At 62.8% G+C, this 57,433-nt stretch carries 51 protein-coding genes and 2 tRNA genes (2 of these 53 running past the window's edge); 32 read left to right on the forward strand and 21 right to left on the reverse strand.

The window, feature by feature from the left end:
* Both QD172_RS11335 and QD172_RS11340 read left to right on the forward strand, forming a co-directional pair.
* On the forward strand, positions 1-125 hold the 3' portion of the coding sequence (locus tag QD172_RS11335) for a type II toxin-antitoxin system RatA family toxin (RefSeq protein WP_077379522.1). It extends 313 nt beyond the left edge of the window; only the last 125 of its 438 coding nucleotides appear in the window; its start codon lies off the left edge, out of view; the stop codon is at positions 123-125.
* 72 nt (positions 126-197) lie between these two features.
* Positions 198-506, forward strand: coding sequence for an RnfH family protein (locus QD172_RS11340; RefSeq protein WP_191236458.1), 309 nt, complete (start codon positions 198-200; stop codon positions 504-506).
* 159 nt (positions 507-665) lie between these two features.
* Here QD172_RS11340 and QD172_RS11345 read toward each other — a convergent pair whose 3' ends face one another.
* Positions 666-1,094, reverse strand: a complete 429-nt coding sequence (locus QD172_RS11345) for an outer membrane protein assembly factor BamE (protein WP_077379518.1) — start codon at positions 1,092-1,094, stop codon at positions 666-668.
* Positions 1,095-1,172: 78 nt separating this feature from the next.
* Between QD172_RS11345 and fur the strand changes: the two genes are divergently transcribed.
* Complete coding sequence (gene fur / locus QD172_RS11350; protein ID WP_077379516.1) at positions 1,173-1,595, forward strand: ferric iron uptake transcriptional regulator; 423 nt, start codon at positions 1,173-1,175, stop codon at positions 1,593-1,595.
* A 155-nt stretch (positions 1,596-1,750) separates the two neighbouring features.
* Here fur and recN read toward each other — a convergent pair whose 3' ends face one another.
* Positions 1,751-3,421 carry a DNA repair protein RecN gene (gene recN, locus QD172_RS11355; RefSeq protein ID WP_077379980.1) on the reverse strand — a complete coding sequence of 557 codons (1,671 nt, stop codon included), beginning with the start codon at positions 3,419-3,421 and terminating at the stop codon, positions 1,751-1,753.
* A gap of 364 nt (positions 3,422-3,785) precedes the next feature.
* On the opposite strand from recN, the gene grpE reads away from it, so the two are divergent.
* From grpE to dnaJ, 3 genes are all read left to right on the forward strand, one after another.
* Positions 3,786-4,415 carry a nucleotide exchange factor GrpE gene (grpE, locus tag QD172_RS11360; protein ID WP_077379514.1) on the forward strand — a complete coding sequence of 210 codons (630 nt, stop codon included), beginning with the start codon at positions 3,786-3,788 and terminating at the stop codon, positions 4,413-4,415.
* 216 nt (positions 4,416-4,631) lie between these two features.
* Complete coding sequence (gene dnaK / locus QD172_RS11365; protein ID WP_077379512.1) at positions 4,632-6,554, forward strand: molecular chaperone DnaK; 1,923 nt, start codon at positions 4,632-4,634, stop codon at positions 6,552-6,554.
* Positions 6,555-6,722: 168 nt separating this feature from the next.
* The gene (dnaJ, locus tag QD172_RS11370) at positions 6,723-7,871 is read left to right on the forward strand and encodes a molecular chaperone DnaJ (protein ID WP_077379510.1); all 1,149 of its coding nucleotides are present in this window, start codon (positions 6,723-6,725) and stop codon (positions 7,869-7,871) included.
* Positions 7,872-8,004: 133 nt separating this feature from the next.
* Here dnaJ and QD172_RS11375 read toward each other — a convergent pair whose 3' ends face one another.
* Positions 8,005-9,030, reverse strand: coding sequence for an esterase-like activity of phytase family protein (locus tag QD172_RS11375; RefSeq protein ID WP_077379508.1), 1,026 nt, complete (start codon positions 9,028-9,030; stop codon positions 8,005-8,007).
* Between the two features lie 210 nt (positions 9,031-9,240).
* On the opposite strand from QD172_RS11375, the gene dapB reads away from it, so the two are divergent.
* From dapB to QD172_RS11400, 5 genes are all read left to right on the forward strand, one after another.
* Complete coding sequence (gene dapB / locus QD172_RS11380) at positions 9,241-10,047, forward strand: 4-hydroxy-tetrahydrodipicolinate reductase (protein WP_084209490.1); 807 nt, start codon at positions 9,241-9,243, stop codon at positions 10,045-10,047.
* Positions 10,048-10,624: 577 nt separating this feature from the next.
* A complete protein-coding gene (carA, locus tag QD172_RS11385; protein WP_174775661.1) occupies positions 10,625-11,770 on the forward strand; it encodes a glutamine-hydrolyzing carbamoyl-phosphate synthase small subunit in 1,146 nt (381 codons plus the stop codon).
* Between the two features lie 67 nt (positions 11,771-11,837).
* A complete protein-coding gene (gene carB / locus QD172_RS11390) occupies positions 11,838-15,068 on the forward strand; it encodes a carbamoyl-phosphate synthase large subunit (protein WP_084209488.1) in 3,231 nt (1,076 codons plus the stop codon).
* The gene (gene greA / locus QD172_RS11395) at positions 15,065-15,541 is read left to right on the forward strand and encodes a transcription elongation factor GreA (protein WP_077379500.1); all 477 of its coding nucleotides are present in this window, start codon (positions 15,065-15,067) and stop codon (positions 15,539-15,541) included. Before carB ends, greA begins: the two co-directional genes overlap by 4 nt.
* A 126-nt stretch (positions 15,542-15,667) precedes the next feature.
* A complete protein-coding gene (locus tag QD172_RS11400) occupies positions 15,668-16,120 on the forward strand; it encodes a hypothetical protein (protein ID WP_141391805.1) in 453 nt (150 codons plus the stop codon).
* A gap of 106 nt (positions 16,121-16,226) precedes the next feature.
* On the opposite strand, the gene yhbY is transcribed toward QD172_RS11400, so the two are convergent.
* Positions 16,227-16,541 (reverse strand): ribosome assembly RNA-binding protein YhbY, encoded by a 315-nt coding sequence (gene yhbY / locus QD172_RS11405; protein ID WP_077379496.1) that lies wholly within the window; start codon positions 16,539-16,541, stop codon positions 16,227-16,229.
* A gap of 175 nt (positions 16,542-16,716) precedes the next feature.
* Between yhbY and rlmE the strand changes: the two genes are divergently transcribed.
* The 15 genes from rlmE to pnp all read left to right on the forward strand — a co-directional run bounded on the left by rlmE (position 16,717) and on the right by pnp (position 32,955).
* The gene (rlmE, locus tag QD172_RS11410; protein WP_279855794.1) at positions 16,717-17,445 is read left to right on the forward strand and encodes a 23S rRNA (uridine(2552)-2'-O)-methyltransferase RlmE; all 729 of its coding nucleotides are present in this window, start codon (positions 16,717-16,719) and stop codon (positions 17,443-17,445) included.
* Between the two features lie 449 nt (positions 17,446-17,894).
* On the forward strand, positions 17,895-19,898 hold the full coding sequence (gene ftsH / locus QD172_RS11415) for an ATP-dependent zinc metalloprotease FtsH (protein WP_065392485.1): 2,004 nt from the start codon (positions 17,895-17,897) through the stop codon (positions 19,896-19,898).
* A 441-nt stretch (positions 19,899-20,339) separates the two neighbouring features.
* Positions 20,340-21,182, forward strand: coding sequence for a dihydropteroate synthase (gene folP, locus QD172_RS11420; RefSeq protein ID WP_240499765.1), 843 nt, complete (start codon positions 20,340-20,342; stop codon positions 21,180-21,182).
* Complete coding sequence (gene glmM, locus QD172_RS11425; protein WP_077379492.1) at positions 21,179-22,531, forward strand: phosphoglucosamine mutase; 1,353 nt, start codon at positions 21,179-21,181, stop codon at positions 22,529-22,531. Before folP ends, glmM begins: the two co-directional genes overlap by 4 nt.
* 173 nt (positions 22,532-22,704) lie before the next feature.
* Positions 22,705-23,451 carry a triose-phosphate isomerase gene (gene tpiA / locus QD172_RS11430; RefSeq protein WP_279855795.1) on the forward strand — a complete coding sequence of 249 codons (747 nt, stop codon included), beginning with the start codon at positions 22,705-22,707 and terminating at the stop codon, positions 23,449-23,451.
* Positions 23,452-23,456: 5 nt separating this feature from the next.
* Positions 23,457-23,843, forward strand: coding sequence for a preprotein translocase subunit SecG (gene secG, locus QD172_RS11435; protein WP_077379488.1), 387 nt, complete (start codon positions 23,457-23,459; stop codon positions 23,841-23,843).
* Between the two features lie 63 nt (positions 23,844-23,906).
* Positions 23,907-23,993 (forward strand) — tRNA-Leu (locus tag QD172_RS11440).
* 103 nt (positions 23,994-24,096) lie between these two features.
* Positions 24,097-24,173, forward strand: a tRNA-Met gene (locus QD172_RS11445).
* A gap of 123 nt (positions 24,174-24,296) precedes the next feature.
* Positions 24,297-24,755: a ribosome maturation factor RimP gene (rimP, locus tag QD172_RS11450; protein ID WP_077379486.1), complete on the forward strand. Its 459-nt coding sequence runs from the start codon at positions 24,297-24,299 to the stop codon at positions 24,753-24,755.
* A 76-nt stretch (positions 24,756-24,831) separates the two neighbouring features.
* Positions 24,832-26,325, forward strand: coding sequence for a transcription termination factor NusA (nusA, locus tag QD172_RS11455; RefSeq protein ID WP_077379484.1), 1,494 nt, complete (start codon positions 24,832-24,834; stop codon positions 26,323-26,325).
* 28 nt (positions 26,326-26,353) lie between these two features.
* Positions 26,354-28,804: a translation initiation factor IF-2 gene (gene infB, locus QD172_RS11460; RefSeq protein WP_077379481.1), complete on the forward strand. Its 2,451-nt coding sequence runs from the start codon at positions 26,354-26,356 to the stop codon at positions 28,802-28,804.
* 27 nt (positions 28,805-28,831) lie between these two features.
* Complete coding sequence (gene rbfA / locus QD172_RS11465; RefSeq protein WP_065392581.1) at positions 28,832-29,257, forward strand: 30S ribosome-binding factor RbfA; 426 nt, start codon at positions 28,832-28,834, stop codon at positions 29,255-29,257.
* On the forward strand, positions 29,257-30,186 hold the full coding sequence (truB, locus tag QD172_RS11470; RefSeq protein ID WP_077379479.1) for a tRNA pseudouridine(55) synthase TruB: 930 nt from the start codon (positions 29,257-29,259) through the stop codon (positions 30,184-30,186). Before rbfA ends, truB begins: the two co-directional genes overlap by 1 nt.
* A gap of 98 nt (positions 30,187-30,284) precedes the next feature.
* Positions 30,285-30,554: a 30S ribosomal protein S15 gene (gene rpsO, locus QD172_RS11475; protein WP_065392421.1), complete on the forward strand. Its 270-nt coding sequence runs from the start codon at positions 30,285-30,287 to the stop codon at positions 30,552-30,554.
* 247 nt (positions 30,555-30,801) lie between these two features.
* The gene (gene pnp / locus QD172_RS11480; RefSeq protein ID WP_279855796.1) at positions 30,802-32,955 is read left to right on the forward strand and encodes a polyribonucleotide nucleotidyltransferase; all 2,154 of its coding nucleotides are present in this window, start codon (positions 30,802-30,804) and stop codon (positions 32,953-32,955) included.
* A gap of 112 nt (positions 32,956-33,067) precedes the next feature.
* Here pnp and QD172_RS11485 read toward each other — a convergent pair whose 3' ends face one another.
* From QD172_RS11485 to dksA, 9 genes are all read right to left on the reverse strand, one after another.
* Complete coding sequence (locus tag QD172_RS11485; protein ID WP_084209482.1) at positions 33,068-34,249, reverse strand: acetyl-CoA C-acetyltransferase; 1,182 nt, start codon at positions 34,247-34,249, stop codon at positions 33,068-33,070.
* 279 nt (positions 34,250-34,528) lie between these two features.
* Positions 34,529-34,909 (reverse strand): aspartate 1-decarboxylase, encoded by a 381-nt coding sequence (gene panD, locus QD172_RS11490; protein ID WP_077379473.1) that lies wholly within the window; start codon positions 34,907-34,909, stop codon positions 34,529-34,531.
* 99 nt (positions 34,910-35,008) lie between these two features.
* The gene (gene panC / locus QD172_RS11495) at positions 35,009-35,863 is read right to left on the reverse strand and encodes a pantoate--beta-alanine ligase (RefSeq protein ID WP_176503562.1); all 855 of its coding nucleotides are present in this window, start codon (positions 35,861-35,863) and stop codon (positions 35,009-35,011) included.
* On the reverse strand, positions 35,863-36,654 hold the full coding sequence (gene panB / locus QD172_RS11500; protein ID WP_077379469.1) for a 3-methyl-2-oxobutanoate hydroxymethyltransferase: 792 nt from the start codon (positions 36,652-36,654) through the stop codon (positions 35,863-35,865). Before panB ends, panC begins: the two co-directional genes overlap by 1 nt.
* A 181-nt stretch (positions 36,655-36,835) precedes the next feature.
* A complete protein-coding gene (gene folK, locus QD172_RS11505) occupies positions 36,836-37,333 on the reverse strand; it encodes a 2-amino-4-hydroxy-6-hydroxymethyldihydropteridine diphosphokinase (protein WP_136939433.1) in 498 nt (165 codons plus the stop codon).
* Between the two features lie 29 nt (positions 37,334-37,362).
* The gene (pcnB, locus tag QD172_RS11510; protein ID WP_077379465.1) at positions 37,363-38,763 is read right to left on the reverse strand and encodes a polynucleotide adenylyltransferase PcnB; all 1,401 of its coding nucleotides are present in this window, start codon (positions 38,761-38,763) and stop codon (positions 37,363-37,365) included.
* 1,106 nt (positions 38,764-39,869) lie between these two features.
* Complete coding sequence (locus QD172_RS11515) at positions 39,870-41,369, reverse strand: sigma-54 dependent transcriptional regulator (RefSeq protein WP_279855797.1); 1,500 nt, start codon at positions 41,367-41,369, stop codon at positions 39,870-39,872.
* A gap of 128 nt (positions 41,370-41,497) precedes the next feature.
* Positions 41,498-42,412, reverse strand: coding sequence for a tRNA glutamyl-Q(34) synthetase GluQRS (gene gluQRS, locus QD172_RS11520; RefSeq protein ID WP_279855798.1), 915 nt, complete (start codon positions 42,410-42,412; stop codon positions 41,498-41,500).
* 136 nt (positions 42,413-42,548) lie between these two features.
* Positions 42,549-42,986 carry an RNA polymerase-binding protein DksA gene (dksA, locus tag QD172_RS11525; RefSeq protein WP_077379460.1) on the reverse strand — a complete coding sequence of 146 codons (438 nt, stop codon included), beginning with the start codon at positions 42,984-42,986 and terminating at the stop codon, positions 42,549-42,551.
* 275 nt (positions 42,987-43,261) lie between these two features.
* Here dksA and QD172_RS11530 point away from each other — a divergent pair, with 275 nt between their 5' ends.
* The gene (locus QD172_RS11530) at positions 43,262-44,446 is read left to right on the forward strand and encodes an aminotransferase class I/II-fold pyridoxal phosphate-dependent enzyme (RefSeq protein WP_279855799.1); all 1,185 of its coding nucleotides are present in this window, start codon (positions 43,262-43,264) and stop codon (positions 44,444-44,446) included.
* Complete coding sequence (locus tag QD172_RS11535; RefSeq protein ID WP_279855800.1) at positions 44,446-45,312, forward strand: DNA/RNA nuclease SfsA; 867 nt, start codon at positions 44,446-44,448, stop codon at positions 45,310-45,312. Before QD172_RS11530 ends, QD172_RS11535 begins: the two co-directional genes overlap by 1 nt.
* Before the next feature lie 33 nt (positions 45,313-45,345).
* On the opposite strand, the gene QD172_RS11540 is transcribed toward QD172_RS11535, so the two are convergent.
* The gene (locus tag QD172_RS11540; RefSeq protein WP_077379454.1) at positions 45,346-45,720 is read right to left on the reverse strand and encodes a Rieske 2Fe-2S domain-containing protein; all 375 of its coding nucleotides are present in this window, start codon (positions 45,718-45,720) and stop codon (positions 45,346-45,348) included.
* A gap of 200 nt (positions 45,721-45,920) precedes the next feature.
* Here QD172_RS11540 and QD172_RS11545 point away from each other — a divergent pair, with 200 nt between their 5' ends.
* Positions 45,921-46,982, forward strand: coding sequence for a ChaN family lipoprotein (locus tag QD172_RS11545; RefSeq protein ID WP_279855801.1), 1,062 nt, complete (start codon positions 45,921-45,923; stop codon positions 46,980-46,982).
* 126 nt (positions 46,983-47,108) lie between these two features.
* Here QD172_RS11545 and QD172_RS11550 read toward each other — a convergent pair whose 3' ends face one another.
* The 6 genes from QD172_RS11550 to QD172_RS11575 form a co-directional block, all read right to left on the reverse strand.
* On the reverse strand, positions 47,109-47,603 hold the full coding sequence (locus tag QD172_RS11550; RefSeq protein ID WP_077379450.1) for a hotdog domain-containing protein: 495 nt from the start codon (positions 47,601-47,603) through the stop codon (positions 47,109-47,111).
* Between the two features lie 235 nt (positions 47,604-47,838).
* Complete coding sequence (metW, locus tag QD172_RS11555; protein WP_077379447.1) at positions 47,839-48,453, reverse strand: methionine biosynthesis protein MetW; 615 nt, start codon at positions 48,451-48,453, stop codon at positions 47,839-47,841.
* A complete protein-coding gene (locus QD172_RS11560) occupies positions 48,446-49,639 on the reverse strand; it encodes a homoserine O-acetyltransferase (RefSeq protein ID WP_077379977.1) in 1,194 nt (397 codons plus the stop codon). Before QD172_RS11560 ends, metW begins: the two co-directional genes overlap by 8 nt.
* 270 nt (positions 49,640-49,909) lie before the next feature.
* Positions 49,910-50,488 carry a YggT family protein gene (locus QD172_RS11565; RefSeq protein ID WP_077379444.1) on the reverse strand — a complete coding sequence of 193 codons (579 nt, stop codon included), beginning with the start codon at positions 50,486-50,488 and terminating at the stop codon, positions 49,910-49,912.
* A gap of 169 nt (positions 50,489-50,657) precedes the next feature.
* Positions 50,658-51,500 (reverse strand): pyrroline-5-carboxylate reductase, encoded by an 843-nt coding sequence (gene proC, locus QD172_RS11570; protein WP_084209472.1) that lies wholly within the window; start codon positions 51,498-51,500, stop codon positions 50,658-50,660.
* Positions 51,501-51,694: 194 nt separating this feature from the next.
* Complete coding sequence (locus QD172_RS11575) at positions 51,695-52,447, reverse strand: YggS family pyridoxal phosphate-dependent enzyme (RefSeq protein WP_136939425.1); 753 nt, start codon at positions 52,445-52,447, stop codon at positions 51,695-51,697.
* A 195-nt stretch (positions 52,448-52,642) separates the two neighbouring features.
* Between QD172_RS11575 and QD172_RS11580 the strand changes: the two genes are divergently transcribed.
* Both QD172_RS11580 and QD172_RS11585 read left to right on the forward strand, forming a co-directional pair.
* Positions 52,643-53,674, forward strand: a complete 1,032-nt coding sequence (locus QD172_RS11580; protein WP_077379438.1) for a type IV pilus twitching motility protein PilT — start codon at positions 52,643-52,645, stop codon at positions 53,672-53,674.
* Between the two features lie 204 nt (positions 53,675-53,878).
* The gene (locus tag QD172_RS11585; RefSeq protein ID WP_077379436.1) at positions 53,879-55,033 is read left to right on the forward strand and encodes a PilT/PilU family type 4a pilus ATPase; all 1,155 of its coding nucleotides are present in this window, start codon (positions 53,879-53,881) and stop codon (positions 55,031-55,033) included.
* 106 nt (positions 55,034-55,139) lie between these two features.
* Here the strand turns inward: QD172_RS11585 and QD172_RS11590 are convergent, their stop codons facing one another.
* A complete protein-coding gene (locus tag QD172_RS11590) occupies positions 55,140-56,297 on the reverse strand; it encodes an anhydro-N-acetylmuramic acid kinase (protein ID WP_279855802.1) in 1,158 nt (385 codons plus the stop codon).
* A gap of 183 nt (positions 56,298-56,480) precedes the next feature.
* Here QD172_RS11590 and tyrS point away from each other — a divergent pair, with 183 nt between their 5' ends.
* Positions 56,481-57,433 carry the 5' portion of a tyrosine--tRNA ligase gene (gene tyrS / locus QD172_RS11595; RefSeq protein ID WP_279855803.1) on the forward strand. The gene runs 256 nt beyond the window's last position, so the window shows 953 of its 1,209 coding nt (coding positions 1-953); it begins with the start codon at positions 56,481-56,483; the stop codon falls past the right edge of the window.

Raw genomic sequence — 57,433 nt, forward strand, 5'->3', positions numbered from 1 at the left:
AGCTGGATTTCGAATTCAGCAATCGCCTGCTGGGCATGGCCTTCGGCAAGTTGTTCAGTCAGGTCGCCGGTCAGATGGTCGAGGCGTTCACGCGGCGTGCTGACCAGCTGTACGGCGCGAATTGATGTCCGCCGCAGGCAAGGCCGTAGAGAAGGCCTGATGACGTGGTCTGAAAGGTGAGTCCGACAGGAGCAAGCATGAGCGACAGAATCACGGTCGAGGTGGCCTATGCGCTGCCGGAGAAGCAGAAGATCATCTCACTGGCCGTCGCGCCGGGAACCACGGCGCGCGAGGCCGTGCGCATGGCACATCTCGAGCAACATTTCCCGACACTGGGCGCCGAGGTCTTTCTCGAGGCGGATCTCGGGATCTTCGGCAAGGCGTTGCGCAAGCCCGATGAGCACGTGCTGGATGCCGGTGACCGGGTCGAGGTCTATCGTGCCTTGATCAACGACCCCAAGCTTGCTCGCAAGCGCCGGGCCGACAAGGCACGCGCCGAGAAGTAGCGGTGTCCTCACCGGGCATCGGCGACCGTACGCAAGACGGGGCACCCTGGGGTGCCCCGTCTGTCATCACGACTCGGTCCCTCTTGCTATCCGAGCGCTGGCGGGCATGCCGTTTCCCGCCAGCCGGACCTGTCGATGACGGGCCCGCTGGCGGTCGACTTACAGCTCGTCCGGCAGGTCAGCGGCGCCTGCACCACTGTCGTTGCGGTTCGGCTGTGCGGCACGCGGGTCGATGTCGAGGTCCGGCACGATGACGGTCTCCTTGTCGATGTCGCCGCTCTTGTCGATGGTGGAAAGCACATCGCCGTCGAAATTCAGCGTGACGCGCTTGTTGATGATCTCGCCGTCCGCTTTCTTGAGGCGATATACGTAGTCCCAGCTATTCTCACTGAAGGGAGCGGTTAGCAGCGGTGAACCCATCACATAGATGACCTGTTCGCGGCTCATGCCCGGCTTCAATTGCTCGACCATTTCCGGCTTGATCAGGTTGCCCTGTGGAAGGTCGCGCTTGTAGACGCTGAAGTAGCTACACCCGGTGAGCAGCGACAGGGCGCTGCAAAAGGCGACTGTTTTGATCAAGTTTTGCATTTGCCCTGAAGATTCCCTATCGTTTTGCCTTGGCCGATCATACCTGATACATCAAGCGACTGCGAAGAGTACCCCAGCATGGCCGATCAGAACCATGAACTGCGCAAGGCGGGACTCAAGGTAACCCTACCGCGAGTCAAGATCCTGCAGATCCTCGAGAAATCGATGGATCGACACCTGAGTGCCGAGGACGTGTACAAGGCGTTGCTTGAGGCTGGCGAAGATGTCGGTCTGGCGACGGTTTATCGTGTGCTCACCCAGTTTGAAACTGCTGGACTGGTGATGCGTCACAATTTCGATGGCGGCCATGCTGTCTTCGAATTGTCCCAGGAAGAACACCATGACCACATGGTATGTCTGGACAGCGGCGAGATCATAGAGTTCTGTGATCCCGAGATCGAGCGCCGCCAGCGCGAGATCGTCGAGGAGCATGGCTATGAGCTGGTCGAGCATGCGCTGGTGCTCTACGTGCGTCCCAAGGACACCAAGAGCGACAGCTGATGCTCAGGCCTCGCCTGTGTCAGGGATGACAAGGTTCGCTGCAGGACAGAAACACCAACGGCCGCCCCACAGGGGCGGCCGTTGGTGTTTCTGGCGTTCGAACTGCCAGGAGGTTCATTGGACGAATGGACGTCGGGAAGGCGGCCTGTCGGGGCTCAGTGACGGCTGTCCGCCGCGCTGAGCATCTCGCGAGCGTGTGCCAGGGTCTGCTCGGACAGGTGAATGCCGCCCAGCATGCGTGCCAGTTCCCGCACGCGGCCACTCTCGTCCAGCAGTGCCATGTGGGTGCGTGTGGTGTTCTTCTCTGCCTGCTTCTCGATATGCAGATGTTGATGCGCCTGGGCCGCGACCTGAGGCAGGTGGGTGACGGTCAGCACCTGACCCTTGTCGCCCAGTCGGCGCAGCAGCTGACCGACGATCTCGGCGGTCGCACCGGAGATGCCGACATCCACTTCATCGAAGACCAGGCTGGGAATGGTCGAGCGACTGGCGGCCACTACCTGAATGGCCAGCGAGACGCGGGACAGTTCACCGCCCGAAGCAACCTTGGCCAGCGCCCGCGGCGGCTGCCCCGGGTTGGCACTGATGCGGAAGTGGATGCGCTCCATGCCTTCGGGTTGCGGGCGCTCGCGTGGCTCGACGGCAACCTCGAACGTCGCCTTGCCCATGCCGAGGAAGGCCAGTTGATCCTGGATGTCGCTGGCCAGCTGGGGGGCGGCAGCGGCTCGTGACGTACCGACCTCAGTAGCCAGGATCTTCCAGGCATCCCGGCGGGCCGCCACTTCCTGACGCAGGGCCTCGATGGCCTCCTCGTCACCCCCGAGCCCTTCCAGCTCCTCGCTCAGTCGCTGGTGCAGGCCATGCAGCTCCTCGGGCAAGACATGATGCTTGCGGGCGATCTGGTGGATGCGCCCAAGGCGCTCATCGACGAAGGCCAGACGCTCCGGGTCGAGTTCGGTGACTTCGACGAAGCGGTTCAGCTCGCGTGCCGCTTCTTCTATCTGGATGCGTGCCTCTTCCAACATGCCCAGTGCGCTGGCCAGCGAACCCTGCTCGCTGCCCGGCAGGTGTGTCAGTCGCGCCACGGCCTGATTGAGGCGCGCGAGGGCACCTTCATCATCATGATCGCAGCACTCGGCGGCGGCCTGCGCCTCGCTGAGAATCTGTTCGGCATTGGCCAGGGTTTCCTGCTCCTGCTCCAGTGCCTCCAGCTCGCCCTCGCTGAGTGCCAGCTCATCAAGCTCCTCGACCTGATAGCGCAACAGCTGGCGACGAGCGCGTACCTCGTCGCCATCATTGCTCATGCGCTTGAGGCGGCGATGTGCCTCCTGCCAGTGGCGGAAGTCCTCGCGCAGCTGCGTGACCTGCGTCTCGATCCCGGCGTACTCGTCGAGCTGACGCAGGTGCGTCTCTTCCTTCAGCAGCGAGTGGTGGGCGTGCTGGGAATGGATGTCGATCAGGTGCTCACCCAGTTCCCGCAGGTCCGCGATGGTGCAGGGGGTGCCGTTGATCCAGGCCTTCGAGCGTCCGCTGGCGGTGATCACCCGGCGCAGCAGGCAGTCGTCGCTGCCCAGCTCGCGTTCGTCCAGCCACTCGCGCGCGTCGCTGAGGCTTGTGATATCGAAGCGTGCGATGAGATCCGCGCGATCCGCGCCGTGTCGCACGCTGCCAGCATCGGCACGTTCGCCCAGGCACAGGCCGAGTGCACCGAGCAGGATGGACTTGCCGGCACCCGTCTCGCCGGTGATGGCGGTCATGCCGCGGCGAAAATCGAGTTCCAGTGTCTCGACGATGGCGAAATCTTGAATGGCGAGCTGTAGCAGCATGACTACCTCCGAAGGGAAGCTGGGGCGTACGCCGTGCCGATCATTGCCCGTTTCGGGGGTGACTACGGAGTCGCCATACAGGATGTACATACAGTGTATATGGCTTTTTATACAGCACGCTCCGTCGGCCTTCAATCCATGCCGGACTCAGCTGGCAGAAAAGCCGCATCGAAGGCTTGAGAAGCCGAGTGCCGGCCCCATATAAAGGCCCTGACACTCATCGTCGGCAGCAATGGCGCGGCCTTGCTGCCCTACAGGCAACTCATGGCCTGTCTTCAGGGGCTTGCCATCGTCGTCTCGAGGCAGGCTCCGCAGGCCACGAACAGGGCAATGGCGCACAGACGTCGGCCCGCAGGAGAACAGCATGGCTCAGGATCCGCAGACCCCGATGGATGAAGAACTTCAGCGTGCCGCTCGCGACGCCGAGCCGCAGCCGGAAACTCCGGAAGGCGAAGTGATTGAAGACATACTGGATGCCACCGATGTCGCCGCCGAAAGCGAAGGTGAGCTGATCGACAATCCGGAAGCCGAGATGCTGGCCGCTCAGGTCGAGGAACTCGAGCAGGCGGTGAAGGAGGCGAAGGACCAGGCGCTGCGTTCAGCTGCCGAGGCGCAGAACGCGCGCCGTCGCGCCGAGCAGGATGCCGAGAAGGCTCGCAAGTTCGCGCTGGAGAAGTTCGTCAAGGAAATGCTGCCGGTGGTGGACTCGCTCGAGAAGGCGCTTGAGTCCATGAGCGACGACGAGGCAGCCAAGGCACATGTCGAAGGTATCGAGATGACCTTGAAAATGCAGCTGGATGCCCTGAACAAGTCAGGCGTCGAGCAGCTGGACCCGCACGGCGAGCCCTTCGACCCGGAATACCATCAGGCGGTCGCCATGGTGCCATCTCCGGATGCCGAGCCGAACAGCGTCATCGACGTGATGCAGAAGGGCTACACCCTCAATGGTCGCCTGGTGCGTCCGGCGATGGTCGCGGTCAGCAAGGCCAACTGAGGCCCTGCGGGGTCGAGTGGCCATGAGGGCATGTGTCGTGATGGCACATGCCCGCCCTGCGGGGCTTCAAGGAGGATCAGGGCGGCAAAAAATGCCAGCACACCCTTGAAAGCCTGACGCGCGACCCCACTTATTGAAGCAAGTTCAGGTGCCGACACAAGGTACCGACAACCAGACTCATCTTTCAGGCTAGCAACAGATTCGAGGTATACGATTATGGGACGCATCATCGGTATTGACTTGGGTACTACCAACTCCTGTGTGGCAGTGCTCGACGGCGACAAGACCAAGGTCATCGAAAACGCTGAAGGTGGCCGCACCACGCCGTCCATCATCGCCTACACCGACGACAACGAGATCCTTGTCGGTCAGTCGGCCAAGCGTCAGGCAGTGACCAACCCGGAGAACACCCTGTTCGCGGTCAAGCGTCTGATCGGTCGCAAGTTCAAGGATGATGTCGTCCAGAAAGACATCAAGATGGTGCCGTACAAGATCGTCGAAGCCGACAATGGCGATGCCTGGGTCCAAGTGAAGGACAAGAAGATGGCACCGCCGCAGATCAGTGCGGAAATCCTCAAGAAGATGAAGAAGACCGCGGAAGACTACCTCGGTGAAGAAGTCACCGAAGCGGTCATCACCGTGCCGGCCTACTTCAACGACTCCCAGCGTCAGGCGACCAAGGACGCCGGCCGCATCGCGGGTCTCGAGGTCAAGCGCATCATCAACGAGCCGACTGCCGCGGCACTCGCCTACGGCATGGACAAGTCTCGTGGTGACAAGACCATCGCGGTCTACGACCTGGGTGGCGGTACCTTCGATATCTCCATCATCGAAGTCGCGGACGTCGACGGTGAGACCCAGTTCGAAGTGCTCGCCACCAACGGCGACACCTTCCTGGGCGGTGAAGATTTCGACATGCATCTGATCAACTACCTCGTTGACCAGTTCAAGTCCGACAGCGGCATCGACCTGTCCGGCGACAATCTCGCCATGCAGCGTCTGAAGGAAGCTGCCGAGAAGGCCAAGATCGAGCTGTCCAGCGCTCAGCAGACCGACGTGAACCTGCCGTACATCACCGCAGACAACACCGGTCCGAAGCACCTGAACGTCAAGGTGACCCGTTCCAAGCTCGAGTCGCTGGTCGATGAGCTGGTCGCTCGCTCCCTGAAGCCGTGCCAGACCGCTCTGGCCGATGCCGGCCTGTCCGCTTCCGAGATCGACGATGTCATCCTGGTCGGTGGTCAGACTCGCATGCCGCTGGTGCAGTCCAAGGTCGCTGAATTCTTCGGCAAGGAAGCGCGCAAGGACGTCAACCCGGATGAAGCGGTCGCCGTCGGCGCCGGTATCCAGGGCGGCGTGCTGGGTGGCGACGTCAAGGACGTGCTGCTGCTGGACGTGACGCCGCTGACGCTGGGCATCGAGACCATGGGTGGCGTGCTGACTCCGCTGATCGAGAAGAACACCACCATCCCGACCAAGAAGTCTCAGGTGTTCTCCACTGCTGACGACAACCAGGGCGCGGTGACCATCCACGTCCTGCAGGGTGAGCGCAAGCAGGCGGCACAGAACAAGTCCCTGGGGCGTTTCGACCTGGCTGACATCCCGCCGGCCCCGCGTGGTGTGCCGCAGATCGAAGTCGCCTTCGATCTGGATGCCAACGGTATCCTGAACGTGTCCGCCAAGGACAAGGCCACCGGCAAGGAACAGTCCATCGTCATCAAGTCTTCCGGCGGCCTGTCCGACGAAGAGATCGAACAGATGGTGCGTGACGCGGAAGCCAACGCCGACGAAGACAAGAAGTTCGAGGAAATGGTCCAGCTGCGCAATCAGGCCGATGGCATGATCCACGCGACCAGAAAGACCCTGACCGAAGCCGGTGACAAGGCCGAAGCCAGCGAGAAGGAAGCCATCGAGACGGCGATCTCCGAGCTGGAAGAAGCCCTGAAAGGCGACGACAAGGACGCGATCCAGGCCAAGCTGGATGCGCTGACCGAAGCTTCCGGCAACCTGGCGCAGAAGATGTACGCCGAGCAGGGTGCCCAGGGTGAGCAGGCTGGCGACGGTCAGGCTGACAAGAAGCAAGACGACGACGTGGTTGACGCCGAGTACGAGGAAGTCAACGACGACAAGAAGTCCTGAGGGATCTCTTGAACGACGTCTGATGACAGCGCGGGAGCCTTGCGAAGGTGTCCCGCGTTGTCGTTTGCACCGGTAGCGTATCGCGTGGGCGCACGCTGTCGGTGACAGCCGATATCCCAGAACAGACAGGCAGCCTTGGGCTGCCAGCAATCCAGGCGGACCTGATCCATGTCCAAGCGTGATTATTACGAAGTGCTTGGTGTCGAGCGTGGCGCCGACACCAAGGACATCAAGAAGGCGTACCGACGCCTGGCTCAGAAGCATCACCCTGACCGCAATCCGGATGACGAGGCCTCGGCGGAGAAGTTCCGCGAAGTGTCGGAAGCCTACGAAGTGCTGTCCGATGCGGACAAGCGCGCGGCCTATGACCAGTTCGGTCATGCCGGTGTCGACGGCCAGGGCGGCGGTGGCTTCGGCGGCGGTGGCTTTGGTGGTGGTGCCGGTGGCTTCGGCGACGTGTTCGGCGATGTCTTCGGTGACATCTTCGGTGGCGGCGGTGGTCGTCGCAATCCGAACGCTCCTCAGCGTGGTAGCGACCTGCGCTACAACCTTGATCTCGACCTGGAATCGGCGGTCGCCGGTACCACGGTCGACATCCGCGTGCCGCGTCTGGCTGCCTGTGGTCACTGTGATGGTGACGGCGCCGAGCCGGGTTCCACCAAGGAAACCTGCCCGACCTGCAACGGCATGGGCAAGGTGCGCATGCAGCAGGGCTTCTTCGCGGTCGAGCAGGCATGTCCGACCTGCCACGGGCGTGGCGAGAAGATCAGCGTACCGTGCCGCAAGTGTCACGGCGAAGGCCGCGTGCAGGAATCCAAGACCCTCTCGGTCAAGATTCCGCCGGGCGTCGACACCGGTGACCGTATCCGCCTGAACGGCGAAGGCGAGGGCGGTGTCAACGGCGGGCCGTCAGGTGATCTGTATGTCCAGGTCAATCTGCGCGAGCACGAGATCTTCAAGCGTGATGGGCGTCACCTGCAGTGTGAAGTGCCGATCAGCTTCGTGGATGCAGCGCTCGGTGGTGAACTCAACGTCCCGACGCTGGATGGTCGTGTCGTGCTCAAGATTCCGGCCGAGACCCAGACGGGCAAGTTGTTCCGACTGCGCGGCAAGGGCGTCAAGCCGGTGCGTGGTGGCCCTGCCGGCGATCTGCTGTGCAAGGTGGTCATCGAGACACCTGTCAGCCTGAACGAAGAGCAGAAGGAGCTGCTGCGCCAGTTCCAGCAGAGTCTTGGCGATACCGGCAAGAGCCACTCGCCGAAGGAGAACAGCTTCTTCGATGGCGTGAAGAAGTTTTTCGAGGACATGAAGCCCTAGGCTGCGTCTTCGTTCTCCTCCGCGCTGGCGGATGCGCAACGCGAAAGCCCCACCCCGATGACTCGGGTGTGGGGCTTTTTCATTGTCAGGGCTCGCCTGACATGTCATCAGCGATGCGCTGTCAGGCGATGTTTCACTCTTGAGAGGCTGGCGTGAAGGCCTCGGGCTCGATCACCGCGAAACAGCTCAGCAGCGTGGTCTGGAAGCTGCTGAAGTTGTCATCCGAAACCATCAGGAAGCGATTGCCCTCCAAGTGGGTGAGCCCTTCGAAGTTGTCCAGTGACCACCCCTCGCCACTCGACAGGCGGGCAAGGGTGCGGACCTCGACGGTCGTCCCCGGCTCTCCCAGATGCGCGCGCCGCAGGCTGATGACCAGCGGATAGGGCGGCGAGAAGGCGCGCTCCAGCATCAGGATGTCCCCGTCCGGCAGCATCTCCATGGCGGTCAGGCTCGAGCCCGTGTCGCTGGCCAGGGGATAGCGCCATTCCTGCTTGCCATCCAGCGTGAACAGGCGCGTGGTGCCTTCGTCCATGCCCTCCGGGGTGGCTTCCAGACCGGCGAGCAGGCCGTACTCGGGGTGCAGGGTCAGCGCCTCCATGCCATTGTTGGGGGCGGCACCGCGTACGCCCACGGGGGTGGCGGGTTCGCTGATCGCCAGTCCGCTGGGCAGGAAGTGCTCGACTCGGGGTTGCTGCTCGAAGCTGATGACCAGACGGGTATCGCCGCGCCGGCCGTTGTGGTCCTTCAGCAGCTGCATGCCTTCGGCATCGCTCAGGGCGCCTTGCAGGGAGATGTCGGTCTCGTCGCGCAGCGTATAGGTCTTGAGTGCCTTGGCACCGACCAGCTCCCCATGGCGGAAGGCCAGGCGCAGACGGTGCAGCCAGCCCCGGTCCGACACGGCGTACAGCAGGGATTCATCCTTGTCCCAGCCGATATCGGACAGGCCGCCGACGGGGGTGCCATCCAACCACTTGCCTGGCAGCTTGAGGGTGCCGCACCACTGGATCTCCGGCAGCTGGCTCATCTGCTCCGGCGAGGCCAGCGAGTAGGGGCGCGGGTGAACGCCACAGGCACTCAGCAGGCCGGCAACTGCCGTGGCAAGGGTCGCGAGGCGCAGCAGGCGCCAATGACGAATGGCATAACGATGAAGTAGCGACATGCTGACTCCGGGAACTGAGCGGTGAAGAGGGAGTGACGTGGACGGGCAGGAACTCAGTCTCCCGCTACTCTAGCGCGTAACGGGGGCAAATACATGACGTCAGCCAACGCTGCAGGCGGCTGATATACTCGCGGAGACAGCACAGGTGGCACACCCTCATCATCGCCGTGGGGTGGCTGCCCTCAAGACCCACAACAGGCAGGAGTCAGCATGACCCGTATCGCAATCATGGGCGTCGCCGGACGCATGGGACGCACGTTGGTCGAGGCCGTCGGTGCCGTGGAAGGCCTGACGCTGACAGCGGGCATCGTCGAGGCCGGCAGCTCCCTGGCAGGTGCCGACATCGGCGAGCTGGCGGGGCAGGGGCGTCTGGGTGTGGTCGCCAGTGACAGTCTGGCCGCCGTGGTGGATGACGTCGATGTCGTGATCGATTTCACCGCGCCGCAGGTGACGCTGGCCAATCTGGCGCTGTGCTCGGAACATGGCAAGCGCATGGTCATCGGCACGACCGGTTTCAGCCCGGAGCAGCTCGAGCAACTGGATGGCTATCGCGACAGCGTGCCCTTCGTGTTTGCCGCCAACATGAGCTCCGGCGTCAATCTGACGCTGAAGCTGCTGGAAACGGCAGCCCAGGCACTGGGGGATGCAGGGTATGACATCGAGATCATCGAGGCGCACCACCGCCACAAGGTCGATGCCCCCTCCGGCACGGCACTGGCGATGGGCGAGGCGGTGGCACATGCCATCGGTCGTGATCTCGAGACCCACGGTGTCTTTGCACGCGAAGGTCAGTGTGGTCCGCGTACCGACAAGGAAATCGGCTTCGCCACCGTGCGTGCCGGTGACATCGTCGGCGAGCATACCGTGATGTTCGCCACCGAAGGCGAGCGCATCGAGATCACCCACAAGGCCTCAAGCCGCATGACCTTCGCCAAGGGCGCGGCGCGTGCCGCCGAGTGGCTGTCAGCGCGTGGCGTCGGACGCTACGACATGCAGGACGTGCTGGGTCTCAAGTGATGTCCCGTCGGGGGCTCGGGTCGCGATCGCGTCCCGGGCACTCGATTTGCCGCGTTCGAGTGGCTTCCGGGCGCATCGTGGAAGCTGTCACTGCCGACAGGATATTGTCGGTCGGCGGTGATGGGTGTCGCACCTTGCGGCGGGAAATGTTCCTGGCAGGTGATTCAGGGGACAGGCTCGCGATCACTCCCGATGCTCCAATAAGCTGACTGCTGTGACGAAACGACCGTATGGTGGGCACTGCCGCCCGCTCGCGGTGCAGTCATGGGGTGGTCAGCACCGCAGGATTCGGGTAATCTCTACCCAATTTGGCCGCACTCTTGGGGCCGCTGTGACAAGCAATATTCCGAAGAATGATAACAAGCGGGATGAAGCCTGATTTTTCGGTTTCGTCCCGCTTTTTTGCAGCCTGAATTTGCCGCTTCCGGCGAGCGCTCCTCACATGGGGAAGGCGCGTGGGAAGAGTGGCAGCGGGACCCAGACTCGGCGTCAGCCGAGTACGACAATCAAGCAGCATGTCCGGTGTTCGACCGCGGATTCCGGGCAGGAAAGTGGACACTTAGGGGAGGACGTTGCGTTGATCAAACCCGCGATACTGGCCTTGGAAGACGGCAGTGTATTTCACGGCAGCGCCATCGGCGCTGATGGGCAGACCAGTGGCGAGGTGGTGTTCAACACTGCCATGACCGGCTACCAGGAAATCCTGACCGATCCCTCCTACACCCGACAGATCGTCACTCTGACGTATCCGCACATCGGCAATACCGGCATCAACGACGAGGACAACGAGTCCGATCATGTCGCGGCCGCCGGCCTGGTCATCCGCGACCTCCCGCTGCTGGCCAGCAACTTCCGCTCCACTCGCTCTCTCGATCAGTACCTGCGTGACGAGAATGTCGTCGGCATCGCGGATATCGATACGCGTCGTTTGACGCGCATCCTGCGCGAGAAGGGCTCGCTGAACGGCGCCATTCTCGCCGGTGAGGATGCTCAGGGAGATGACGCCGTCGAGCGTGCGCTGGAAGCCGCTCGTGCCTTCCCGGGCCTCAAGGGCATGGACCTGGCCAAGGAAGTCTCCTGCCGCGAGTCATTCGAGTGGCACGAAGGCGAATGGACCCTGGGAGAAGGCTACGCCGACACCCGTGAGTCAGAGCGCCCCTTCCACGTGGTCGCCTACGACTACGGCGTCAAGCACAACATCCTGCGCATGCTGGCATCGCGTGGCTGCCGTCTGACCGTCGTGCCGGCGCAGACGCCTGCCGCCGAGGTGCTGGCGCTCAACCCGGATGGCATCTTCCTGTCCAACGGTCCGGGCGACCCCGAACCCTGCGACTACGCCATCACCGCGATTCGTGAAGTGCTCGAGACCGAGACGCCGGTCTTCGGTATCTGCCTCGGTCACCAGCTGCTGGCCCTGGCCTCCGGTGCGAGCACGGTCAAGATGGGCCACGGTCACCATGGTGCCAACCACCCGGTGCAGGATCTCGATAGTGGTGTGGTGATGATCACCAGTCAGAATCACGGCTTCGCGGTGGATGAAGCCGGTATGCCGAGCCATCTGCGCGCGACCCACAAGTCGCTGTTTGACGGTAGCCTTCAAGGCATCGAGCGCACCGACCGTCCGGCCTTCAGCTTCCAGGGTCACCCGGAAGCCAGCCCCGGCCCGCAGGACGTCGCCCCGCTGTTCGATCGTTTCATCGAGATGATGCGCGCGCGACGCTGAGCCGAGCGCAGGCCCGAGGGCCTGATCCATCGTTGAGTTCAGTCACCAGATCATTGCGGGAAGAGACATGCCGAAACGTACAGACCTGAAAAGCATCCTGATCATCGGCGCCGGCCCCATCGTCATCGGCCAGGCGTGCGAGTTCGACTATTCCGGCGCACAGGCCTGCAAGGCCCTGCGTGAAGAGGGTTACCGGGTCATCCTGGTCAACTCCAACCCGGCCACCATCATGACCGACCCGGTGATGGCCGACGCGACCTACATCGAGCCGATCACCTGGGAGACCGTGGCGCGCATCATCGAGAAGGAGCGTCCGGACGCCATCCTGCCGACCATGGGTGGCCAGACCGCACTGAACTGTGCACTGGCCCTGGAGCGCGAAGGTGTGCTCGAGAAATTCGGCGTCGAGATGATCGGTGCCAACGCCGATACCATCGACAAGGCCGAAGACCGTGATCGCTTCGACAAGGCGATGAAGAAGATCGGCCTGGCGTGCCCGAAGGCCAAGGTCGCACACTCCATGGAAGAGGCCTGGGAAATCCAGGCCGAGCTGGGCTTCCCGTCCATCATCCGTCCCAGCTTCACCATGGGCGGTTCCGGCGGCGGCGTGGCGTACAACCGTGAAGAATTCGAAGAGATCTGCCATCGCGGTTTCGAGCTGTCGCCGACCCGTGAGCTGTTGATCGACGAATCGCTGCTGGGCTGGAAGGAATACGAGATGGAGGTCGTTCGTGACAAGAACGACAACTGCATCATCGTGTGTGCCATCGAGAACTTCGACCCGATGGGCGTGCATACCGGTGACTCCATCACTGTTGCCCCGGCACAGACCCTGACCGACAAGGAATACCAGCTGATGCGTGATGCATCGCTGGCCGTCCTGCGCGAGATCGGTGTCGAGACCGGTGGCTCCAACGTCCAGTTCGGCATCTGCCCGGACACCGGTCGCATGGTCGTGATCGAGATGAATCCGCGCGTGTCGCGCTCCTCTGCACTGGCCTCCAAGGCGACCGGTTTCCCGATCGCCAAGATCGCCGCCAAGCTGGCCATCGGGTATACCCTGGACGAGCTGCAGAACGACATCACCGGTGGCAAGACGCCGGCGTCCTTCGAGCCGTCCATCGACTATGTCGTCACCAAGATTCCGCGCTTCACCTTCGAGAAGTTCCCGCAGGCCAATGACCGTCTGACCACGCAGATGAAGTCGGTCGGCGAAGTCATGGCCATCGGTCGTACCTTCCAGGAATCCCTGCAGAAGGCACTGCGTGGCATGGAGACCGGTGTCGATGGTCTCGATCCCATCGTGGCCGACTATGGCGACGAGAACATGGCGCGCATCAAGGGCGAGCTGCAGGCCGCCGGTGCCGAGCGTATCTTCTACATCGCCGACGCCATGCGTGCCGGCCTTGGCATCGAAGAGATCTTCCGTCTCACCAACATCGACCGCTGGTACCTGGTGCAGCTGGCCGACCTGATCGCTCAGGAAGGCGAAGTGGCGGCAAGTTCTCTGGGCGAGATGGATGCCAATCGTCTGTTCCGTCTCAAGCGCAAGGGCTTCAGTGATGCCCGTCTGGCGCGCCTGATGGGCGTGTCCGAGAAGGCCTTCCGCAAGCATCGTCAGCAGCAGGGCATCCGCCCGGTCTACAAGCGTGTCGATACCTGTGCCGCGGAGTTCGCTTCCGACACCGCCTACATGTACTCCACCTACGAGGAGGAGTGTGAGGCCGAGGTCAGCGACAAGAAGAAGATCATGGTGCTGGGCGGTGGTCCGAACCGCATCGGTCAGGGCATCGAGTTCGACTACTGCTGCGTCCACGCCTCCCTCGCCATGCGCGCGGACGGCTACGAGACCATCATGGTCAACTGCAACCCGGAAACCGTGTCCACCGACTATGACACCTCCGATCGCCTCTACTTCGAGCCGGTGACGCTGGAAGACGTGCTGGAGATCGCCGACAAGGAACAGCCTGTCGGTGTCATCGTCCAGTTCGGCGGTCAGACGCCGCTGAAGCTGGCCCGTGAGCTCGAGGCCGCCGGTGTGCCGATCATCGGTACCACGCCGGACGCCATCGATCGCGCCGAAGACCGCGAACGTTTCCAGCAGATGATCGAGAAGCTCGGTCTCATCCAGCCGGAAAACGCCACCGCACGCAGCTTCGAGGAGGCCTTCGTCAAGGCCGAAACCATCGGCTACCCGCTGGTGGTGCGTCCGAGCTACGTGCTGGGCGGTCGCGCGATGGAAATCGTCTACTCCGCCTCCGAGCTCGAGAACTACATGACCCACGCGGTCAAGGTCTCCAATGACTCGCCGGTGCTGCTGGATCACTTCCTGAATGCCGCCATCGAGGTCGACATCGACGCGGTGTCCGATGGCAAGCAGGTCGTGATCGGCGCCATCATGCAGCACATCGAGCAGGCTGGTATCCACTCCGGTGACTCGGCGTGCGCACTGCCGCCTTACTCGCTGCCGGCAGACGTCCAGGAAGAGATGCGTGAGCAGGTCAAGCGCATGGCGCTGGAGCTCAACGTCGTCGGTCTGATGAACGTTCAGCTGGCCTGGCAGGATGGCGTGATCTACGTCATCGAGGTCAACCCGCGTGCCTCGCGTACCGTGCCCTTCGTCTCCAAGTGCATCGGCCAGTCGCTGGCGCAGATCGCCGCGCGTTGCATGGCCGGCCAGACCCTGGAAGAGATCGGTTTCACCCAGGAAATCGTGCCGACCTTCTACAGCGTCAAGGAAGCGGTGCTGCCGTTCGCCAAGTTCCCGGGTGTCGATCCGATCCTGTCACCGGAAATGAAGTCCACCGGTGAAGTGATGGGCTCTGGCGATACCTTCGCCGAGGCCTTCTACAAGGCGCAGCTGGGCGCCGGGGAAGCCATCCCGACATTGACGGGCGATCGCAAGGCGTTCCTGTCCGTGCGCGAGTTCGACAAGGCGGGCGTTATCGAGGTGGCCCGCTCTCTGGTAACATTGGGCTTTACGCTTTGTGCTACCCGTGGCACGGCAGAGGTGATTGCCGCTGCCGGGCTCGAGGTTGAACCCGTCAACAAGGTGTTCGAGGGGCGGCCGCATATCGTCGACATGATCAAGAACGGCGAGATCGCCTACATCGTCAACACCACTGAGGGACGTCAGGCCATCAATGACTCGTCCGTGATTCGCCGCACTGCGCTGGCGCACAAGGTGCCCTATGCCACGACGCTGGCGGGTGCCAATGCCGTGTGCATGGCGCTCGAGTACGGAAACGATGTCAAGGTCCGTCGTCTCCAGGATCTGCATGCAGGAGTCATGATATGAGTAGAAGTCCGATGACCGTCGAGGGCGAAGATCGCCTGCGCAAGGAGCTCGAGCACCTCAAGGGCACGGAACGCCCCAAGGTCATCGCTGACATCGCGGAAGCACGTGAGCACGGCGATCTCAAGGAGAACGCCGAGTATCACGCCGCGCGTGAGCAACAGGGTTTCATCGAGGGGCGTATCCAGGAGATTGAAGCCAAGCTCTCGATGTCCCAGGTCATCGATGTCACCAAGCTGCCCAAGACAGGCAAGGTGATCTTCGGTACCACGGTTGATCTGATGAACCTCGATGACGACAGCGAAGTGCGCTATCGCATCGTGGGTGAGGATGAGGCCAGCATCAAGGACGGCAAGATCTCCGTTACCTCACCGATCGCGCGTGCGCTGATCGGCAAGGAAGAAGGGGATGTCGTGGTCGTGCGTACCCCGGGTGGCGATGTGGAGTATGAAATCTCCGAAGTGCATCACATCTGAAGCACGTCACATCTGAAGAGCATCGCCTCTGATTCGTCAGATTTCGATGTCATGACAGCCCTGCCGGTCATCCCGGCAGGGCTGTTTTTTTGGCCTGCGGGCACGGAATCCTTCAGGGAGGGAGTAATGGAAGTACAGGGAAGTCAGCCGGAAAAGCGCATCATGGCAACCTCCATGGTGGCCATCTTCATGGTGCTCGGGTTCATGCTGTTCGGGGTGGCATATGTGGTCTCCCAGTCGTTTGCCTATCGGTACACCGGGGACTCGGCGCTGTTGACGCCGTCATTGGTCCTGGGGAGTGCCCTGTTGGCGAGGGGAGTTTTCCACCTGGTGGTGCCGCTGGCGCACTTCGGCAATCAGTCGCTTTATCTGCGGCCGTCACCACTCATTGGGTGTCGCAAGATCGATTATGAGCTGGTCGAGGATTTCACCTTCGACAAGAAGACGCTGGTCATCAAGTATCGTGATGCCGGCAGCGGTGAGGGGGAGTCCAGACAGACGACACTCAAGCGTCATCAGGTCACCCAGCGGGCGCTGGACGACATCACCTTCGAGCTGAATCAGCGCGTCAGGTCGTGATTGTCAGTCACAGAAAACAGAAACGCCGCCCTCGATGAGGGCGGCGTTTCTGTCTGCGGCAGGCGTGGCGTGCGAGGTGAGCCTCGTCAGGCCTGGGCCCGGCGGCTTACTTCTCGCTGAAGCGCTGTACGTTGGACAGCTTCGGCTTGGCCTGCGGGTTGCGGCGATACAGCAGGGCGATCTTGCCGATGCTCTGGATCAGGGTCGCGCCGGTTTCGCTGCACAGGTGGCGAGCCACCTCGCCACGGGCTTCGCGATCATTGATCGCCAGCTTCAGCTTGATCAGTTCGTGATCGTGCAGTGCGCGCTCGAGTTCGGTCACGACGCCGTCGGAAAGGCCGTTTTCCGAGACGGTGACGATCGGGTCAAGATGGTGCCCGATGCTGCGAAATGCTTTCTTTTGTGACTGTGACAAGCTCATGGTATCGTAAAGTTTCCCTGTTGGCGTCCGATGGGAGCGGGGAGCGTAGCGAAAGACAGGGTCGACTCCAGGGCTTGAAATCCAGGGGTGTGAACCCGTCTGTTGCGCAGGCAATGTCTGTGCCCGCGGGCGGAACCGCGCGCAGGACCCGCCATTCTACTCCATGACGACGCTCATGACACGACCCGTGCGCAAGCTTGCCACGCCTTTCGTGTCGTCGTTATCCCCCCGCACCATCTCCCGCCAGTATTCGATTTCCCCCGACATTCCAGGTGACAACGTGGCTCACCCCAGCAAGAGCAGCGCTGGCTGGATGAAGGAACACTTTGATGACGCCTATGTCCAGCGCAGCTGGGCCGATGGCTATCGTTCCCGTGCCAGCTACAAACTGATTGAAATCGATGACAAGGACCGCCTGCTCAAGCCGGGCGCTACCGTCATCGACCTAGGTGCCGCCCCCGGTGGCTGGAGCCAGATCGCCGCGGATCGCGTCGGCATGGAAGGCGTGGTCATCGCCTCCGACATCCTTGAGATGGACGCCCTGGCCGGTGTTGATTTCATCCAGGGTGACTTCACCGAAGAGGCCGTGCTGAACCAGATTCTGGCCACCTTGGGGGATCGCCCGGTGGATCTCGTGATCTCCGACATGGCACCCAACATGAGCGGCATGAGCGCGATAGATCAGCCTGCCGGCATATATCTGGTCGAGCTGGCGCTGGATCTGGCGCGCCAGACGCTCAAGCCGGGTGGCAACTTTCTGGTCAAGGTCTTCCAGGGAGAGGGCTTCGATGCCTACCTGAAGGACATGCGTGGCAGCTTCAACAAGGTCGTCACGCGCAAGCCGGAAGCGTCGCGCGCCCGCTCGCGCGAGGTCTATCTGCTTGGGCAGGGGTTCAAGGGCTGACGTTGCCCTCGATGCCAGGCGATCCCGATTTCTGCCCCGGGCGGCGACTTCATCACCGGTTAAGGCGGCCGATGGCATACTTGGTCAGGCTGGAATCATTGTGCCTCGGTCGAAGTCGTTGTATCTCTGATATAGGCCGACTATCGGCTGAATAGTCCGGTGCCGGCCTTTAAGCAATGGTTGCCGGCCCCCATCTGGTGTAGTGTCGATAGCATTGGGCCTTGAGCACGGAGGGCCGGTAACAGGTTGATGAGATGCCAAGGTCGCATCATCATCGATCGGCAAGCAGAACAACGCAGGCAAGCTTTGAGTGACTCGGTAGGCAAGGCGGCGTGTTGCGTCGTTTGATACCCCGCAGGCACGATCAGATAGCATGGCAGGCCACCACAAGACGGCAGTCGGAGTATTCACGGCATGCCAAGACAGATTCATGCAATGAGGGTGTCCCCTTGAACGACATGGCGAAGAACCTGATTCTCTGGTTGATCATCGCGGCAGTGCTGCTGACGGTGTTCAACAACTTCAGCGTCGATACCTCGCCGCAGGCGATGAACTATTCACAGTTCGTCCAGCAGGTGCAGAACGACCGGATCAAGAGTGTGACCATCGATGGCTACACCATCGAGGGTGAGCGGGCCGACGGCTCCAGCTTTACCACCATCCGGCCGGCGGCGTCCGATCCCAAGCTGATGGATGACCTGCTCTCCAACAAGGTGGAGGTCATCGGCAAGAAGCCTGAGCAGCAGTCGCTGTGGACACGTCTGTTGATTGCCAGCTTCCCGATTCTGATCATCCTGGCCATCTTCATGTTCTTCATGCGCCAGATGCAGGGTGGTGGTGCCGGCAAGGGTGGCCCGATGAGCTTCGGCAAGTCGAAGGCCAAGCTGCTGAGCCAGGATCAGATCAAGACCACCTTCAGCGACGTCGCGGGCTGTGACGAAGCGAAGGAAGAGGTCGAGGAACTGGTCGACTTCCTCAAGGACCCCAGCAAGTTCCAGCGTCTTGGCGGTCAGATTCCGCGTGGCGTACTGATGGTGGGTCCGCCGGGTACCGGCAAGACCCTGCTCGCCAAGGCGATTGCCGGCGAGGCCAAGGTGCCGTTCTTCAGCATCTCCGGTTCTGACTTCGTCGAGATGTTCGTCGGTGTCGGTGCCTCCCGTGTGCGTGACATGTTCGAGCAGGCCAAGAAGCAGGCGCCGTGCATCATCTTCATCGATGAGATCGACGCCGTCGGCCGCCACCGTGGCTCCGGCATGGGCGGTGGTCACGATGAGCGCGAGCAGACCCTGAACCAGCTGCTGGTCGAGATGGATGGCTTCGAAGCGAATGACGGCATCATCGTCATCGCCGCGACCAACCGTCCAGACGTGCTTGACCCCGCATTGCTGCGCCCGGGCCGTTTCGACCGCCAGGTCATGGTAGGCCTGCCGGACATCCGTGGCCGCGAGCATATCCTCGGCGTTCACCTGCGCAAGGTGCCGATGGGCGACGACGTGGTGCCGGTCAATATCGCACGGGGTACGCCGGGCTTCTCTGGCGCGGATCTGGCCAACCTGGTCAATGAAGCGGCCCTGTTCGCTGCACGTCGCAACAAGCGCCTGGTCGGCATGGAAGAGCTTGAGCTGGCCAAGGACAAGATCATGATGGGCGCCGAGCGCAAATCGATGGTCATGTCCGAGAAGGAGAAGCGCAACACGGCCTATCACGAGTCCGGTCACGCCATCATCGGTCTGGTGATGCCAGAGCATGATCCGGTCTACAAGGTCTCGATCATTCCGCGAGGCCGTGCGCTGGGTGTGACGATGTTCCTGCCGGAAGAGGATCGCTACAGCTATTCTCGCCAGCAGATCATCAGTCAGATCTGCTCGCTGTTCGGCGGTCGTATCGCCGAAGAGATGACGCTGGGGCCGAATGGTGTCACCACCGGGGCTTCCAACGACATCAAGCGTGCCACCGAGCTTGCCCACAACATGGTCGCCAAATGGGGTCTCTCCAGTGAAATGGGCCCGATCATGTACGATGAGGACGAGTCTCACCAGTTCCTCGGCGGTCCGGGTCAGGGCGGCGGCAAGCTGAAGTCGGGCGACACCACCTCACGTCTCGACAAGGAAGTGCGTCGTATCATCGACGAGTGCTACGCCAAGGCGCAGCAGATCCTTGAGGAGAATCGCGACAAGCTGGATGCGATGACCGAGGCGCTGATGACCTACGAGACCATCGATGCCGAGCAGCTGGCCGACATCATGGCAGGGCGCACTCCGCGTCCGCCCAAGGACTGGGGTGGCCCGGCCGGTGGTGGTGACAGTGGTCTCGTCGCACCGGTGGCCGACACGCCGAAAGCTGAGGCGCCTGAGGCCCCCGGGTCAGACGGTGATGACGCAGACACTGACGACGGTGAGGAAGATACGCGCCGCCGTCCGTCAGATCCGCTGGGTGGTCCAAGCGGTCACTGAGCCATGAATCAGCCATCATCGCGCTGACTCTCACAACGCCCGAGCGGACATTCCGCTCGGGCGTTGTCGTTTTCGGGGCAGACATTCGCGGCGCCCTGGATGCCCGGAGGCGGCTGATGGCGGGTGATGCCATCCGCGATCAGGCGTCGGGGTGAGCCGGGTAAGTGTGGGTGAGGCGGTGTGACTCACTATCCTGCGCGGCGCGGCTCAGGTTCCTGATCCTGATCAGATGATTTGCCTGGGCAGATGGCGTTGCCATCTGCTGACGCCCCATGTGGCGGCCGTTCGACGCCTTGCGCGGCCGATGAGGCCTCTTTAAAGTGGGTGCCCGATTCCTTCTCCGGCAGCCATGATGTTCGTCCTGGCTGCCCGTTTTCTGCATGGGTGATCATGTCGACTTACGCTGATTCACTGCCACGCGAGCCCGTGGTGGGCCATTCAATGGCGCTTGACTGCGGTGGACGCACGCTTGACCTGTCACGCCCGCGTGTCATGGGGATTCTCAATGTGACCCCGGACTCCTTCTCGGATGGTGGGCGCAGCGCGACTCTGGATGCCGCGCTGCGCCATGCCGAGCGGATGCTGGCCGATGGCGCCGCCATCATCGACGTGGGCGGTGAGTCGACCCGCCCGGGGGCGAGCCCTGTCAGTGCGGATGAGGAGCTGGCACGTGTCTGTCCGGTCGTCGAGCGGCTGGTGAGCGAGCTGGGGGCGCTGGTGAGCGTCGATACCAGTACCCCGGAGGTGATGCAGGAAACGGCGCGTCTCGGGGCTGGCATGATCAATGATGTGCGTGCATTGCGTCGTGAGGGCGCCCTTGAGGCGGCCGCACGCAGCGGCCTGCCGGTGTGCCTGATGCACATGCGTGGCGAGCCGGACACCATGCAGCAGGATACCGCCTATGCGCAGTCGATCGAGGATGAGGTCAGTGACTTTCTAGCCGAGCGCATCACCGTCTGTGAGGCCGCAGGGATCGAGCGTTCGCGTCTGTTGCTGGACCCCGGCTTCGGCTTCGGCAAGTCCCTGCAAGACAATCTGCGTCTGTATCACCGTATGGCGCAGCTGCACGAATTCACCCTCCCGCTGCTGATCGGCACCTCTCGCAAGAGCATGATCGGCAATGCGCTCGGGCGCGCGGTAGAGGATAGACTGGCTGGCAATCTGGCGCTGACGGCACTTGCCGTCCGTGAAGGTGCCCGATTGCTACGCGTTCACGACGTGGCCCCGACTGTCGATGCTGTCGACATGACGTGGGCCGTGCTACAGGAAGGCACGATACGATGAGTCGACGTTATTTTGGTACGGATGGTATTCGCGGCACGGTCGGTGAATTCCCGATTACGCCAGACTTCATGCTCAAGCTGGGCTGGGCGGCCGGGCGTGTCTTTGCACGCCATGGCCGTGGCAAGGTACTGATCGGCAAGGACACGCGCATCTCGGGGTACATGTTCGAGTCGGCGCTGGAGTCCGGTCTTTCTGCCGCAGGCGTGGATGTCTCGCTGCTGGGGCCGATGCCGACACCGGGCATCGCCTATCTGACGCGGACCTTCCGCGCGGATGCCGGTATCGTGATCTCGGCCTCGCACAATGCCTATCCGGACAATGGCATCAAGTTCTTCTCCGCGGCCGGCACCAAGCTGGATGATGCGCTGGAAGCCGAGATCGAGGCCGAGCTGGATCGCGATATCGAGATCGTCGGGCCGGATAGCCTCGGCAAGGCCTCGCGCATCCAGGATGCCGCCGGCCGTTACATTGAATTCTGCAAGTCGACCCTGCCGGGCCGTCTGGGCCTGCATGGCATGAAAGTGGTGCTGGATTGCGCGCATGGCGCGACCTACCACATCGCGCCGAATGTCTTCCGTGAGCTGGGCGCCAAGGTCAGCGTCATCGGTGGCGAGCCGGATGGTCTGAACATCAACCAGGATGTCGGCTCCACCAACCCGCAGGCACTGCGGGCGGCCGTGATCGAGCAGGGCGCCGATCTTGGCGTGGCCTTCGATGGCGACGGGGACCGTCTGATCCTGGTCGATGCCGATGGCCGGGTCATCGATGGCGATGACATCCTCTACATGATCGCGCGGGATCGTCACGAGCGTGGGGTGCTGGGGGGCGGTGTCGTCGGTACGCTGATGTCCAACTTCGGTCTGGCGGCAGCGCTGGAAGGTCTGGGAATTCCCTTCGAGCGTGCCAAGGTCGGTGACCGCTACGTCATCGAGCGTCTGGAAGCCAATGGCTGGCAGTTGGGGGGGGAATCCTCCGGTCACATCGTCTGCAGCCATATCCAGAGCACCGGGGATGGCATCGTCTCCGCGCTGCAGGTGCTGGCGATCATGGCGCGTGAGGAATGTTCTCTCAGTGAGTTGCTGGTCGGTTTCGAGAAGGCGCCGCAGGCGTTGATCAACGTGCGTCTGACTCCGGGCTGTGACAACCAGGCGCTGATGGCGGCGGATGCCGTCCAGGCCGCGGTAGCGGAAGTGGAAGAGACGCTGGGCAGCGAAGGTCGCGTGCTGTTGCGTCCCAGTGGTACCGAGCCACTGATCCGTGTCATGGTCGAGGGGCGGCCGCACTTTGATGTGCAGGCACTGGCCCGTCAGATCGCCTCGGCGGTCGAGGCCAGCATGCAGGCCCGCTGATATCACCCGCGGTCATCAGAATCGACGACAGGCGCCCAGTGCGCCTGTCGTCGATTCTGAGCGTCATGAAAGGCCCGATCGAGCGTGCCTGCAGGGCTTGACAGTTCGCGATGAGGTTGTCAGTCAGGGGCCGCTCCATTACCATCCTCGCACTGCTCATAAGGGAGAAGCACATGCGTACACCGCTGATTGCCGGTAACTGGAAGATGAATGGCGATCTTGCCCTGATCAACGAGTTCGCCGACGCACTGGGGGCCGCAGCGCTGCCCCAGGGGGTTCAGGTGGCGTTGGCATTGCCTTTCCCTTATCTGAGCGCTGCGCGCGAGCGGCTGCCGGCGACGGTCCTGCTGGGCGCCCAGACGTTGAACCCGGCGGAATCAGGCGCCTTCACCGGTGAGGTGGCAGGCAGCATGCTCAAGGATGTGGGCATGACGCTGGTGCTGGTCGGGCACTCCGAGCGTCGCAGCCTGTATGGCGAGGACGATGCTGCCGTGCTTGCACGAGTCAATGCGGCTCTCGCGTCAGGCCTCACGCCGGTGCTGTGCATCGGTGAGACGCTGGAAGAGCGTGAAGCTGGTGAGTCGGAGCGTGTCGTGCTGGGTCAGCTGGAGGCCGTGTTCTCCGAGCTGTCCGCTGAGGCGCGTACCCGTCTTGTCGTGGCCTATGAGCCGGTCTGGGCGATCGGTACTGGCCGCACGGCATCGCCTGAGCAGGCGCAAGCCATGCACGCCGCTATCCGTGCACGCCTGGGCGAGTGGTCCGCGTCTCTCGCGGATGCCATGCAATTGCTGTACGGCGGTAGCATGAAAGCTGCCAATGCCGCCGAGCTGCTCGCGCAGCCGGATATCGACGGCGGCCTGGTGGGAGGTGCTTCTCTCCAGGTCGACGAATTCCTAGCCATTTGCCAGTCTGCAGGTTGAATCTCATGCAAGTAGCCGTTCTGATGGTCCATGTGGTACTCGCGGTCGCACTGATCGTGCTCGTCCTTCTCCAGCAGGGCAAGGGTGCCGAAGCTGGCGCTGCCTTTGGTGGTGGTGGTGCTTCCCAGACCGTTTTCGGGTCCAGCGGTAGCGGAAACTTCCTCGCGCGCTTCACCGGCGTGCTGGCAGCAGGCTTCTTCGCGACGTCCCTGACCCTGGCCTGGTTCGCCTCCAATGCCAACCAGACCTCCGTGGAAGCGGGCATCCCGAATGCCACCGTGATCGAGCAGCAGAAAAATTCACTGCCATCACTTGACGACTCCAGTGAAAGTGTGGAGAATACGTCGCCAGTGCTCGAGGAAAGCGGCAACGCAGACCAACCAGTACTCTAAGGAATTCAAGGCATTATCGTTTGAATTCTTCCGGGTAACGTCTCAGGCGATACCCGCCCCCGTGCCGAAGTGGTGGAATTGGTAGACACGCTATCTTGAGGGGGTAGTGACCTTATGGTCGTGGGGGTTCAAGTCCCCCCTTCGGCACCATCCTGTTAGATCGATTGGCAGTCTGGACGCAACTCTGCCACCTTTGAAAGACGTCATTCCTTGACCTCCTTTTACGGTGACATTACCATCGTCCGACTATTGTTGCGGGGTGGAGCAGTCTGGTAGCTCGTCGGGCTCATAACCCGAAGGTCATCGGTTCAAATCCGGTCCCCGCTACCAAGTTTCTTGAAAGGCCCCTTCCTATGAAGGGGCTTTTTGTTAGCACCAGTGCCAATCAGCCACCTAGCTCTCCTCTCTACTCCCGGTCAGGTGCCTGATGCAACTGCTGTAGGAGCCTCGTCTGTGTCAACCAAGGACGCTACGCTTAAAGCGCTTATCGATCCCGTCGTTTCTGCTCTGGGCTTCGAGCTCTGGGGTATCGACTATCTCTCCCAAGGCAAGCAGTCCCGTCTGGTGATCTATATCGACCATTCCGATGGCATTTCCGTGGATGACTGCGCAAGCGTCAGTCGTCAGGTCGGTGCCGTGCTGGATGTCGAGGACCCCATCACGGGCCAGTTCCAGCTTGAAGTTTCATCCCCAGGCATGGATCGTCCGCTGTTCACGCTTGATCAGTACGAGCGCTACATCGGTCATGTGGTGGCACTGCGACTGCGTCAGGCCTTCGATGGCCAGCGCAAGTACCAGGGGCTGGTGACTGGCACCGAAGACGGTGATGTCGTGATCCGGGTCGACGAAGAAGAATACTGCTTTCCGATCGAAAGCATCGACCAGGCACGCATTGTGCCGCAGTTCAAATAACTGACGTTGTCGGCACATTGCTCGCTTGGCGAGCTCGAGTCGATGCGCAAGGACAGGTTTCTGGCGAGGCAAAGTCATGAGCAAAGAGATTCTGCTGGTCGTTGACGCCATCTCCAATGAGAAGGGCGTGCCGCGGGATGTGATTTTCGAGGCCGTCGAGGCGGCACTGGCTTCGGCTTCACGCAAGCGTTTCGATCAGGAAGAGGCGGATATCCGCGTCAAGATCGATCGTGTCACCGGTGATTATGCGACCTTCCGTCGCTGGACCGTCGTGGAAGACGACGAGTTCGAGACGCCGGACTACGAGATCAAGGCCAGTATCGCCGAACAGCGCGAAGAGCCGCTGGCGCTGGGCGCCGTGGTCGAGCAGCAGATCGAGTCCGAAGCCTTCGGTCGTATCGCTGCCCAGACGGCCAAGCAGGTCATCGTGCAGAAGGTGCGCGAAGCCGAGCGTGCCGAAGTCGTTCGCCTGTACGCGGAGCGTGAAGGCGAGCTGGTCGCGGGGATCGTCAAGAAAACGACACGTGACGGCCTGATCATCGACCTGGGCGACAACGCCGAAGGCTTCCTGCCGCGCGGCGAGATGATCCATGGCGAGCGTTACCGCTTGAACGAGCGAGTACGCGCATTGCTCTGGAAGGTTGATACCGAGGCGCGTGGATCCCAGTTGATACTCTCGCGGACGCGTCCGGAGCTGATCATCGAACTGTTCAAGATCGAGGTGCCGGAAATCGCCGAGCAGCTGATCGAGATCAAGGGCGCGGCTCGCGATCCGGGCTCGCGGGCCAAGATTGCGGTCAAGAGCAATGACAAGCGCATCGACCCGATCGGTGCCTGTGTCGGCATGCGCGGCTCGCGTGTGCAGGCCGTGTCAAACGAACTGCGTAATGAACGCGTGGATATCATCCTGTGGGATGACAATCCTGCCCAGTTGGTCATCAACGCCATGGCACCGGCCGATGTCGGCTCCATTCTGGTCGACGAAGACACCCATTCCATGGATGTCGCTGTCGCCGCGGACAATCTGGCACAGGCCATTGGTCGTAGCGGTCAGAACGTGCGCCTGGCCAGTGAGCTGACAGGTTGGTCGCTCAATGTCATGACCGAGGCGGAAGCCGAGGGCAAGCGCGAGCAGGAAATCGACAGCTTTGTCGAATATTTCATCACTCATCTCGAGATTGAAGAGGATCTAGCCCGTGTCCTGGTGGACGAGGGCTTCACCTCACTCGAGGAAATCGCCTATGTCCCGCTCGAGGAAATGCTCGAGGTCGAGGGCTTTGACCAGGATCTGGTCGAGGAGCTGCGCGCTCGGGCCAAGGATGAACTGCTGAATCTCGCCATCGCCACTGAAGAGCAGCTGGACGGCGCACAGCCGGCCGAAGATCTGCTCAACATGGAAGGCATGGAGAGTCATCTGGCATACATTCTGGCCAGCAAGGGTATCGTCACCATGGAAGACCTTGCCGAGCAGGCCATCGATGATCTGAAAGACATCGAAGGCGTCGACGAAGAGCGAGCAGCGGCGTTGATCATGACCGCCCGCGCGCCCTGGTTCGCAAGCGAACAGTAACTAGGTCACGGGCTCAGGAGGGTCGTACATGTCAGAAATGACAGTCAAAGAATTCGCCAAGAAGGTGGGCCGCGAGTCAGCCCGCCTACTGGAACAGATGCACGAAGCTGGTTTGAAGCACAAGTCAGAGAACGACGCCGTGTCCGAGGTCGACAAGCAGAAGCTGCTTGACCACCTCACCAAGAGCCACGGCGGTGGTGCTGCCCCGGCAGCGCCGAAGAACCGCATTACCCTGACCCGCAAGACCAAGTCACGCATCAACACTGGCGGCGGTCGCGGCAAGTCCATCGAGGTGCAGGTCCGCAAGAAGCGTACCTACGTCAAGGATGGTGAAGAGCAGGCCGCAGATGCGCCGGCGACTGAGGCACAGGCTGCCAAGGCGCCTGCCGCCGAGAAGCCGGCTGCTGCCCCGCAGCGTGATGAGCGTCGTGGCAACGACAACCGTCGCGAAGAGCGTCCGCGTCAGAGTGCTCCGGCCGCTGCCGCTGCACCGGTCGCGGATGCTGCGCCGGAAGTCAATGCGCCGCCGAAGGAGCCGCGTGGTGATGCACCGCGTCGCGCCAAGGCTGCGCCGCGTGATGAATCACGTGATCGCCGTGAGGCCCGTGAAGATCGCAGCGAGCGCAAGCGTGGCGGGGCCAAGAAGGTCAAGCGCGCAGAGCGTCGCGGCGGTCGTCGTGGTGGTCGCGATACCAATCGCCAGCCGCCGAAGCCGGTCCAGACCTTCGTGCGTGAAGTCTCCATCCCCGAGTCCATCTCGGTGGCAGACCTCGCCGACAAGATGGCCGTCAAGGCGTCTGAAGTGATCAAGGCCATGTTCAACATGGGCGCTGCGGTCACCATCAATCAGACGATCGATCAGGAAACCGCGACCATCGTGGTCGAGGAAATGGGTCACACGCCCAAGCTGATCAAGGATGACGCGCTCGAGACAGCCGTTCTCGAGGGTATCTCCTACGAGGGTGAGCAGATCACTCGCGCGCCGGTCGTCACTGTCATGGGTCACGTTGACCACGGCAAGACCTCGCTGCTGGATTACATCCGCCGTACCAAGGTGGCCACAGGTGAAGCGGGTGGTATCACCCAGCACATCGGTGCCTACCACGTCGAGCACGACAACGGCGATGTGACCTTCCTGGATACTCCGGGCCACGCGGCGTTCACCGCCATGCGTGCTCGTGGTGCCAAGGCGACTGACGTGGTCATCCTGGTGGTGGCTGCCGATGACGGCGTTATGCCGCAGACCATCGAGGCTGTCGAGCACTCCAAGGCCGCGGGTGTCCCGCTGGTCGTGGCAGTGAACAAGATCGACAAGGAAGGCGCTGATCCGGACCGCGTGAAGAATGAGCTGTCCCAGCACGGCGTCATCTCCGAGGAATGGGGTGGTGATACCCAGTTCGTCCACGTTTCCGCCAAGACTGGCGAAAACATCGACGCGCTGCTGGAAGCCGTCCTGCTGGTCTCCGAAGTGCTCGAGCTTCAGGCCGTGCCGTCCGCGCCGGGTAAAGGCGTCGTGGTCGAGTCGCGTCTCGACAAGGGCCGTGGCCCGGTCGCGACCGTGCTGGTCCAGAACGGTACCCTGAAGAAGGGCGACATCGTCCTCGCTGGCCTGCACTACGGCCGCGTGCGTGCGCTGATCAACGAAGTCGGCAAGCAGGTCGATTCTGCGGGTCCGGCCATGCCGGTCGAGATCCAGGGCCTGGGTGGCACGCCGGAAGCCGGTGAAGAGTTCACCGTGGTCCCGGACGAGAAGAAGGCGCGTGAAGTCGCCAACTTCCGCCAGGGCAAGTACCGCGAGGTGCGTCTGGCGCGTCAGCAGAAGGCCAAGCTGGAGAACATGTTCTCCCAGATGGGTCAGGAAGAAGTCGCCAAGGTCAACGTCGTCCTCAAGGCCGACGTGCAGGGGTCTCTGGAAGCCATCCGTGGCGCTCTGGAAGAGCTCTCCACCGACGAAGTCAAGGTGGCCGTGGTCTCTTCCGGCGTCGGCGGCATCACCGGCACCGATGCCAACCTGGCACTCGCTTCCGAAGCGATCCTGGTCGGCTTCAACGTCCGTGCTGACGCTTCCGCCCGTGAGATCGTCGAGCGTGAAGGCCTGGATCTGCGCTACTACAGCGTCATCTACCAGCTGATCGACGAGGTCAAGCTGGCCATGAGCGGCATGCTGGCACCGGAATTCCGCGAGCAGATCGTGGGTGTGGCCGAAGTGCGCGATGTCTTCAAGGCACCGAAGATCGGCGCCATCGCCGGTTGCATGGTCGTCGAAGGCACCATGTACCGCTCCAAGCGCATCCGCGTGCTGCGTGACAACGTGGTCATCTACGAAGGCGAGCTGGAATCCCTGCGTCGCTTCAAGGATGACGTCAACGAAGTCCGCAACGGCATGGAATGTGGTATCGGCGTCAAGAACTACAACGACGTGCAGGTGGGTGACAAGATCGAGGTGTTCGACCAGATTCAGGTCGAGCGTAGCCTCTGATAGCGCCCCTGCGAGGAGAGATCACGGATGCGTGAATACAGCCGTACTGACCGCGTGGCGGACCAGATCCAGCAGGAGCTCGCGCTGTTGATTCAGCGCGAGGTCAAGGACCCGCGCCTTGGCATGCTGACGGTCAGCGCCGCCAAGGTCAGCCGCGACCTGTCCTACTCCGATGTCTACGTGACCCTGCTGGGTGACGACAGTCCGGAACGCATCAAGGAAAATCTTGCCGTGCTCAAGCGCGCGGCAGGTTTCCTGCGCTCCCAGCTGGCGCGCACCATTCAGCTGCGTCACGTGCCGGAACTGCGCTTTCATTACGATGAGAGCGTCGTTCGTGGCCATCACCTGTCTTCACTGATCAATACGGCGGTCGCTGATGACCGCAAGCGCAGTGCAGAACGTGGTGATGATGACAGCGAAGACGGTGCCCCGGGCACCACGCCGGACGCCTGATGGGCCGTCGTCGTCGCGGCCTGCCGATTGACGGCGTACTGTTGCTGGACAAGCCCAAGGGCATGTCCAGCAACTACGCGCTTCAGAAGGCACGCCGCCTCTACCAGGCACAGAAGGCAGGGCATACCGGCACGCTCGATCCGATGGCAACCGGCTTGCTGCCGGTCTGCTTCGGTGAGGCCACCAAGTTCTCCTCGCACCTGCTCGAGGCGGACAAGGTCTATCGGGCACGGATCAAGTTTGGCCAGGTCACCGACACCGGTGATGCGGAAGGCGAGATACTGCGTGAGCGGGAGATTCCCGAGCTTGCGGAGTCCGAGCTGGAAGCGGTGCTGGACCGGTTCCGTGGCGAGATAGATCAGGTGCCGCCGATGTACTCCGCGCTCAAGCACCAGGGACGTCCGCTCTATGAGCTGGCGCGCCAGGGAATTGAAATCGAGCGTGCAGTCCGTCGCGTTACCATCTACAATATGGCGCTTCTTGCACGGCACTCCGATGGTATCGAGATCGAAGTGGCGGTCAGCAAGGGCACCTACATACGCAGTCTGGCCGAGGATATCGGCGAGGCGCTGGGCTGTGGAGCCCACCTCACGGCACTGCGTCGTCTCAAGACAGGCCCGTTCACGGGTGATGCCATGCTGGATTTCGAGCGCCTCGAGGCGCTGGCAGATCAGCAGGCACGTGAAGGCGTTCTGTTGCCTGTCGACATCCTGCTCGATCATCTTCCACGTCTCGACATCACTGCCGAGATGGCTCGGAAGATATTGCGTGGTCAACAGGCTGAAACGACGACAGGGTCGCTGGAAGTGGACTCCCTGGCTCGTGTGTATCAGGACCAGCAGTTGCTCGGGCTGGTCCGGATTGCGGCGGAGGGCATCATCGCTCCTCGCCGACTGCTCAGCTCCGCTGTCGAGGCGGCGGCTGGGTGAGCTGATTGCGGCCTGGCCGCAAGCCGCATGAAGACTGCAAATATGCGTGGTCTTCGACATTTCTTATCTACCAAGCATATTGCTTACTGGAGAGACAGATGGCACTTACCGCTGAGAAGAAGGCTGAGATCGTTAGCGAATTCGGCCGTGGCGAGAACGACACCGGTTCCCCGGAAGTTCAGGTTGCACTGCTGAGCGCCAACATTGATGGCCTGCAGGGCCACTTCAAGGCCAACAAGCAGGATCACCACTCCCGTCGTGGTCTGATCCGCATGGTCAACCAGCGCCGCAAGCTGCTTGACTACCTCAAGCGCAAGGATTTCGAGCGTTACACCGCTCTGATCCAGCGTCTGGGTCTGCGTCGCTAATCAGCGATGTTGCCGCCATGCATTCCGGTGCATGGCGGGCCCCCGGTGGGCACAGGAAAACCGACACTGCCTGCGGGCGGTGTCGGTTTTTTTGTGCCTGATACCGTGGGGAGAAGCGGGCGGGCAATCGCCTCCCGATCCGGCTGCAGCCCGCATGCTGCGTGAGACTCACTCGCTTTTCATTGTCTGCGCCGCGCATTACCATGAGCGCCGGACATCGACGACATCAGACTAAAGGACATGCGCCGTGAACCCGGTTACGCACAGCTTCCAGTACGGTAATGACACCATCACGCTCGAGACCGGTCGCATCGCGCGTCAGGCCACCGGCAGCGTGATGGTGACCATGGGCAATACCTCGGTGTTGTGCACGGTAGTGGCCAGCAAGTCCGCCAAGCCTGGACAGTCCTTCTTCCCGTTGTCGGTGCATTATCAGGAGCGCTCCTACGCGGTCGGCCGCATCCCCGGCAGCTTCTTCAAGCGTGAAGGGCGCCCGACGGAAAAGGAAACGCTGACCTCACGGCTGATTGATCGCCCGATCCGACCGCTGTTCCCGAAAGGCTTCATGAATGAGGTGCAGGTGGTCTGCACGGTGATGTCGGCAGAGCGCAATGTCGATCCGGATATCGCGGCGCTCATCGGTACCTCGGCGGCGCTCAGCATCTCGGGTGTGCCCTTTGCCGGCCCCGTGGGAGCGGCGCGTGTCGGCTTCAGTGAGCAACGGGGCTACTTCCTGAATCCCGGCTACAGCGAGCTTGCCCACTCCGAGCTGGACATGGTGGTGGCAGGTACCGAGCAGGCAGTGCTGATGGTCGAGTCCCAGGCGCAGGAACTCCTGGAAGACGAGATGCTGGGCGCGGTGCTCTACGGCCATCATGAGATGCAGAAGGTGATCACGGCGATCGAGATGTTTGCCGCCAAGGTCAATCGTCCCCAGTGGTCCTGGGTCGCCCAGACGCACGATAGCGTTTTGATGGAGGCGCTGGAGCGTGAGGTGGGCGAGGAGATCGGTGAGGCCTACCGTCTGCATGACAAGATGGAGCGTCAGGATGCGCTGGCATCACTCAAGGCTCGGGCGATTCAGGCGCTGGAGACGCAAGGGGATGCACGCTTCGAGGCGAGTGCGGTGGCCAGTGCCTTCGCTGCACTGGAGAAGCGCATCGTCCGTCAGCGCGTGATTGCCGGTGAGCCGCGCATCGATGGTCGTGATGCACGCACCGTGCGTCCGCTGGACATCGCCGTTGGCGTCCTGCCCAAGGCCCACGGCTCTGCGCTGTTCACGCGCGGCGAGACACAGGCCATGGTGACGGCAACATTGGGCACCACGCGTGACGCCCAGCTGGTGGAGGGGCTGTCAAGTGAGAAGCATGATCGCTTCATGCTGCACTACAACTTCCCGCCTTACTGTGTCGGCGAGACGGGCTTCATCGGTTCTCCCAAGCGTCGCGAGATCGGTCATGGGCGTCTGGCGCGACGTGGGATCGAGTCGATGTTGCCTACCGTCGAGGACTTCCCCTACGCGATCCGTGTCGTCTCCGAGATCACCGAGTCCAATGGTTCAAGCTCCATGGCGTCCGTGTGTGGTGCGTCGCTGGCATTGATGGATGCCGGGGTACCGCTCAAGGCGCCGGTGGCGGGGATTGCCATGGGGCTGGTCAAGGACGCCGACGGCGTGGCCGTGCTGACCGATATTCTCGGGGATGAAGACCATCTGGGGGATATGGACTTCAAGGTCGCGGGGACGGCAGAGGGCGTCACGGCATTGCAGATGGACATCAAGATCGAGGGGATCGATGAGGCCATCATGGAGCAGGCGCTGGAGCAGGCCCTTGAGGCGCGCCTGACCATTCTCGAGCAGATGAACGCTGTCTTGAAGGGTAGCCGCGAAGAGGTGTCCGACAACGCCCCGGCGATGCTGTCGCTGAAGATCGCGCCGAACAAGGTCCGTGACGTGATCGGCAAGGGTGGCTCGACCATTCGCAAGATCTGTGAAGAGACCGGTGCCAATGTCGATCTCGACGATGACGGCAGCGTGCGTATCTATGCCGAGCACAAGGCCCAGGCCCAGGCGGCCGCTCGCTATGTCGAGGGCATCATCGCCGAGGCGGAGATCGGCAAGCTGTACGCCGGCAAGGTCGCTCGCATCGCCGATTTCGGAGCCTTCATCACCTTCATGCCGGGCACCGATGGCCTGCTGCATATCTCCCAGATCGTCGAGGAGCGCGTCAATGACGTGCGCGATTATCTCAATGAAGGCGATGAGGTCGTGGTCAAGGTGCTCGACATCGACAACCGCAATCGCGTCAAGCTGTCGCTGAAGGAGATCAGCGAGGAAGAGAAGGCGGCTTTCGTGGCACGCCAGGCAGCCGAGAAGCTCGCTGAGGCGGCAGACGGCCAGTAAGGCCACCATCGCCCTCAGCCCAATGAAAAGCCCCCGCCAGCAGGACTGGCGGGGGCTTTCTTGTCTCCTGGTGCCCGTGATCGCGGGAGCAGCGGGAGATCACCGTGGGCGATCAGCTGCGCTCGATGGCCAGTGCGACACCCTGGCCGCCGCCGATGCACAGGGTCGCCAGACCCTTCTTGGCATCGCGGGCGATCATCTCGTGTACCAGCGTGACCAGTACACGGCAGCCGGATGCCCCGATCGGGTGGCCCAGCGCGATGGCACCGCCATTGACGTTGACCTTGTCGACATCCCAGCCCAGCTCCTTGTTGACGGAGAGCGCCTGGGCGGCGAAGGCTTCGTTGGCTTCGACGAGATCGAGATCTTCCAGGCTCCAGCCGGCCTTCTTGAGGCACAGGCGGGTGGCGGGAGCCGGCCCGATGCCCATGATCTTCGGGTCGACACCGGCGTTGGAGTACGCCTTGATGGTCGCCAGCGGCGTCAGGCCAAGTTCGCGGGCCTTGTCGGCGGAACACAGCATGACCACGGCGGCACCATCATTGAGCGCCGAGGCGTTGCCAGCGGTGACGGTACCATCCTTCTTGAAGGCTGGACGCATGCCGGCGAGTTTCTCGGCAGTGGTGCCGGCACGCGGGTTCTCGTCGGTGTCGAAGACGATTGGGTCGCCCTTGCGCTGCGGAATCTCGACCGGAACGATCTGGCTCTTGAAGCGGCCCGCCTCGATGGCCTCGCAGGCCTTCTGCTGGGATGCGGCAGCGAAGGCATCCTGCGCTTCGCGGGTGATCTCGTACTTCTCTGCCAGGTTCTCGGCGGTGATGCCCATGTGGATATCATTGAAGGCATCCCAAAGTCCGTCGTGGACCATGGTGTCGATCGCCTTCCAGTCACCCATGCGCTTGCCATTGCGGGAGTTGGGCAGCACATGAGGAGACAGTGACATGTTCTCCTGACCGCCGGCCAGAATCAGCTGGGCATCGCCACAGCGGATGGCCTGGGTGGCCAGATGCAGTGCTTTCAGGCCAGAGCCACAGACCTTGTTGATGGTCATCGCCGGCACGCCTTCCGGCAAGCCTGCCTTGATGACGGTCTGACGAGCCGGATTCTGGCCGCAGCCTGCCGTCAGCACCTGGCCGAGCAGAACTTCGTCGACTTGATCACCGCTCACCCCTGTGCTGGCGAGGATATCCTTGATGACATGTGCCCCGAGGTCAGCGGCGGAAATGCCAGCGAGGCTGCCTCCGAAGGCACCTACGGCGGTACGACGAGCTGCTACGATCACCACATCTTGCATCTGAACGCTCCTGTTCTCTCGCGAGACTGTCTGAGTCAAAGACGCTGCGCCCTGCACTGTCGAATCGGGTAGAGGGCTTGCAGCCTTGCTGATGCGAGATTCCAGCATAAGGCAGTGTTGTGCAATGCGGCAATCGTCAAAGCGTCGTGGGTCTGTCAGCCATTTGCCATACGTGCTCCGGGGGGCGCCCCTTTGCGTGGCCATCAACGACGACGCCAGCTCCGCTTTCGCGGGGCTGGCGTCGTCGTTGCGTGTTTCATTGCCGTGGGAGGACGGCGATCAGGCCATCTGCACCGGAATGGCGTTGGCCGTGTGGCTGACCTCATTGCCTTCCATCAGATAGACCATGGAGGGCTTGTGGGCCTCCAGCTCGCTCTCTGCATAGTTGGCGAAGGCGCAGATGATCACGCGGTCACCGACGTCGGCCTGGTGGGCCGCGGCACCATTCACCGAGATGATCTTCGAACCTTCTTCACCGCGGATGGCATAGGTGGTGAAACGCTTGCCATTGTCCACGTTGTAGATCTGGATCTGTTCGTACTCACGGATGCCTGCCATGTCGAGCAGGTCACCATCGATGGCGCAGGAGCCTTCGTAATTGAGAACGGCATGGGTCACGCGGGCCATGTGCAGCTTGGCCTTGAGCATGATGGCTTGCATCGGGATATCTCCGGTTGAGCGCCGCCGGGCGCAGGAGGCCTTGATGACCGGAACGCGGGACACGGTCGTGAAGGCAGGGCGGCGCAGTCTATTCAGGCATCAGGCCACCGGCAAGGCGACCTTCAGGTTATCGAGCAGACGGGTACGTCCCAGGTGTGCCGCGACCAGAATCACGGCATCACGGGTGTCGTCCTGCACCGGGCCCAGGTCCTCGGCGCGGCGCAGTTCGAGATAGTCCGGCTTGAAGCCGCACTCGCTGATGGCGGCCAGCGCGACGCGCAGGGCCTCGGCAGGCGCGGTGCCACTTTCGAGGCTGTCCTTGAGCGCATTCAGGCATTGCGCAAGGCGAGGGGCGATGGCGCGTTCTTCGGCGCTCAGGTAGCCGTTGCGCGAGGAGAGTGCCAGACCATCCTCGGCACGCACGATGGGCACGCCGAGGATCTCGATCCCGAAGTGCAGATCACGATTGAGCTTGCGGATCACCGCCAGCTGCTGGAAATCCTTCTCGCCGAAACAGGCGACATCGGGACGCACCAGATGGAACAGGATGCTGACGACGGTGGCCACGCCATCGAAGTGTCCCGGTCGGTTGCCGCCGCACAGGCCTTCGGAGACCCCCGGGACCTGCACGTTGCACAGTCCGGTGCGCCCTTCGGGGTACAGCTCCGCTGTCGACGGGGCGAACAGCAGATCACAGCCCTCTGCGGTCAATGCGTTCTGGTCATCGACAAGCGTGCGCGGGTAGCTGTCGAGGTCTTCGCCCGGCCCGAACTGCAGCGGGTTGACGAAGATGCTGGCGACGACGAAGTCCGCCTGTCGGCGTGCCGCGCGCACCAGGGACAGATGGCCTGCATGCAGATTGCCCATGGTGGGCACCAGCGCGATGCGCAGGCCCTTGCGGCGCACCTCGGCCAGGCGCTCGCGCAGGGCGCTGATGTGAGTGAGGGTCTCCATCAGAAGGTGTGCTCCGTTGCCGGGAAGCTGCGTTCCTTGACGGCCCGATGATAGGCAGCGAAGGCGTCCTGCACGCTGCTGGCCTCAGCCATGAAGTTCTTGACGAAGCGCGGCTTGCGGCCCGGTGTCAGGTCGAGCATGTCATGCATGACCAGAATCTGGCCGTCCACCTCGACGCCTGCGCCGATACCGATCACCGGCACCTCGACCGCATCACGAATGCGTGCGGCGAGCTCGGCAGGCACGCACTCGAGCAGAATGATCGCGGCACCGGCGGCTTCAAGCGTGCGGGCGTCGGCGATCATCTGCGTGGCACGCGCTTCCTCGCGGCCCTGCACCTTGTAGCCTCCGAAGGCATGGACATGCTGCGGCGTCAGGCCCATGTGCACGCAGACCGGCACGCCACGCTGGACGAGGGCCGTGACGGCCTCGGCGAGCCAGGCTTCGCCTTCCACCTTCACCATCTCGGCACCGGCACGCATCAGACGTGCGGCATGGTCGAGAAGTATCTCGGTGCTGGCATTGCTCATGAAGGGAAGATCAGCCATGACCAGGCTGCCCTGTTTGCCACGCGCGACGGCCGCGGTGTGGTAACAGATGTCATCGATGGTGACAGGCAGGGTGCTGGTGTGGCCTTGCAGGACCATGCCGAGGGAATCGCCGACCAGCAGTACTTCAATGCCGGCTTCTCCAGCGAGGTGGGCGAAGGTCGCGTCGTAGGCAGTGAGGCAACTGAACGTCTCACCGTCGGCCTTGAGGCGGCGCAGGGTGCTCAGGGTGACGTTTTTCATCAGGAAGCGTACTCGTTGCGGCGCGTGTGCCTTGTCGTGTCCGTGGCGTCGGACGGACGACGTGGCCAGGATCGTCGCAGGCGGGGAGCCATGTGCGCGACCTGACAGGACGAGCCGGTGTTACCAGAAAGTGTTACCGAGCCACGATCAGTGGGCGCATCGGTAACAATGTGGCGAAACTCTACTCCCGAGGCCCGAGGGGGAGCAAGTCATCTCCTTCAACCCGCTGTGCCAGCGTCTCCAGGTCATCTTCGCTCAGGGAGGAAACGCGCACGGGGCCCAGCAGGTCCGCCAGTGGACGCAGCACGAAACCTCGTGTGAGCATCTCGGGGTGCGGCACTGACAGGCGCGGGGTAGTGATGGAGCGATCATCGAACAGTAGAAGGTCCAGATCCAGGGTGCGAGGCCCCCAGTGGCGCAATCGTACGCGACGGTGCTGCTGTTCGAGTGCCTGCAGTTGATCCAGCAGCGCCAGGGGGGAGAGGCGTGTGGTGAGCTCGGCGACGGCATTGACGAAGTCAGGTTGATCCTGAGGCCCGACCGGCTTGCTGGCATACAGGCGCGAGTGGCGCGTGCAGCGGGTCAGCGGCAGGCGGTCCAGCGCCTCAAGTGCGCGCTCGAGTTGAGCGCGCGGATCGTCAAGATTGGCACCGAGGCCGATCAAGGCTGTCGAAGTCATGCGAGGTTCCTGCGTCGGCACGTCAGTGCTCAGCCTTGTCCGCGACCATTGCGACGGCGCTTGCCGCGACGTTTGGTGCCCGCGGGCTTGCTGCCTGCCGGCCCCTCATCGGACACGCCTTCGATCATGGCGACCTGAGCACGGGAATCGACTTCCTGGAAGTCGGTCCACCACTTGCCCAGTCCCGGCTTCACTTCGCCGGCGAATTCCCGCAGCAGCAGGAAGTCATAGGCGGCGCGGAAGCGTGGATGCTCGCGGGTCTGGAAGGCGCGCTTGCCACGGCGACGCGGCAGCTTGGCCTGCATGTCCCAGATCTCGCGCATCGGGATGCTGAAGCGCTTCGGAATCGAGGTGTGGTTGAGCTGACGGGCGATCGCCTGCTGAGCCGCCTGGTGGGCGGCCGGGATGTCCGGCATGCCACTGGCGACCAGCTGGTCGGTGCGTGCCTTGACGCCAGGCCACAGCAGCGCAGCGTAGAGGAAGGCCGGCGTGACCGGTTTGTCGTCACGGATACGATCATCCGTGCTCGCCAGCGCCTTCTCGATCAGCGGCATGGACCAGTGATAGTGCGCGAAGCTCTCTTCCGTTTCAGGGAACAGCATCTGGAACAGGCCGAACTCACGCAACAGGTGGAACGTTTCCAGAGCGTAGCCGGACATGAACAGCTTCAGCACTTCCTCGAACATGCGTGCCGGCGGAATCTGCAGCAGCAGCGGTGCCAGCTCGTACATCGGTTCGGCGGTGGCTTCCTCGATGTCGAAGTCCAGCTTGCCGGCGAAGCGGACCGCCCGCAGCATGCGGACCGGGTCTTCGCGATAGCGCGTTTCCGGGTCACCGATCAGGCGGATCATGCGCGCTTCGATGTCACGCACGCCATGTGCCCAGTCGTGGATCGTGAAGTCGGACACGTCGTAGTAGAGGGCGTTGATCGTGAAGTCGCGGCGCAGCGCGTCCTCCTCGATGGAGCCCCAGACGTTGTCGCGCAGCAGCATGCCATCTTCCGACTGCTGGGTATGCTGGCTCGGTGTGCTGTCGGCAGGCTTGCCACGGAAGGTGGTGACCTCGATCACCTCACGGCCGAAGCGTACATGCACGATGCGGAAGCGTCGGCCAATGATACGTGCGTTGCGGAACAGCTCGCGGACCTGTTCCGGCGTGGCGTTGGTCGCCACGTCGAAGTCCTTCGGACGCTCGCCGAGCAGGGCATCGCGGATGCAGCCACCGACCAGATAGGCCTGATAGCCGCCGCTCTGCAGGCGATAGAGCACCTTCAGCGCGTTTTCGCTGAGCTGGCGGCGGGACACGGGATGCTCATCCCGCGGTATCACACGCAGGCTGGGCAGGGTGGCCTCGGGCGCGTCAGTTGCATTGAAAAGCGTCTTCAAGCGGTCACCGGGGCGTTGGAGAAAGCGGGTAAATCCTTTGAACATGCAGCGATTCGACTCGTGCGTAGCAGGCCGCCCAGTGTAGCGGAGGGCAGATACCTTGGCAAAGCGCCGGTCTGCCACTGATGGGCCGAGACTGCACTTCAAGGTGCCTGATGAGGGAAGAAATGCCTCTCGGGCAAGGAAAAAGGGAGACCGATTTCTCGGTCTCCCTTTCAGGTAGAGTACACGCATCCTTGAGCAGATGTTCTTTTTCGTGAAGGCGCATCGCCTTGAATACGCACCACAGTCGCCAATCACGCAGACAGATGAAGCTATTGTTGTTATCTGACCGTCTGTTCAGTGACCATCTCGTATTCAAAACAATCTTCCATTCACCGACGGCTGAATAGCCTCCCCCCGCGAGTTGTTGTTGGGTCGGGGGTGATCCGGGGTCGAGTATCTTGTTGTTGTTGGCACTCGAGGCCGGATTCGTCGCGTCCTGGTCAGTAGATTCCGGACTGCCGATATCTTGTTGTTGTTGGTTCGGCGGATGATGACGTGCGGCCGCTTGTTCTTGTTGTGGCTCCAGCATCCGGCCATGAATCTCGGCCGTGCTTGCCTGTCATCATCAATGTCACTCGCTCGACGAATCTTGTTGTTGTTGGTGTCGAGGGTTTTCGAAGCCTTGCGCAATCTTGTTGTTGTTGGACGCGCTTCGTATTTCCGGTTGTTCTTTTTCTTGACCGTGTTATTGCATCGGATGTGCCACAGCTTAAAAAAAACACGTAATTCAGTCATTTAGACATAGGTCGCTGAGACGTGAGGCGTAGGTGAGGCTGAGGTGTTACCTGACGTGGCCATTACCGCGCTGGATGGGGGCACTGTTTGGGGTCGATGGTAACAATTGGTGCGAAGGTCTAACGGAGTGACTCGCAAGCTAATGATTGGGAAGTGTTTTCCGGCATGGATTCGGCACTAAAGTCTAGCGAGGCCGGCAGGCTGCCTGCCGAGTCCTGAAGGGTTTGAGTGTTGATGTCTCGAAGACGGCCAGGTGAGTCGTGGGGGCGAGCACCCGCTTGGTGCAATGCGGATGGGGAGCCCGCGGGTCGGCTGGTGATCGTCAGCCTGCCCGTGCGCCTGTCCGAGGGAGACATGTGCCTGATGATGCCTCAGGACGTCGCGCTGCCACGGCGTGCCTTCTTGCGCGGGATACCCAGCCGCTGACGGCGCTCCCACAGATTCTTGCGGCTGATGCCGAGTCGACGGGCTAGCTCCGTTTCGCTCATGTGGTCCTGATGTTCGAGAACGAAATGCTGGAAGTAGTCCTCGAGGGACAGGTCTTCCTCTTCCGGTGTCGGGGTGGCGAGTGGAGGCGCGGGTCGAGGGGGGGCGGTCTCCCGTGCCGGAGAGGCACCTTCAGCCTGCGGACGCGGTGCTGAAGTGACGGGAGGCGGCTGGTGGGCGAGGGGCTCCTGTGGATGGCCGTCAGCAGTATCGCTTCGCAGGACATGCTCGGCGCGCAGGCCCAGGTCTTCCGGGGCGATGATCCGACGGTCTGCCAGGATCACGCCGCGCTCCAGGGCATTCTCGAGCTCGCGCACATTGCCGGGCCAGCCGTACTGATGGATTTCCTGGCGCGCACGCTGTGACAGCCGCATCCCCTCCCGGGCATGCCGGCGCGCGATGCCCTTCAGCAGGTGTTCGGCCAGTTCCAGCACGTCATCTCCCCGCTCACGCAGCGCAGGCAGGTCAATCTCCATGACGTTGAGGCGATAATAGAGATCCAGGCGGAATTCGCCGGTCGCGGAGAGGCGGTGCAGGTCGCGGTGAGTGGCCGCGATCAGGCGGACATCCACATGGCGCGTCTCGATGGCGCCGACGCGACGTATCTCACCCTCCTGAAGGACACGCAGCAGGCGAGCCTGAGCATCCAGCGGCAGTTCCCCGATCTCATCCAGGAACAGGGTGCCGCCATCCGCGGCTTCGATCAGGCCGGTGCGTGAATTCGTCGCGCCGGTGAAGGCGCCCTTTTCATGCCCGAACAGCTCGGATTCGATCAGGGTTTCCGGAATGGCGGCACAGTTGACGCAGATCAGCGGTGCCTGATGCCGTCCGCTCTGGCGATGGATCGCACGTGCGACCAGCTCCTTGCCGGTGCCGGATTCGCCAAGTACCAGCACGGTGACATCCGCGGGGGCCACCTTGCGGATGCGGGTATAGACCTGCTGCATCGCACGGCAGTGGCCGATCATCTCGACCTGCGAGCCGGTGGCTCCGGAATGAGAGGAGGGGCGCGATGAGGGGGACGGCGCATCGTCATTGCGCGGCAAGGCCAGCGCCTCACGTACGCTGCGCGCGAAGGCCTCCTGATCGAAGGGTCTGGGCAGATAATCCGCGGCGCCGGCTTTCAGGCAGGCGATGGCGCCATGCAGGCTGGGGGGATCCGCCAGCAGGATCACCGGGGCAGGGTGGCTGGCCTCGAGAACGGGCTTGGCATGTTCTCCGGCGAGCGCGACATCGCAGATGACCAGTGCAAACTCGCCGGGTTTCTGACGACAGGCGTCTTCAAGTCCATTGGCATGCACCACGCCGTGCCCGTCGCGCTCCAGCAGATGCTGAAGGGCAGTGCGTGTGGCACCTTCCTTTTCGATGATCAGAATCCGGGCCATGGAATGCTATCGCTCGCCTGATGGAGTGCGTGAAGAAATGAGATGGCGCTGATGCCTTGGCTATCTCGTACAAAGTCTCCCCTGTTCCCCGTGGGCTGGCAATCCGACAATCGTGGCTGGCCTGGTCGTCATGGAAATGGCGTGGCCATGCGCAGTGACTGGGCCGCGCCAACGTTCGCGAGCGACCAGCGTGGCGTGGCGTGCGCCAGTTGTTCCGCGGGGCTGGCAGTGGCCAGCTCGGCTGGCGGTGCCTGCCCGAGCAGCGTCAGCGTGTGATGCAGCAGTTGGCGAATGGCGACTTCATCGACCGGCAGGGCCGGGGCCAGGTTCTGCTTGGAGAGCTTCTGCCCATTGTCGGCGGTGATCAGTGGCAGGTGCGTCAGGCGCGGTGTGGGAAGACCAAGGGACGCCTGCAGGAGGCGTTGCCAGGGCGTGTTGTCGAGCAGGTCCAGGCCGCGTACGACGTCGGTGATTCCCTGTTCGGCGTCATCCACCACCACGGCCAGCTGATAGGCCCACAGGCCATCGCGACGCTTGAGTACCACGTCGCCGAGTGCCGCCAGTTCCTGCTGGATCGGGCCTTGCAGGCGATCGTGCCAGCCGGCGATGGCGCCGGCTCCACCGAAGCGCTCTGCCGTTCGCACGTCCAGACGCCAGGCGTGCTCGCCAGCGGGTGGCTCATCGCGATCGCGACACCAGCCCGGGTAGACCGCGAAGTCCCGCCACTGCTTGCGGGAGCAATCACAGGGATAGGCGATACCCGTGGCCTCGAGCTTCGCGAGCGCCTCGTCGTAGGCGGCATGGCGATCACTCTGATAGCGCACCGCGCCGTCCCAGTGCAGCCCGAAGGCCTCCAGCTGACGCAGGATGGCGTCGGCGCTGCCTGCGGGGCAGCGTGGCGGGTCGATGTCCTCGATGCGCACCAGCCATTGGCCAGCGTGATGCCGGGCATCCAGGTAGCTGGCCACGGCCGCCAGCAGTGAACCGGCGTGCAGTGGGCCAGAGGGGGTCGGGGCAAAACGGCCACGGTAGGCGGTGGGCATCGGCAGGGCTCCGGCGTCCGTGATTGGGGGAATGTCTGGCTGTCCGGACCCCAACGCATACGGGCACCGCTCCAAGGAGGGTGCCCGTATGGGGGATGAGGTCGACGGCGGGCCGTCGGTTCACCGACAGCGGGGCTTAGCGGCCCAGCTGCTTTTCCTTCAGCTCGGCCAGTGTCTTGCAGTCGACACACTGGGTCGCGGTCGGGCGTGCTTCCAGTCGGCGGATACCGATCTCGACGCCACAGGCTTCGCAGAAGCCGTAATCGTCCTCATCGATGTTCTCGATGGTCTCGTTGATCTTCTTCAACAGCTTGCGCTCGCGGTCACGCGTTCTCAGTTCGAGACTGAAGCCCTCTTCCTGAGTGGCACGGTCTGCAGGGTCCGCGTAGTTGTTGGCATCTTCCTGCAGGTGACGCACGGTGCGATCAACCTCTTCCATCAGCTCCTGTTTCCAGTCCAGCAGGATTTGACGGAAGTGCGCTAGCTGCTTCTCGTTCATGTACTCTTCACCCGCTGCCGGCTCGTACGGGGTGAATTTCTTAAGCGCTTCCGGCTTGGTTTCAGCTACTGGCATGGGACCGCCTCATTCCGCAAGGTGACTTGGGCCGTCGACAGTCTGTTGCACTGCCTCCTTGGCCACGGCGAGGGGGCTGTCCTGACTGCTGCCCTCGCGAGAAGATCAGCTTATTTAGCGTAAAAATGAAAAGTTTGCAACCGAACTCCGACGATAGTTTGTGCCGGCTCATGAACAGGCCTGTTCACGCAAACATGCATTTTCCTGTGAAAAGGGGGTGGGAATGGGCCTTGGCAGGTGCCTAGAATGAAGCTTCCGTCACGAGGAGTGCCATCATGCAGTTTGCCCGCCGTCTTGAATCCGTTGCCGCCTTTCGCGTGATGACGCTGCTGGAAGCCGCCCAGGCGCGAGAGGCTGCCGGGCATGATGTCATTCATCTGGAAGTGGGCGAACCCGACTTCCCGACCCCTGCGCCGGTGATCGCGGCCGGTCAGGCGGCATTGGCCGCTGGCCAGACTCGCTATACGCCCGCCTGTGGCCTGCCCGCGCTGCGCGACGCCATCGCGGCAGACTACCAGCGCCGTCACGGCGTCACGGTCTCGCCCTCGCGCATCATCGTCACGCCCGGCGCCTCTGGCGCTCTGCTGCTGGCCACCCTGCTGTGTGCCGAGCGCGGTGACAGCGTGCTGATGGCGGATCCGACCTACCCGTGCAATCGCCATTTCATGGGGCTGGTCGATGTCCAGCTCGACGTGGTGCCTGTCAGCGCCGAGAGCGGCTGGCAGCTGACCGCGGAGCTTGCCGATGAGGTCTGGCGCGAGAACACCCGCGCGGTGATGGTGGCATCTCCTTCCAATCCTACCGGGCACGTGTTGTCGCCACAGGAGCTGCAGGCGCTGGGGGAGCTGTGCAGAGCCCGGGACGCTCACCTGCTGGTCGATGAGATCTATCAAGGCCTGACCTATGGCGTGCCTGCACATACGGCGTTGGCGGAATGTCCGGATGCCTTCGTGATCAACAGCTTCTCGAAATATTTCGGCATGACCGGCTGGCGACTGGGCTGGCTGGTGGCGCCGGAAGCGGCGGTCGAGCCGTTGTCGCGCCTGGCGCAGAATGTCTTCCTGGCCGCCTCGACGCCTGCCCAGCATGCGGCGCTGGCAGCCTTCACGCCGGAATGCGAAGCAGAGCTCGAGCGTCGTCGGCAGGTGCTCGAAGCCCGCCGTGGCGTGCTGCTGGCCGGGCTTGAGCGTCTGGGGCTGGCGCCGTCGGTGCCGCCGCAGGGCGCCTTCTACGTCTGGCTGGATATCTCGCACTTGAGTCATGACAGCGAGGCCTTCTGCCGTGCCTTGCTGGAGGAAGAGAACGTTGCCATCACGCCGGGGACCGATTTCGCGCTGGCAGATGGACGTCGCCATGTGCGGATCGCCTTCACGGCCGATGAGGCGCGTCTGCGCGAAGCCCTGACGAGACTTGAGCGCTTCCTGGAGCGGCGTGCTGCCCCGGCGGGAGCATCTGCCTGATGCAGTTGACAGGGTTGTATCGTGGTCGGCTGATCCGGCGCTACAAGCGCTTCTTCGCTGAAGTGGAGCTGCTCGAGGGGGAACGGGCAGGCGAGGTGGTGACGGCGCATTGTCCGAATACCGGCTCGATGCGTGCCGTGTGCGTGGAAGGCTGTGAGGTATGGCTGTCACCGTCCAACAACCCGAAGCGCAAGCTTGCCTGGACCTGGGAGCTGATTCGCCTGCCCCTGGACCCTCCCGGGGCTGGCGGTCGGCGTGAGGCCTTGGTGGCGGTGCATACCGGACGTGCCAATGCGCATGTCGAGGCGGTCCTGCGGGAGGGTGACTCGTCAGAGTGCCCGCCTGCACTGCATGCTGCGCTGCGTGAGAGAGGGCTGACGAATCTGGCGCGAATCGAGCGGGAGGCGCGGGTCGAGGTCATGCCAGCAGGCAGTGAGGTCGCGGAGCGCTCGCGGCTCGATTTCCAGCTATGGCCGCGCGATGAGCAGGCCGCCTCGATCTATGTCGAGGTCAAGCAGCTCACCCTGCGTGAGTCGGATGGGCATGGGTATTTTCCGGACTCGGTCAGTACGCGCGCGCGCCGTCACCTTGCCAGTCTTGCCGCGCTGGTCGCGGCCGGTCATCGCTGTGTGCTGGTGTTCTGCGTCGCGCACGATGCCATCGAGGATGTCGCGCCGGCGGCTCACCTGGACCCGGCCTATGCCGAGGCCTTCGCCGCGGCCCAGGCCGCCGGTGTCGAGGTGCTGGCGCTGAGGATGCAGGTCGCACTGGCGCCCTGTCATGATGACGCGAGGCAGCCGCTCTGGCAGGCGTCGTTGACCCTCAAGGAGGTGCTGCCGCTGCACGAGGCGCGCTTCTGCGGGTAACGCCTGAGCTCACTCTGATCATCGCGGGGCACTTCAGTGCCGACTCTTCAGCACCAGCTGCGCCGGCGAGCCGTCAGGCCGCTCGATCGTCACGTCCAGCGCGGTCAGTCGCTGCCCCGTGCAGGGGCCACTGAGGCACAGGCCCTGCTGCGGCTCGAAGCAGGCCTGGTGACGATGACACAGGATCAGTCCGCCGGTGGCGTCCAGATAGGGGTCGCGGTGTTCGCGCTCGTCGTGGGCGGGGTCAGCGATCAGGCGGCTGCCGCGGTGCGGACAGGCGTCGAGATAGGCGTGCAGTCCATCGGCCAGCCGGATCAGCATGGCCGGGCGGCCATCCTCGAGCCTGATCGGCAGGCTGCAGCCGATGCGCAGCTCCGGCAGTGGCAGGCGGAGCAGGCGGCGTGTCATGCGGGTCTCCTCTGAGTGGGCGAGAGGCGTTGGTGAAGAACGCGGTGCGTTCGGGCATCAGGGGGCTCGCATCGGGTATCATGGGGCAATGACGGCCAGCAGGGTATGCTCGGCTGCCGCTGGCAGTGCTCGACCTTCCGTGCGCGATGGACTGTGTCGCCGTTGGCCATTATCGCCTTTCTTCACGCCTGGTTATCTTCATGTCGCTATTTCATCGTCCCGCCTTCCTCCGTCCTGCCCCAGCTGGGCAGGCAGGCCTCACGCGTCGCCAGTTGCTGGCTGGCCTGGTCGCCGGCGCCGGCGGTCTCTCGTTGCTGGGGAGCGGGGCGCTGCAGGCGGCTCAAGCGCCGCCGGGGCCGCTTCCGCCCTTGCCTGCCTGGCATGATCCCGACGCCTCACATCCGTTGCTGGGCAGCATTCTCGTGGCGCAGGGCAATCGACGCCTGTCACCGGCGGCACTGGTGGACTGGGCGCAGGCGCATCCGCTGGTGCTGCTGGGAGAGCATCACGACAACCCGGATCATCATCTGCTGGAGCGCTGGCTGATCGATGCACTGGCGGCACGTCGTCAGTTGGGTGGCGTGGCAATGGAAATGCTGGATTCCCGTCAGGATGCGGCGCTGTCACTGGTCAATCGCACCTCGCTGGCCGTGGCGGGCCTGCCGGATGAGGAGCTGATGCGCCTGCTGGCATGGGATGCACGCTGGAACTTCACCGATTACTCGAGCGTGTTGCGTGGTGTGCTGGACAGCGGCGCCCCCCTGTCGTCCGCCAGTCTGACCAGAGAGCAGGTGCGCGCGGTGATGGCCCAGGGCCAGACGGCGCCAGCACTGCCGGAGGCCGTGCTGAGGCTGCAGCGCGAGGCGCTGGATGAAGGCCACTGTGGTCTGCTGGGGGCAGAGCGCCTGGATGGTCTGCTGCGTGCCCAGCTGGCGCGTGATCAGCAGATGGCGGAGCGTCTCGAGGCGCTGGCCAATCGCGATGCCACGGCGTTGCTGGTGGCCGGCAGTGGCCATGCGCGTCGCGATATCGGCGTGCCGCGCTGGCTGACCCGGGATTCGCTCTCCATCGCACTGATGCCGGTGGCCTGGGGGGAGGAGGGGCAGCCGCTGACCCAGCTCGATGACTATCTTCCGGAAAGTGCGGGGGCGGCCTCGGCGTATGACCTGGTGTGGTTCACCCCGGCCGTCGCTCAGACGGAGGATGCCTGCGCGGGACTGCGTGAGGCGGCGGATATCGCCACGCCGGATCTGCCGGGCTGAGAAAGCGGGCCGGGCGAGCAACGCTGGCATGAAAAAAGGCACCTCCTGTGAGGTGCCTTTTGCGTTCTTGCATCGCGTCGCTCAGTCGGACTGCGATCAGTCGGGCTGCGGTCAGCCGGGCTGCGCTCAGCCGCTCTTGACGTCGACCTGGCCTTCCGCACGACGACGGGCCGCTTTCTGCGGCGTGGCATCCCCGTCGGCGTCATTGGCCTGGCTGTCGTTGCTGCCGGCCTGCTCGCGGAAGCGATCCTCGATATACGTGATACGAGTGCGTCCGTGGGGCACCGGCTTGAAGTCGGCATCGACACTGACCAGCACGATGCGGTCGATGGTCAGGATGCGTTCACGCGTGATCTTGTTGCGGATCTCGACGCACAGCGAGATGGACGTGCGGCCAAAGGCGCTGGCGGTGATGCCCAGCTCGATGATATCGCCCTGGCGCGCACTGGAGACGAAGTTGATCTCCGACATGAACTTCGTCACCACGCGGGAAGTCCCCAGCTGGACGATGGCGTAGATGGCCGCTTCTTCGTCGATCCAGGCCAGCAGACGTCCACCGAACAGGGTGCCGTTGGGGTTGAGGTCTTCGGGCTTGACCCATTTGCGGGTATGGAAGTTCATGCACTCTCTCCTCGGGATGCCGGCGCACCTCACCGGAAGTGCGAGCCGTGATCCTCAGCTGCGTTTACCCCGAAAGTATATAGACTTTAGTTGCGACTGTCTGTGCATGGCCCGGATAGCGCAACGCTATCGCGCCGCGGGGAGAGCGCGGGGAGAATTGGCGGCGTCATGACGCGAAACGGCCGGCAGGGACTCCCTGTCGGCCGTCTTTCCAAAGGCGGTGTGGCGAGTGTGATCAGCGCTTGTCGGGCGGACAGTTGTCGCGGCAGACGCGGAAGATGGCCACCTCTCCGAACAGATTCGGCCACCAGGTCGCCGCCGGATGTGGCTCGTGATCGCCATTGCCGACTGCGCGGTCGATGATCTTGAGGCCCTGGGCACGACACAGCCGCTCGAAATCCGCAAAGGTCGAGAGGTGGATGTTGGGGGTGTCGTACCAGGCGTGCGGCAGTGACTTGGAGACCGGCATGCGCCCCTTGAGCCCCAGGTGCAGGCGGTGACGCCAGTAGGCGAAGTTGGGGAAGGTGATGATGGCTTCACGTGAGACGCGCATCATCTCTTCCAGCGCACGATCCGGACGGCGCAGTACCTGCAGGGCCTGGGACATCACCACGCGATCAAAGGTGTCATCGGCGAAATTGGCCAGACCATCATCGACATTCTGCTCGATGACGTTCACGCCGCGCGCCACGCAGGCGCTGATGTTGTCGGGATCGATCTCCAGTCCGTAGCCGAACACCCCCTTGGTCTCCTTGAGCGAGGCCAGCAGGGTGCCATCCCCACAGGCGAGATCCAGCACGCGGCCACCTTCGGGAATCCAGTCGTGGATCTGGGCGAGGTCGTTACGCATGGCTGGCCTCCTGGGGAGCGGTGTGCAGGGGAGAGGCTGCGTTGCAGGCCTTGTCGTATGCGCGGGTCAGGAAGTTGCCCAGCACTGCCTGATAGCGCTCTCCCGGCAGCAGGAAGGCGTCATGGCCGTGAGGAGAATCGATGTTGGCATAACTGACGTTCTTGCCGGCATGGATCATGGCGTTGACCAGCTCGCGCGAGCGTGAAGGAGCGAAGCGCCAGTCGGTGGTGAAGCTGACGACGAGCACCGGGCAGCTGATCGGTGCCATGGCCGCGGCCAGATCATCGCCGGCCGTGGCGGCGGGATCGAAGTAATCGAGTGCCTTGGTCATCAGCAGGTAGGTGTTGGCGTCGAAGGCGGTGGAGAAGGTGTCGCCCTGATGGCGCAGATAGCTCTCGACCTGGAAGTCGACGTCGTAACCGAAGTTGAGGCGGTCCTGGCGCAGGTCACGCCCGAACTTGGTCCCCATCGAGTGCTCGGAAAGATAGGTGATGTGACCGACCATGCGGGCCAGCTTGAGACCGCGCTTGGGCACGGCATCGACGCGTGAGTACCAGCCGTCATGGAATTCCGGGTCCGAGCGGATGGCCTGGCGCGCGACTTCGTTGAAGGCGATGTTCTGCGCCGAGAGCTTGGGGGTACAGGCGATGATGGCGACGTGCCCGACGCGCTCGGGATGATCCATCGCCCACTGCAGTGCCTGCATGCCGCCCAGTGAGCCACCGACCACCGCGGCGAAGCGCGTGATGCCGAGACGTTCGGCGAGGCGCTTCTGACTCTCGACCCAGTCCGGCACGGTCACCAGCGGGAAATCGGGGCCCCATTGTTCGCCCGTTTCCGGGTTGATCGAGGTCGGGCCGGTACTGCCGTGACAGCCGCCGATATTGTTCAGCGCGATGACGAAGAAGCGTGAGGTATCGATAGGCTTGCCGGGGCCGATGTAGTCGTCCCACCAGCCGGGCTTGCGATCACTCATCGCGTGGTAGCCGGCGGCGTGATGGTGTCCGGTCAGGGCGTGGCAGATCAGGAGGGCGTTGCTGGCGTCAGCGTTCAGCTCGCCATAGGTCTCGTAGACCAGCGAGTACTGTTCGAGACGTCTGCCGCAGGCCAGCTCCAGCGGTGTATCGAAGTGGGCAGTCCGGGGCGTGACGAGACCGACCGAATCCGGGGGAAGGGAATCAGGCATCGTGGTGAAGGTTTCCAGCATCATGTCCAGCAGAGTGTTCGGGCAGAGCCCGTGTCCGGGGCGCGAAGCCGCGGTGATGCGCCTTGTGGGCGTCTCGTGCACCGTGGTTCTGGCTTCGGCCGAGGGATCACTCTAGCACAGCGTCGGGCGCGCGTGAGCCAGTGGCGCGGGCAGGAAGCACAGGCGCCCGCAGCGGAGGTTCCGTTGCGGGCGCCTGGGGGGGACACCGCGAAGCGGCGATGTCACGTCTGGCAGGGAGGAGCGTGCGTATCAGCCGAAGACGCTACGCAGCATGCCGATGGTCGGCAGCGTCTGACTGACCAGACTGCCGATCAGGTTGAGGGCGATGAACACGAAGATCGGCGACAGATCGAGCATGCCGATCGACGGGATCACCTTGCGCACCGGCTTCATGATCGGGTCCACCAGCTGATGGACCAGGATGGCGCCCGGGTGGTTGGCCTGGGGGGCGACCCACGACAGGATGATCATCGCGATCAAGGCGAAGAAGTAGATGTTGATGATGCTGTCGAGCATGGTGCCCAGTGCCGTCAGCGCGATGAAGCCGATCGGCAGCATGCCGCCGAACAGCGCGCCGATGGCGACCAGCACCAGACTGACGACGATGAAGGCGGCCGCCAGCGTGGCGATGTCGAAGCGCCCCAGCGGGCGCAGGATGCCCTGCAGCGGTGCCACCAGCGGATTGGTCGCCTTGACCACCGACTGGGTGACCGGATTGTAGAAATCTGCACGAGACAACTGCAGCAGGAAACGCAGCATCAGTATATAGACGAACAGTTGCAGCAGGATGGTGACCAGCTGAAGTCCGATGTTACCCATAGCACCCATGGGGCCTTCCTTAAGACGGTGAGTTGAGGACGCGAATCTGGTGTCGGCGTGTCATGCCATCAGCATGCCAATCCGAGATGAACGCAGCATGATGGCGGTTTCCCGAGTGGGCTGCCAGTCAGGCGCTCTGCACGCTGCCACTCGTGGCGTGGCAATCCCGCCACAGGGGTTACTGGTCCAGCTCACGCGCCAGCTCTGCAGCCCTTGCGCTGGACGCCTTGGCCGCACGGCTGACGATCTCGCGCAGGCCATCTCCCTCGAAGCTGTTGATGGCGCGTTCGGTGGTGCCATTCGGCGAGCAGACACGGCGACGCAGCTCTGCCGGCTCGTGCTCGCTGGTGAAGGCCATCTGCGCGGCGCCGCGTCCGGTCTGGATCGCCAGTCGGCGCGCCGTCTCGGCATCCAGTCCCAGTTCGATACCGGCGGCTTCAAGCGCTTCGATGAACAGGAAGAAGTAGGCCGGGCCGGATCCGGAAATCCCGGTGACCGCTTCCAGCAGACCTTCTTCCTCGACCCATTCGACGATACCGACCGCGGTCAGCATCTCGTCCATCAGCGCACGTTGCTCATCGGTCACGCGCGAGGTGGCGTAGAGGCCGCTGGCACCGACGCCCACCAGCGAGGGGGTATTGGGCATGCAGCGGATGATGGCAAGCTCTCCCCCCAGCCAGCGCTCGAGACTGTCGCAGGTGATGCCGGCCGCGACCGAGATGACCAGCGGCTTGCGCTCCTGTACGGCAGGCGCCAGTGCCTGGCAGACGTCATGCATCATCTGGGGCTTGACGCCCAGCACGATGACATCGGCACGTGCGACGGCGTCAGCGTTGTCCTGGGTCGTGGTCACGCCGTAGCGTTGCTCGAGCGCCTCGAGGGTATCGCGTGAACGGGCCGTCGCGATGATGCGGTCTGCCGGATAGCCGGCCTCGATCATGCCGCCGAAGATGGCGCTGGCCATGTTGCCGGCACCGATGAAGGCGATGGTGCGGGGAGTGGCGGAGGTCTGGTGCGTCATGCGGTGCTCCTGATCGTTCGGATGGGATGGACCGGCGAGCGGTGAGTCTGTGCACTTTACCGCGGCTGCTTCGCGAGAGTGACGTTCGTGGCAGTGAACCGTGCGTCCGAGGCTGCCGGAGGTGACTCGTCCGCGGGCTGCGCATGCGTCAGTGGCGTGCGTGAATCGTGTGCGGGCGGCGTCAGTGAGTGGTCTCAGTGGGCGCTGGAATAGTCACGCGCTCCGAAGAGGGCCGTGCCGAGACGGACCAGCGTCGCGCCTTCGGCGACGGCGGCCTCGAGATCACCACTCATGCCCATGGACAGGGTGTCGAGCTGGGCCTGAGGGTAGCGGGCCGCGGGGAAGCGAGCCTGCAGCTGCTCCAGCAATACGCGCAGTGTCCTGAAGGGCGCCTGCCTTTCCTGCAGGTCAGCCTCGGATGAGGCGGGGGCGGGTATCGCCATCAGGCCTCGCAGTCGCAGGTTGGGCAGTGCCAGCACCGTCTCGGCCAGGGCAATCAATTCCTCGGGTGTGACGCCTGCCTTGGTGGCCTCGCCGGAGACGTTCACCTGCAGACAGATGTCGAGTGGCGGCAGGGTCTCGGGGCGTTGCTCGCTCAATCTGCGAGCCACCTTCTCACGCTCGACGGCATGTACCCAAGAGAAGTGTTCGGCAATCGCGCGGGTCTTGTTGGACTGGATGGGGCCGATGAAGTGCCATTCGATATCGGTGAGGTCCGACAGCGCCTGCTGCTTGTCCAGCGCTTCCTGCAGATAGTTCTCGCCGAAGGCCCGCTGGCCATTGCGCCAGGCAGCACGAATCATCCGGTCGGGCTTGGTCTTGCTCACCGCCAGTATCCGGGCTGCCTCTACGTTGCGTTTACTTGCCAGCAGTGCCTTTTCCAGCCGCGCACGGGCCTCTAGGATACACTGAGTAACACAAGCTTCGTCGTCGGGGACTGCAGTCATGCGGCTCGGCTCCAGAATTTGCGAAATATCTTCACGGTTGATGGCTCGGCGTCGTGGGCGCCACCGGTAGTATGGGCTGGATAGGGCGTTCGTCATGATATCCACCGCACCATCTGCTGAAGAGCCACATCACACTTACACCCGAGTCCACGGGACTCGTTGGTACAAGAGCTTCGGTCTTCGCGAGGGATCTGCATGGATATTACCGAACTGCTGGCTTTTTCGGCAAAACAGAACGCATCGGATCTGCACCTGTCCGCCGGCCTGCCACCGATGATTCGCGTCGATGGTGACGTACGACGCATCAACGTCCCTTCGATGGATGACAAGCAGGTGCGTGCGCTGATCTACGAGATCATGAACGACAAGCAGCGTCGCGACTTCGAGGAGTTTCTCGAGACGGATTTCTCCTTCGAGGTGCCGGGCGTCTCGCGCTTCCGTGTCAATGCTTTCCACCAGGGGCGGGGGGCGGGTGCCGTCTTCCGTACCATCCCGTCGGAAGTGCTGACGATGGAAGACCTGGGTCTCGGCGAGGCGTTTCGCAAGATGTGCATGCTGCCGCGTGGCCTGATTCTGGTCACCGGCCCGACAGGGTCGGGCAAGTCGACCACGCTGGCGGCAATGGTCGATTACATCAACGAGAACAAGTACGACCACATTCTCACCATCGAGGATCCGGTCGAGTTCGTCCACCAGTCCAAGCGTTGCCTGGTCAACCAGCGTGAAGTGCATCGTGACACCCACGGCTTCGCGCCGGCTCTGCGTTCGGCATTGCGTGAGGACCCGGACGTCATTCTGGTCGGCGAGCTGCGAGATCTCGAGACCATCCGTCTGGCACTGACGGCCGCCGAGACCGGGCACCTGGTCTTCGGCACCCTTCACACCACCTCGGCGACCAAGACCGTCGACCGCATCATCGACGTCTTCCCGGGCGAAGAGAAGGCGATGGTGCGTTCGATGCTGTCCGAATCCCTGCAAGGGGTCATCGCGCAGACGCTGCTCAAGAAGGTGGGCGGCGGGCGCGTGGCAGCGCACGAGATCATGCTTGCCACTCCTGCCATCCGCAACCTGATCCGTGAGGACAAGGTGGCGCAGATGTATTCCTCCATCCAGACCGGTGGTGCGTTGGGGATGCAGACGCTGGATTCGGCGCTGACGCGACTGTTGGCCGAGGGGCTGGTGACCAGCGAAGACGCGCAAGCGAAGGCCAAGGGGCTGCTGGGATAGTGCGCGACTGCCGTGCAGTGGTGTTGCCAGGCGACATCAGGGAAAGGGCAATGCCCATGGCCGAATCCAGGTCGAGACAGGCGAGACGGCACGCCTGAAGGCCATCACGGGCGTTGTCCTCGTCGGGACGGAAGGTCGTTGCGATAAACGATAATAAAACCGTAGTTTGAATGTGACTTCACAGAGTGGATCGGGACACGGCTCATGACTCCTCATGAATGGCTGCAGGAACTCCTGCAGTTGATGGTCAGCAAGGGCAGCTCGGATCTTTTCATCTCGACGGGGACTCCGCCGCAGATGAAGGTCAATGGGCGAATGGCGGCGCTGGGTGACAAGAAGCTCGGTGTCGATCAGGTGCGAGAACTGGTGCTTGCGCCGATGAGCGACATGCAGCGAGAGCGCTTCGAACAGGAGCGTGAGGCCAATTTTGCCCACAGTTTGCCGGGGGTGGGGCGTTTCCGGATCAGCGCCTTCTATCAGCGTAGCCAGATGGGCATGGTCATCCGTCGCATCCAGCTGTCGATTCCCAGCCTGGAAGAACTGCGCCTGCCGGAAATCATCAAGAGTCTCTCGGAGACCAAGCGTGGCCTGGTGATCTTCGTCGGGGGCACGGGTGCCGGCAAGTCGACCTCGCTGGCCTCGATGATCCAGCACCGCAACCAGACCTCAAGTGGCCATATCATCTGCATCGAGGATCCGATCGAGTACATCCATCCCCATCAGCGCTCCATCGTGACCCAGCGCGAAGTGGGGATCGACACCGAGTCCTTCGAGGTGGCGCTGCGCAACACGCTGCGCCAGGCGCCGGACGTGATCATGATCGGCGAGATCCGTTCGCGTGAGACCATGGAGCATGCGCTGACCTTTGCGGAAACCGGTCACCTGTGTCTGGCGACCTTGCACGCTAACAACGCCAACCAGGCGCTGGATCGCATCATCCACTTCTTCCCGGAAGAGCGTCACGAACAGGTATGGATGGACCTGTCACTGAATCTCAAGGGCATCGTGGCCCAGCAGCTGCTGCCTCACAAGAGTGGCAATGGCGCACAGCGAGTGCCGGCCATCGAGGTGATGCTGCGCTCGCCGCTGATCGTCGACCTGATCCGCAAGGGGGCGGTGGTGGAGATAAAGGACGTGATGAAGCGCTCCCAGCAACAGGGCATGATGACCTTCGATCAATCGCTCTATGCGTTGCATCAGCAGGACCTGATCACCGAGGAGGTGGCATTGGCGCATGCCGATTCCGCCAATGACCTGCGTCTGATGATCAAGTTCGGCGATTCCGACAGTGCTCAGGAAGCGCAACTGGATGTGATGAATGCCGCCAGTCGCTTCTCGCTGCAGGACGACGATGGCTGAAGTCCGTGGAGAATCTGGCCTGCGACGGTAGATGTCTCAGGTACTCGACGAAGCCGCGCTTCTGTTTTGCCAGGAGCGCGGCTTTTTCATGTCTGCGCGCGATGGGTCAGCGTGCGTAGAGGCCCCCCAGGACTCTGAGGCCGCGTGCTCCCGTCACGCTGACGAGATTGCCGGGGCGCTCCAGCACTCTGCGGGCGGCCAGCCACGCGAAGGCGCTGGCTTCGAGGAGATCGGCATTCCAGCCAAGCGAGGCGCAGGTGGTCAGGCCGGTGGGGTGGCTTGCATGCGCAAGGCGCTGTTCGAGCGCGGCCATCAGGGCGGTGTTGCGCGCTCCGCCACCACAGGGTGTCAGACCCGCCAGTGATACGCCGGTATGCTCAAGTGCACGCGCGATGCTCTCTACCGTCAGGCTCAGCAAGGTGGCCTGCACATCGGCAGGGGCCTCGCTGCCTGTCAGGTGCTGCTCCAGCCAGTCGAGATGGAAGTCCTCGCGTCCGGTACTCTTCGGCAGCGGTCGAGTGAAGTAATCCGCGCTGAGCAGACGATCCAGCAGCTCCTCGATGACATGGCCGCTGGCGGCCCAGCTGCCCTGAGGATCAATCGCGGCCCCCTGATGGCGTGCATGCCAGGCATCCAGCAGGCAGTTGGCCGGGCCGGTATCAAAGCCGATCACTGCCGCCTGCGAGTCCAGCGGCGGGAGCAATGTCAGGTTCGCGATCCCCCCCAGGTTCAGCAGTCCCCGCCACTGGTCTGGCTGAGCGAACAGCGCTGAGTGAAATGCCGGCGCCAGAGGCGCTGCCTGCCCACCGGCCGCCAGATCCCTGCGGCGGAAGTCTGCCACCACGGGGATGCCGGTCAGCTCGGCCAGCAGGCTGGGGTTGTCGAGCTGCAGGGTGTAAGGCGTCTGACAGGGTTGATCGCTGAAGCCATGCGGGCGGTGCTCGATGGTCTGTCCATGGCTGCCGATGGCGCGAATGTCTTTCGGTTCCAGTCGCTGGCGAGACAGCAGCTGGCGGATCGCGTCGGCGGCCAGTTCGGCCAGCGCCTGCTCGGCTGCGGCAAGATCACGAAAATGCGCATGGTCCTCGTGCATCAGGCGCCAGAGGCGAGTGCGCAGGGGTTCCGGAAGCGGCAGATCCAGACCGTCGATGAAGCGGATGTGCTCGCGCAGCGCAGTGCAGTCCTGATGGGGTTCGATATCGAGCAGGGCGACATCGAGGCCGTCGAGGCTGGTGCCTGTCATCAGGCCGAGGTAAAGCGCCATGGAGATCTCCCGGGTAGTGAAACGTGGGTCAGCGAGTCTGCCGTGCGCCCCCGAGTCGCGGAAGTCTGGTTGGCATCCTCATGGCCAGAGGCAGAGCAGGGGTGCATGGTCTGCGTGTCATGCTAACATTCTCGGCCAACATGCCCCGTTACGAGGGGAGCAGCAACGGTCAGAGAGGGCAGGATGAGCGACAAGTCAGTAGTGGAAGCGCTGGAGATCATCAAGCGCGGTACCGATGAGGTGCTGGTCGAGGAAGAGCTGATCAAGAAGCTCGAGTCCGGACGCAAGCTCAGGGTCAAGGCGGGTTTCGATCCGACGGCGCCGGACCTGCACCTCGGGCATACCGTGCTGATCAACAAGCTGCGTCAGCTGCAGGATCTTGGCCACGAGGTCATCTTCCTGATCGGGGACTTCACCGGACGCATCGGTGATCCGACCGGCAAGAGCGTGACGCGCAAGCCGCTGACCGAAGAGGACGTGAAGGCCAATGCCCTGACGTATCAGGAGCAGGTCTTCAAGATTCTCGACAAGGATCGCACGCGAATCGCCTTCAACTCCGAATGGATCAGCAAGCTCTCTGCCAGCGACATGATCGAACTGGCGGCTTCCAGCACGGTGGCTCGCATGCTCGAGCGCGATGATTTCGACAAGCGTTACACCGGCAACCAGCCGATCTCCATTCACGAGTTCCTCTATCCCCTGATCCAGGGCTATGACTCCGTGGCGCTGGAGGCGGATATCGAACTCGGCGGTACCGATCAGAAGTTCAACCTGCTGATGGGCCGTGAGCTGCAACGCCAGCGTGGCCAGGAGCCGCAGGTCGTGATCACCATGCCGATCCTCGAAGGTCTGGATGGCGTGCAGAAGATGTCCAAGTCGCTGGGCAACTACATCGGTATCAATGACCGTCCGGGCGAGATGTTCAACAAGATCGTCTCCATGCCGGACTCGCTGATGTGGCGTTACTTCGAGCTGCTCTCGCTGCGCCCCATGGAGGAAGTGAAGGCGCTGATGACCAGCATCGAGAATGGCGCCAATCCGCGCGACATTAAGATGGAGCTGGCTCGCGAGCTGGTGGCGCGTTTCCACGATGAAGAGGCGGCTGCCACGGCTCACCTCTCCAGTGGCAACCAACT

Source organism: Cobetia sp. 10Alg 146 (assembly GCF_029846385.1).
In the GTDB taxonomy this organism is placed as follows: Bacteria; Pseudomonadota; Gammaproteobacteria; order Pseudomonadales; family Halomonadaceae; genus Cobetia; species Cobetia marina.

Coding starts and splice junctions, on each gene's coding strand:
- QD172_RS11340 (WP_191236458.1), top strand. CDS start 198: ATGAGCGACAGAATCACGGTCGAGGTGGCCTATGCGCTGCCGGAGAAG.
- QD172_RS11345 (WP_077379518.1), bottom strand. CDS start 1,094: ATGCAAAACTTGATCAAAACAGTCGCCTTTTGCAGCGCCCTGTCGCTG.
- fur (WP_077379516.1), top strand. CDS start 1,173: ATGGCCGATCAGAACCATGAACTGCGCAAGGCGGGACTCAAGGTAACC.
- recN (WP_077379980.1), bottom strand. CDS start 3,421: ATGCTGCTACAGCTCGCCATTCAAGATTTCGCCATCGTCGAGACACTG.
- grpE (WP_077379514.1), top strand. CDS start 3,786: ATGGCTCAGGATCCGCAGACCCCGATGGATGAAGAACTTCAGCGTGCC.
- dnaK (WP_077379512.1), top strand. CDS start 4,632: ATGGGACGCATCATCGGTATTGACTTGGGTACTACCAACTCCTGTGTG.
- dnaJ (WP_077379510.1), top strand. CDS start 6,723: ATGTCCAAGCGTGATTATTACGAAGTGCTTGGTGTCGAGCGTGGCGCC.
- QD172_RS11375 (WP_077379508.1), bottom strand. CDS start 9,030: ATGTCGCTACTTCATCGTTATGCCATTCGTCATTGGCGCCTGCTGCGC.
- dapB (WP_084209490.1), top strand. CDS start 9,241: ATGACCCGTATCGCAATCATGGGCGTCGCCGGACGCATGGGACGCACG.
- carB (WP_084209488.1), top strand. CDS start 11,838: ATGCCGAAACGTACAGACCTGAAAAGCATCCTGATCATCGGCGCCGGC.
- greA (WP_077379500.1), top strand. CDS start 15,065: ATGAGTAGAAGTCCGATGACCGTCGAGGGCGAAGATCGCCTGCGCAAG.
- QD172_RS11400 (WP_141391805.1), top strand. CDS start 15,668: ATGGAAGTACAGGGAAGTCAGCCGGAAAAGCGCATCATGGCAACCTCC.
- yhbY (WP_077379496.1), bottom strand. CDS start 16,541: ATGAGCTTGTCACAGTCACAAAAGAAAGCATTTCGCAGCATCGGGCAC.
- rlmE (WP_279855794.1), top strand. CDS start 16,717: ATGACACGACCCGTGCGCAAGCTTGCCACGCCTTTCGTGTCGTCGTTA.
- folP (WP_240499765.1), top strand. CDS start 20,340: ATGGCGCTTGACTGCGGTGGACGCACGCTTGACCTGTCACGCCCGCGT.
- glmM (WP_077379492.1), top strand. CDS start 21,179: ATGAGTCGACGTTATTTTGGTACGGATGGTATTCGCGGCACGGTCGGT.
- tpiA (WP_279855795.1), top strand. CDS start 22,705: ATGCGTACACCGCTGATTGCCGGTAACTGGAAGATGAATGGCGATCTT.
- secG (WP_077379488.1), top strand. CDS start 23,457: ATGCAAGTAGCCGTTCTGATGGTCCATGTGGTACTCGCGGTCGCACTG.
- nusA (WP_077379484.1), top strand. CDS start 24,832: ATGAGCAAAGAGATTCTGCTGGTCGTTGACGCCATCTCCAATGAGAAG.
- infB (WP_077379481.1), top strand. CDS start 26,354: ATGTCAGAAATGACAGTCAAAGAATTCGCCAAGAAGGTGGGCCGCGAG.
- rbfA (WP_065392581.1), top strand. CDS start 28,832: ATGCGTGAATACAGCCGTACTGACCGCGTGGCGGACCAGATCCAGCAG.
- truB (WP_077379479.1), top strand. CDS start 29,257: ATGGGCCGTCGTCGTCGCGGCCTGCCGATTGACGGCGTACTGTTGCTG.
- rpsO (WP_065392421.1), top strand. CDS start 30,285: ATGGCACTTACCGCTGAGAAGAAGGCTGAGATCGTTAGCGAATTCGGC.
- QD172_RS11485 (WP_084209482.1), bottom strand. CDS start 34,249: ATGCAAGATGTGGTGATCGTAGCAGCTCGTCGTACCGCCGTAGGTGCC.
- panD (WP_077379473.1), bottom strand. CDS start 34,909: ATGCAAGCCATCATGCTCAAGGCCAAGCTGCACATGGCCCGCGTGACC.
- panC (WP_176503562.1), bottom strand. CDS start 35,863: ATGGAGACCCTCACTCACATCAGCGCCCTGCGCGAGCGCCTGGCCGAG.
- panB (WP_077379469.1), bottom strand. CDS start 36,654: ATGAAAAACGTCACCCTGAGCACCCTGCGCCGCCTCAAGGCCGACGGT.
- folK (WP_136939433.1), bottom strand. CDS start 37,333: ATGACTTCGACAGCCTTGATCGGCCTCGGTGCCAATCTTGACGATCCG.
- pcnB (WP_077379465.1), bottom strand. CDS start 38,763: ATGTTCAAAGGATTTACCCGCTTTCTCCAACGCCCCGGTGACCGCTTG.
- QD172_RS11515 (WP_279855797.1), bottom strand. CDS start 41,369: ATGGCCCGGATTCTGATCATCGAAAAGGAAGGTGCCACACGCACTGCC.
- gluQRS (WP_279855798.1), bottom strand. CDS start 42,412: ATGCCCACCGCCTACCGTGGCCGTTTTGCCCCGACCCCCTCTGGCCCA.
- dksA (WP_077379460.1), bottom strand. CDS start 42,986: ATGCCAGTAGCTGAAACCAAGCCGGAAGCGCTTAAGAAATTCACCCCG.
- QD172_RS11530 (WP_279855799.1), top strand. CDS start 43,262: ATGCAGTTTGCCCGCCGTCTTGAATCCGTTGCCGCCTTTCGCGTGATG.
- QD172_RS11535 (WP_279855800.1), top strand. CDS start 44,446: ATGCAGTTGACAGGGTTGTATCGTGGTCGGCTGATCCGGCGCTACAAG.
- QD172_RS11540 (WP_077379454.1), bottom strand. CDS start 45,720: ATGACACGCCGCCTGCTCCGCCTGCCACTGCCGGAGCTGCGCATCGGC.
- QD172_RS11545 (WP_279855801.1), top strand. CDS start 45,921: ATGTCGCTATTTCATCGTCCCGCCTTCCTCCGTCCTGCCCCAGCTGGG.
- QD172_RS11550 (WP_077379450.1), bottom strand. CDS start 47,603: ATGAACTTCCATACCCGCAAATGGGTCAAGCCCGAAGACCTCAACCCC.
- metW (WP_077379447.1), bottom strand. CDS start 48,453: ATGCGTAACGACCTCGCCCAGATCCACGACTGGATTCCCGAAGGTGGC.
- QD172_RS11560 (WP_077379977.1), bottom strand. CDS start 49,639: ATGCCTGATTCCCTTCCCCCGGATTCGGTCGGTCTCGTCACGCCCCGG.
- QD172_RS11565 (WP_077379444.1), bottom strand. CDS start 50,488: ATGGGTGCTATGGGTAACATCGGACTTCAGCTGGTCACCATCCTGCTG.
- proC (WP_084209472.1), bottom strand. CDS start 51,500: ATGACGCACCAGACCTCCGCCACTCCCCGCACCATCGCCTTCATCGGT.
- QD172_RS11575 (WP_136939425.1), bottom strand. CDS start 52,447: ATGACTGCAGTCCCCGACGACGAAGCTTGTGTTACTCAGTGTATCCTA.
- QD172_RS11580 (WP_077379438.1), top strand. CDS start 52,643: ATGGATATTACCGAACTGCTGGCTTTTTCGGCAAAACAGAACGCATCG.
- QD172_RS11585 (WP_077379436.1), top strand. CDS start 53,879: ATGACTCCTCATGAATGGCTGCAGGAACTCCTGCAGTTGATGGTCAGC.
- QD172_RS11590 (WP_279855802.1), bottom strand. CDS start 56,297: ATGGCGCTTTACCTCGGCCTGATGACAGGCACCAGCCTCGACGGCCTC.